Raw genomic sequence first — 50,820 nt, forward strand, 5'->3', positions numbered from 1 at the left:
ACTGTACTCCTATATTTTTCATTGCCACACTAATATTTACAATGTTGCGAATAATTTTAAATGAAGGTCAAAATTTAGAATTTATTTTTTATAAAAAAGTCTTTTTTTGCAATAGGTATTGATACTTAAATGAATAAAATTATTGTAGCCTTACTTAGCTTGATTCTGATGTTTGGTTACTTTAGTTTCTTCGGAATAAGGTTGCTGCCACTGATTTTCTTGTTACTTATAATAATTATATTAACTTCTATTATTTTTAATAGTTTTATTATTGAAAAAGACATCTCTCTTATTATAGCTAGTGTATTGACTTCTATTGTATTTGTATTTTCAATTTACACTGGTTCTTTTGATTTTTTTGCAGGCTTACTTGTATTTTTTACACTTTCACACTGGCCTTTGTTTGTAAATATAAAGAATCCACATAGTTTATCTAATAGTGTATCGGCTATGTATATATATTCAGGTATAGTTTTATCACTAGGTCTATTTATACAAATTTTTATGTTTAAATTCCTAGGGTTATCTTTTGGTAAGATTGATTTATATGGTGGAAAAAGATTAGCTTTTGCATTTACTTGGCAAGATTATAGTTTTTTATCTTTATATTTTGCTAGCTGTATACCTCTTGTTTTAAGCCATAATTTTAAGATTAAATTTTTTTTAAAGTTAGTCTTAATTGCTTTTTTAATTGTAGCTTCTTTGTCTACTACCGCTAGAACTGGTTTAGCATCTCTAATTTTGACTATGGTGTTATATAGTGCATTAAATATAGATAAAGTTATTGTAAATAAAAAACTATACTATGCTTGTCTTATTACAATTCTGGCATATCCTTTATTTGTTTTTTTAAAAAAAGATTTTATTCTTATTGAAAGAGAAATTACAGTAAGTTCGAGTGGGCGTACTGAAGGATATGCTGAGGGTATAAGTTATTTTACAGATAATATTTTATTAGGTTCTATTTTTGACCCTATTCGTTATAGAGATACTATAGGTGTAATACCACACAACTTATTTATTTACTTGGCTGTTGTTGGTGGTTTATGTTTAGTGGTCTTTACTATTTTTTGGCTACTAACAATTATGTTGAAAGTTTACAGATTGGATTCAAAAGAGTTAGTCTACTCTTTTATAATCTGCCTTATCGGCTTTCAGTTTATCCCATCTATATTTTCTGGTTATTTTTTCTCTATATTAATATCTATAATTTTCATTAATTACAAATATCGAGTTAATCCATGAAAATACTATTTATAATTACTGGTCTTGGCATGGGTGGTGCAGAGCACGTAGTTGTCAACTTGGCAGACGCATTGGTTGCGCGTGGTCATGAGGTGAAGATTGCTTACCTTACAGGTGAGGCATTAGTTTTACCTTCTAATCCGGATATAGAGGTGGTGTTTCTTTGTATGGTTAACGGCAAAGATGCCTTTAGAGCCTGCATTAAAGTAAGAGCATTAGTAAAAAAGATGCAGCCTGACGTTGTGCATAGCCATATGTTCCACTCAAACCTATTAGCAAGACTATTACGTTTAACCATTAATATTCCCACCCTCATCTGTACTTCGCATAGTAAAGATGAGGGTGGTCGGCTTAGAATGCTGGCGTATCTTCTAACCGATAAACTCGCTGATATTTCGACTAATGTCAGTCAAGATGCTGTAGATTCGTTAGTGGCAAAAGGCGCAACGACTACTAATCGTATGGTGTCTGTACCAAACGGTGTAGATACCAATAAGTTTTTTTTTAATAATGTTGTTCGTATTTTAACTCGTAACGAGTTAAAAATAGATAATGTAAATATAATATTAGCTGTGGGTAGGATGCATAAAGCTAAAGATTACCCAAATCTATTAAATGCCATAGCATCTTTAAAAGTAATGCGTCAAGACTTCAAGGTTTTGATCGTGGGTGATGGACCTTTAAAAGAAGAAGTGACTTCGTTAGCTGAAAGATTAGGTATTACTGATGTGATCAGTTTTTTGGGGATAAGACGCGATATTCCAGCTTTGATGTCAGCATCTGATGTTTTTACTTTATCATCTGCTTGGGAAGGTTTTGGGCTCGTTGTTGCAGAAGCAATGGCTTGTGAGCGCGTTGTAGTTGCCACTAATTGCGGCGGTGTCAACGAAGTGATTGGCTCTAAGGGATTTCTAGTTGAACCAAAAAACAGTGAGCTATTAGCAGTAGAGCTTAATAAAGCTCTAAATTTAAATATAGCTGAACGCTTTGAATTAGGTATTGCTGCACGAAAGCGTATCATTGATAATTATTCTTTGGAAGCCAATGTCGAAGCTTATCTTGAGCTTTACAACTCCTAAACATTTAGAATAAGTATTTGAACTCTTCATAATAACAATGAATTAATAAATGAAATTCTTAATAATAGCTAGCTATTCACCCTCTATTCTAAAATTCCGTGGCGCACTCATTGCAGCAATACAAAGTGCTGGTTTTGAAATACATATTGCCGCGCCTGAGTTTGATAGTTATCCTGAAGAGCACGACCAACTTAAAGCACTTGGTTATATCGTCCATGATATACCTATGCAACGTACTGGAACTAATCCTGCCACAGATGCAAAAACGTTATTAGCACTTTATCAATTGATGAGAAAGATTAAACCTGACTACATGATGGCTTATACGATCAAGCCCGTTATCTATGGATCATTAGCAGCTAAACTTGCTTGTGTTCCACAGCGTTTTGCCTTGATCACCGGCTTAGGTTATGCCTTTCAAGGAGCGGATGCAGTAGATTATAAAAAGTCTAATCTACAAAAGATCATGCATAAGCTTTATTCCGTAGCACTAGCCTCGACGCATAAGGTGTTTTTTCAAAATCCTGATGACGAAGCTTTATTTAAATCTACGGGTATCTTAAAGCCTACGGCATCGACCAAAGTCGTTAACGGCTCTGGGGTTGATGTATCAGAATATAATGTCGTTCCTTTTCCTATTATAAATAATAAACCAGCTCCTCGTTTCTTGTTGATAGCCCGTTTATTAGGGGATAAGGGAGTCAAAGAGTACGCTCAAGCAGCTCAACTGGTAAAAGATAAACACCCACAAGCAGAGTTTGATTTAGTAGGATGGATCGATGACAACCCTGATTCTATCGAGCAGCAAGAATTAGATAAATGGATCGATGACGGTTTGCTAAAGTTTTGGGGTAAGCTTAGCGACGTTCAACCAGCAATTGCAGCGAGCTCTATTTATGTACTGCCCTCTTATCGAGAAGGTACTCCGCGTACTGTGCTAGAAGCAATGGCGATGGGACGTCCTATTATTACTACTGACGCACCAGGTTGTCGTGAAACAGTGATTGATGGTCAAAACGGCTATTTAGTGCCTGTCAAAGCCGTAACCGAATTGGCTGCTGCCATGGAGCGTTTTATCGTTAATCCAGAGCGTATTGAACAAATGGGTAAGGCGTCACGCCAACTGGTAGAAGAAAAATTCGATGTTCATGCGGTCAACCGAACGATGCTCAATGAAATGGGCTTATAAGGAATAACAATGATAAAACGTCTCTTTGATATCACTGCCGCGACTGCTGCCTTAGTTGCTTTATCTCCGGTATATGCCATCACCGCCTATAAAGTTAAACAAAATTTAGGCTCGCCAGTGCTATTTCGTCAGACGCGTCCAGGTTTAGACGGCACACCGTTTGAGATGATTAAGTTCCGCACGATGAAAGACGCCATAGATAGCGACGGTAATCCTTTACCGGATAGTGAGCGCTTGACTGATTTTGGTAAAGCACTACGTAATAGTAGTTTGGATGAGTTGCCTGAGCTGTGGAATGTCGTCAAAGGTGAGATGAGCTTAGTAGGACCACGTCCCTTATTGATGGAATATATGCCTTTATATAATTCAGAGCAGTCGCGCCGCCATAATGTTCGTCCCGGTATTACGGGTTATGCGCAAGTGAATGGACGTAATGCCATCGGTTGGGATAAGAAGTTTGCGCTTGATACGTGGTATGTCGATAATCAATCATTATGGTTAGATATTAAGATATTACTTAAAACAGTAAAAAAAGTAGTCATCAAAGATGGTATCAGTGCCGATGGTGAGGCGACGATGAGTAAATTTACTGGTTCTCAAAACAATGCAGCTCTAGAAAATAGCTATGAGTAAGATATTTGCCGTCTATGGCGCGTCAGGCTGTGGTCGTAGCTTAATGCCAGTTGCTGTTGAGCAGTTACAGAGGTTAGATGGTGACGCAGATAGCCAAATCGTATTCATTGACGATGCATTGGACGAAGATACTAATGTCAACGGCTATACGGCGATGAATTATGAAAAATTTAAAAGTATACATAGCGACGATAAATTTGTCCTGATTGCCATTGCTAATAGCAGTATTCGTCAAAAGATAGCAAATAAATTATCTAAAAATGGTATCTCACTGTGGACAGCACAGGCAACGACTACCTTAATCATGGATGGAGTCAGTATCGCTGCTGGTGCAGCGCTCAGTCCCTTTGTCACTATCGCTGCTAATGTCACTATCGGTAAATGCTTCCATGCTAACCTCTATAGTTATGTGGAGCATGATTGTATAATCGGCGATTACGTTACCTTTGCACCGCGTGTCAGTTGCAATGGCAATATTCATATCCATGATCATGCCTACATCGGGGCAGGGGCAGTTATCAAGCAGGGTACGCCTGATAAGCCATTAATTATTGGTAAAGGTGCTATCGTCGGTATGGGTGCAGTCGTGACGAAAGATGTACCAGCAGGTGCGGTAGTGGTTGGTAATCCTGCACGACCACTCAATAAATAAAAATAAGACTCACAATCAAATATTTAGTTGTAAGTCATGAATCATCAATTATAAATAAGCACCATCGAGGCAACTATGCTAAACACCCCTTTTTCACCTTGGCCAAGCTTTACTCAAGAAGAGGCCTATGCTGTCAGCCAAGTATTATTATCTAACAAGGTAAACTATTGGACCGGACAAGAAGGTCGTCAGTTCGAGCGTGAGTTTGCAGAGTGGGCAGATAGTGAATATGCGATTGCCATGGGTAATGGTACACTAGCATTAGATGTGGCTTTACAGGCACTTGGTATTGGCGCAGGCGATGAAGTCATCGTTACCCCGCGTACCTTTATCGCTAGTATCTCATCCGTTGTTAATGCTGGTGCTACCCCGATCTTCGCCGACGTCGATGCTGCTACTGGTAATATCACTCCTGAAACTATTCGAGCCGTGCTCACTGAACAGACCAAAGCCATCGTTTGTGTGCATTTGGCAGGTTGGCCTTGTGACATGGACGGTATCATGGCACTGGCAGATGAGCATAATCTATATGTAATTGAAGACTGTGCTCAAGCCCATGGCGCAAAGTATAAAGGTCGTAGCATCGGTAGTATCGGTCACATCGGGGCTTGGAGCTTTTGCCAAGATAAGATTATGACCACTGGCGGTGAGGGCGGTATGGTCACCACCAATGATGAATCGCTATGGCGAAAAATGTGGGCGTATAAAGACCATGGTAAGAGCTATGCGGCTGTCTATGAGACTGAGCATCCACCCGGCTATCGCTGGCTGCATGAGAGCTTCGGTACCAATTGGCGTATGACGGAGATGCAGGCAGTGATCGGGCGTATTCAGTTAGAGAGAATGAGCGATTGGACAGCTAAGCGCACTGTTAACGCCCAAGCGATATTAGCGGCATGCGCTAAATGGCAATCTAAAGGCTATCTTTCTGTACCTAGATTGGAAGAGTCATTCGAATTTGTAGACTGTACCCATGCCTATTATAAGCTCTATGTCTATGTGCAGCCAGATAACCTACCTGATGACTGGTCACGTGACCGTATTATTGAAGAGATTGCTAACCAAGGTGTGCCTTGCTTCTCTGGCTCGGCCTCAGAGGTGTATTTAGAAAAAGCTTTTGATGGCACCGGTCTGCGTCCAGAGTCTAGATTACCAATGGCAAAACATCTTGGCGAGACCAGCTTGATGTTCTTGGTTCACCCTACGTTGACGATGGCAGAGGTTGAGCAAACCGTTCAAGCGATTGATAAGGTGTTTGGCTCAATGATTGTGTGAACGTCAGCGAAAATTTTACTAGGGCATGTTTAAGCCCGCTAGTGACAGTTTTTTGATAAATATGTGATAAGCAGTATCTGTAACCTAACCTCCATAATCAAAGAGTGATTACTCATGTATAAAAAGTTAAATGTGCTACTGGTTTTTGGGGTGTTATCGACGGCATCGATGCTGACATCAGCACAGAATCTGTATATGAACGACCTAAAACTCAAGGCGGACCTTGATTGGTTAAATACCCAAGGTGTGACGCAGATCAGCACCAGTACTTGGCCATTGACGGCTAATCAGATTAAACGTGGGTTACAGTCTGCCAATGCGCAGACAGTAGCACAGCAGCAGGTATTACAGTCGATACAGACTAGGCTTGCGCAAAACCGTGACTCTCTTGTCAAGGCCTCTGCTGGAGTGTACCTACAGACAGATCGAAAGCAGCTTCCACAGACATTTGCAGATGATCAGCTCGCTGGTCAACAAGCTACTGTAGGGGTGTCGCTTAGCGAAGCACAGTGGGAGTTCAATCTGCAAGCCAATGTAAAGAACGACGAGCTGATCGACGATGGCGATAACAATAACGATGTCAGTTTTGAAGGGTCATATATCGCTGGTACAGCAGCCAATCAGTGGTTGATAGCGGGTAAAATACCAGCATGGTGGGGTCCAGGGCAGGATGGCAGTCTCATTCGAGGAGATGCGAGCATTCCAGTCACAGGGATTACTATGCAGCGTGATACGCAAACCGCACCGAATTATAAATATCTGAATTGGGTCGGTCCTTGGCAGTATCAGCTATTTGCTGGTCAGCTCGACGATTATGAGGCCATTCCAGACGCCAAGCTGTTTGGGGCACGACTGACTGCCAATCCACTACCTTGGCTAGAAGTAGGCGCGTCCCGTACCTTTATGTGGGGCGGCGAAGGTCGACCTGAGAGCTTAAGCTCTTTTGGTGATGCTGTTTTGGGTACCAAAGATAATGCAGATAACGGTGATGTCGATGGCGACCCCGCCAATCAACTCGGTGGCTTTGATGCACGATTAAGTCTTATGCCTTTGGTTAATATACCCGCTGGTGTCTACGCTCAGTATGTGGGTGAGGACGAGGCAGGCGGTCTGCCATCTAAAAACATGTATCTCGCTGGTGCAGACTATGCTTCTGAGGCTTATGGCAAGCCTTATCAGCTTTATACTGAATATACAGATACGCGTACTGGTGGTGAATCACGTGGCATATCTTATGATCATGGTACTTATACCGATGGCTATTATCAGCAAGGCTATCCACTGGGGCATGCGCTAGGCGGCGATGCTGAGAGTATTGCAGTTGGCGGTCGATTGTGGCTAGATGAACGTAATTTCCTGCATGCAAAGTTGCAACATGCCAAAGTTAATCAAGCGAATGAGTCTGATAATCAAGCGTTTCCGACGACTGATAAGCTGACTGCTATCGATGTCTCTTGGGAGCACCAGCTACAGCCACTGACTAAACTGACGACTAGACTGTGGGCAGTGGATTCAGATACCCAATCAAGCGACATTGGAGCAGGTGTAGGGGTGGAGTTTCAGACCTACTAAGTGACAGGGTAATGAATGGTTCAGAATTCTGGGAAATCAAAGAACGGTCTACTAAATTATAGTGGACCGTTTTTTTATTCAATTTAGATCGTTATCGGTTGAATTGAGGACATGCCCCAATACAGGCTAGGATTTTTAGACGCAGGCAGGTACAATATCAGTATAAATCACACCTTGATTAAGGATAAGACAGGCATGCAAAGTATTTGCGCGCGCTGTCTTTATTTTTTTATATCGTACCCTCTATTGGAGTTACTATGTCTACCGCGCCTACTGCCCAAGAGTCCGCCACCGTTTTAGATGGCAAAGCACTTGCCAAACAAATAGAACAGCAACTACGCGTGCGCGTGGATACGATCAAGGATAAGACGGGACGCACCCCAAGCCTTGCGACGATATTGGTCGGTGATGATCCAGCTTCTGCCACTTATGTCCGTATGAAAGGTAATGCCTGTAAGCGTGTTGGTATGGACTCTATACGTGTTGAGATGCCGAGTATCACGACCACTGAGCAGCTCTTGGCTAAGATAGATGAGCTCAATAATAATCCTGATGTCCATGGCATCTTGCTACAGCATCCAGTCCCTGAGCATATCGATGAGCGTGCTTGCTTTGAGCAGATCGACTTGGCAAAAGACGTCGATGGCGTGACTTGTCTTGGCTTTGGTCGAATGGCGATGCAGCAGTCTGCTTATGGCTCATGCACACCGCAGGGCATCATGCATTTATTAGAGCATCATGGTATCGAGCTGGCAGGTTTGGAGGCCGTGGTCGTAGGGCGTAGTGCTATCTTAGGTAAGCCAATGGCGATGATGCTATTAAATGCCAACTGTACCGTAACTATCTGTCATTCAAGAACTCAAGATCTAGCGGCACATATCAAGCGTGCAGATATCGTTGTTGGGGCAGTAGGTGTACCTGAATTAATCAAAGCAGAGTGGATCAAAGCGGGCGCCGTCGTCATTGATGCAGGTTTCCATCCAACAGCTGATGGCGGTGTCGGTGATATTGAAATGCAAGGTATGGAAAATATTGCCAGTGCGTATACACCTGTGCCAGGCGGCGTTGGCCCAATGACCATCAACACACTGATTCGCCAAACGGTCGATGCAGCTGAAAAATCAGCTGGATTGAACGCTGGCTAAAAAGATAGTCATACGAATACTGATTGCCGATAAATAAGGGGTCTGAGTCTCCACAGTACAAAGACTCAGGCTAAATCAACCACATCTCAGTTGATAGGACTTAAACATGGCTAAAAAAAACGTAGGTATTCACGAGCGACTGCAAGGTATTGGTAGAGAGTTTGTCGATATCTGTCATTACGTTATTTTATTTTTAATCAGTGTGGTTGTCGTTTGGACCGCCGGTAAAGAGTTCGTTGGTATTATTCAAAAAGGCTCAGCAGATTTAAAAGATATCTTGATGCTATTCATTTATCTTGAGCTGCTCGCTATGATAGGTATTTATTTTAAAACCCATCGTCTGCCAGTACAGTTTTTGATATTTATTGCTATCACCGCTTTGTCACGGCACTTGGTCGTCGATGTCCAGGCCGTCTCAGATTATTTTCATTTATGGCTACTAGCGACGATTTCTGTGGCCATCATGCTATTGAGTGGCTCTATCGTGGTACTAACGTGGACGGCAAAAACATTCGGTCGTCCAGAGGACAATCTCGATAAACAGCATGCCAATCTAACGGTTAAAGCACTATTGCCTGATAATGCCCAAGCGCCTGATAGTCATACCAAGCACCGCCGTGAATAATTAGATAGCAATATAAAAAAAGAGCGACCAGTGGTTGCTCTTTTTTTACGGATGGCGTTTGGCATTACAGCCATTTCAATCTTTTGAAATTGTAGTACAAGTAACTACACAAAGCGATAATCACAGTCATGATAACAAGGTACGAGTACTTCCAATGCAGCTCGGGCATAAAATCAAAGTTCATCCCATAAATACCAGCGATCGCTGTGGGTACGGCTAAGATACCTGCCCATGCCGCAAGCTTACGCACGACTTCGTTCTGTCCCATAGTGACCATCGCCATATAGGTATTCATCACCACGCTGAGCATTTCATTGAGACCATTGATGGCATCTAGCGAGTGCAAAAGGTGATCGTTGACATCGCGAAAGTAAGGTTTTGCCGCTTGAGAAAATCCTGAGACCAGCTCACTTTTTTTGTGATTAATAAAAAAGCTACAGATGTCTTGCACCGGCAAAATAATGGCGCGCATATGTACTAGCTGAGATTTGAGCTCATAAAGATTTTTTAGAGTGCCCTTGTCAAACTCATAGGTAAAGACATAGCGCTCTTGCTCGCGCAAATATCGACCCAACCGATCGGTGATCGGCATATAATTATCCACGATAAAATCGAGTATGGCATGCAGTACAAATATCGGGCCCATACGCAGCTTTTCAGGGCGACGGTGACAATGTTCACGGACAGGCGCGTAGGAGTTTGACGGACCATTACGGATGGTAATCAGGTAGTTTTTGCCCATGAATATCGCGGTGGTGCCATAACGAATGACATTGTCCTCTAACTTCGCCGTACGCAGTACCACAAACACCATGTCATTGTCGTAGTTTTCGACTTTGGCACGTTGATGATCGGCAAAAGCATCTTCAATCGCCAATTCATGTAGACCAAAGGCTTCTTTTACTTTGACCATGGTCTCTAGACTGGGATCGTAGAGACCGAGCCAAATAAACTGACCATTATTGTTTAGCGCCCGACTGACATCATTGAGCGCTACTGTATCGAGATTTTCCCCAGTTTTACGGGAGTAGGCATAGCAGCTGACCACCTCATCCTCACTTGATGAGTCAATATCCTCATAGCGTTCAGAGTCGGGGTCATAGACCGTCATGGTCTCGATGGTGTCCTCAGTCGTGGCAGCGGCATCACCATAGATATAGCTATCATCATCGTCTAGATAGAGATGCTTGTCACTCATGCTGGCATAGATATGATCCATATTGGAATCAGGTGCAATATGAGCCGTTTTTTTAATCAATTGATTATTATCATTTTCCATATACTTTCCTGTCATATAATAAAAAACTTCAATAATCAAAATTTTTCATAAGCGCTGCTATCGTTTGCTCGCTTTATCTATAGTGCATAGCTTTTTAGGGTTTCAATATCGACCAAGCTTAATAAGCTTTCGTGACAAGCTTCTAGCTTTATTTGTGGCGCGATATCGAAATCTAGGGCTTCGACCCAGCGCAGCGCACAGATACACCAGTAATCACCGGGCTGTAAACCAGAAAAGTTATACTCAGGCAGCGGGGTGATAAGATCGTTGCCACGGCTGGCGGAGAAGTTTAAAAACTCGCTGGTCATCTTGGCACAAACGGTATGTTGACCGACGTCGTGATTGCCAGTATGACAAAAGCCATTGCGATAAAAGCCGGTAATAGGATCAAAGCAACAGCTGGCAAGGGCAGTGCCTAAGACGTTGCTTTGGTTCATGGCTGGGTTTGGGTGGTAATCAGATGACATAAGGCTTCCGAGATAAAAATATAGGGTAGTGTACCATGAGTCTGAGTCGAAAACGTGGTTCTCACCATGCTGCTGACAGTCTTCATTATACCAAGGCTATATTAACATTTTTAGTTGAACCACAAGGTATCTAACACGATTATAATCGCCGTGTCTTTGACAGTAATGACCAGCAATTAGATAGTGATTGTGGCGAATTGTCACTAGGCGAACCTTAACTGCTATGCTAAACTAAAGCATAAAGTGCCTTGGTGATTTATTAAGGTTTACTAGCGCATAAAGATACTCGTCTTATCGTCCTAACTTATACTTATTACTCACCCTTTTGCGGTTACCTAGTTTGTTTATAAATAATTGGGTCAATGATGTTGCGCGTTAAAAATAAAAATGCACATCGTCAATGCAATTGTAAAGATAACCTTTAAGTACCGCATCAGTACCGCGTTTTTGGTAAGCGATACGCCAAACAAGGATTTATTGTGTCTGTCAGTTCTGATTCTGCAAAACTTGCCCAGTTAAATACGACGAATGAAGCGGTGGCTCAGCCTGCCGAAAACACGGCTACCTCCACTAGCATGCCATATTTGAATAACTTTGCCAGCGACGTTGCCAATAGTTGGTTGCTGCCTGATGGGGTGGTGGATGTGCTGTTTGAAGATGCCCAAAAGCAAGAAGTGCTCAGGCACAAGCTTACGCAGCAGCTGATTACTCACGGCTATCAGTTGGTCAATCCACCAATGATTGAATTCACCGAGTCGCTGCTGAGTGATGCCTCAGAAGATCTAAAGCGCCAAACTTTCAAGATTATCGATCAGCTAACCGGTCGCTTGATGGGCGTGCGCGCTGATATTACCCCGCAGATTTTACGTATCGATGCACATCACGGTGGCACGGGTATTGCTCGTTATTGCTATGCAGGGGATGTGATTCATACCTTGCCGTCAGGGCTTTTTGGCTCACGGACGCCATTGCAATTGGGTGCTGAGATTTTTGGTTGCGGCGAATTGGCTGCCGATATCGAACTGATAGATGTGTTGTTTAGCATGGTGAATAGCTTGGATATGAGCGCCACCTTGCACATCGACTTGGGTCATGTGGCGATATTTAAGCGTTTGGCTGAATTGGCTGAACTGCCAGCGCACGATACTCAGCAGTTGATGAACTTGTATGCCAATAAGAATTTGCCAGAACTAAAGCGGGTTTGCCAAACACTACCGATGGGTGATGATTTTTACGCATTGGCGCGCTTTGGTCATGATATGGCGCATTTATTGGCAAAACTGTCAGCGACAGCACAGCAGGATACGCAAATCGCAACGGCTGTTGATGAGTTGCAACGTCTCACTGCCCATCTACAAGAGCAATGGCAATGTCCGGTCAGTATCGATGTGACAGAGCTGTCAGGCTATCATTATCATACGGGTATTGTCTTTAACGGTTATATCAATAGTGAAACCCAGCCGTTGGTACGGGGTGGACGTTTTGATGGTATGCAGAGCTATACCCAGCAGCCGCGTCAAGCCACCGGCTTTAGTATGGATGTCAGCCGTTTACTCGCGCATACGCAGCTTGATGCGCCAAGCATTGTGCTGGTGGATTATACCGCATTGCATAATGCCGATAAGACCCAGAAGCAGACGCTGTTACAACAAGTGGAAAGTCTACGTCAGCAGGGCTATCGCGTTACCATGCCATTAGATACTCAAGACCATCCAGCAGATGTCACGCATCGCTTAAGTTTCGCAGACAATGAGTGGCAGTTACAGAGCGTGTAAACACAGCTTTATTAAGCCATACTTAATGTTGCTATCGTGACTGTTATTTTTTGACGTTATCAAAATCATTTTAGTTTTTTAAACCGTTATTGCACACACCTCAATACATAAAGGTAAGGATTGATCATGGGTAAGAATGTCGTAGTTTTGGGTAGCCAATGGGGCGATGAAGGTAAAGGTAAGATTGTTGATTTACTAACCGAAAAAGCCTCAGCAGTTGCTCGCTTTCAAGGCGGTCACAACGCAGGTCACACGTTAGTTGTCGATGGCAAAACCACCGTCTTGCATTTAATCCCATCAGGTATCCTGCGTGAAGGCGTCACCTGCTTCATCGGTAACGGCGTGGTGTTAGCACCTGACGCACTGTTAAAAGAAATGAAAGAGCTGGAAGACAATAACGTACCAGTACGTGAGCGTCTGCGCATTTCACCGAACTGCCCACTTATCATGCCTTATCATGTCGCACTTGACCAAGCACGCGAAGCCAAGCGCGGTACTGGTAAAATCGGTACGACGGGTCGCGGTATCGGTCCTGCGTACGAAGACAAAGTGGCGCGCCGTGCCATCAAGCTTGCTGATTTATTCCGTGATGATTTAGAAGAAAAATTACGCAACTTAATCGAATATCATAACTTCCAATTGACCCAGTATTATAAAGTTGAAGCGATTGATTTTGATGAGACATTGAAGCTCTGTAAAGAGTGGAAAGAAGAGATTAAAGGCATGGTTACCGATGTGACTGAAGACCTTAATCAATTGCGCCTTGCTGGCAAGAACCTGATGTTTGAAGGTGCTCAAGGTACATTACTTGATATCGATCATGGTACTTATCCGTTTGTGACCAGCTCAAGCGTCACTGCTGGTGGCGTATCGACTGGTACTGGTATCGGTCCATTGTATTTAGACTACGTACTGGGTATCACCAAAGCTTACACCACGCGTGTTGGCAGTGGCCCGTTCCCAACTGAATTGTTTGATGATGTTGGCGCGCATTTAGCCAAAGTCGGTCATGAGTTTGGTGCCACCACTGGTCGTGCGCGTCGCTGTGGTTGGTTCGATGCCGAAGCCTTACGCCGTGCAGTGGTATTGAACTCACTATCAGGTATTTGCTTGACTAAGCTTGACGTGTTGGATGGCTTAGAAGAGCTGCTTATCGGTGTGGGTTACGACTTGCCTGAGACTGAATGTAAAGGCGCGCACGATGCTGAATTCTATGAGTCAGTGACGCCAAAATACGAAACCTTACAAGGGTGGAGTGAGTCAACCGTTGGTATCACCAATTATGACGACTTGCCAGAAAACGCCAAAAAATACATCAAGCGTATTGAAGCATTGATCGATTGCCCTATCGATATCATCTCAACTGGTCCTGACCGCGAAGAGACCATCGTATTGCGTGACCCATACGACGCGTAATTGCAGTAAAATCTTTATATTTGTCCCACTATTAATAGTTGTATTGAGTGATAAAACCCCAGTGCTGAGCATTGGGGTTTTTACTTTTATGCAAGGTACGGTCATAAATTAACCCTATCATTTATAGTCTTAATCATTATAATAGGCAGCAATCCTATGTTGGCGCTCATATTATCGTATTGATAGACAATGAGTTATTTAAGTTTGCCCAAGCCAGCATTGTGGCCAAAGATAAAACAAAGCATTGACCATTTTATTTTTATTGAATTTATCATTTATTAGGAGCTTTTCATGGCTAACGAACGTACTTTATCTATCATCAAACCTGACGCAGTTGCTGGCAACCACATCGGTGCTATCTATAGCCGCTTCGAGCAAGCTGGTCTAAAAATTGTTGCAGCAAAAATGATGCAACTTGATGACGAAAAAGCAGGCGGTTTTTACGCTGAGCACGCTGAGCGTCCATTCTACAACGATCTAAAATCTTTCATGATGTCAGGTCCAGTATTGGTATCAGTACTAGAAGGCGAAAATGCTATCGCTCAGCATCGTGAAATCATGGGCGCTACTAACCCAAAAGACGCTGCTGAAGGTACTATCCGTGCTGATTTCGCTAGCAGCATCGATGAAAACGCCGTTCATGGTTCAGATTCAGCTGAATCAGCTGCACGTGAAATCAGCTACTTCTTCAATGAAGATGAAGTTTGTGCACGTACGCGCTAGTAGCAGCAATTATTAATATCCGTTTGTAGTGTTGATTATTAATAATTAGTTTTGCAAGACGGCTTATATCTTATGGGTATAAGCCGTTTTAGCTATTATAATAATCCTATTATTCATTGAAATCTTTGATGACTTGCCTCATTATTGGTTTTACGTAGCGTTATCAATCCCTTATCAGCATGCTTTTATCAAATGCGCTCATAACGGATTGCTCATGCACTCATATATTATGTATGTATGACAACATCCATATAAACAATTGCACCGCTTATTTAAGCTTATGCAAAAAGGTTATCTATTATGTCCACTGTTCAATCACCGATCCAACATATCCCTACTAAGCTAACAGATAGTATCAAGCTAGTAGATGAAGCGCAGGCAAAAACCAACCTGCTAGGAATGACGCAAGCCCAACTTGCAGAGTATTTTAAGAGCATTGGCGAAAAGCCATTTCGCTCAACGCAGGTGGTTAGGTGGATATATCAGCAGGGTGTGACCGATTTTGAGCAAATGACCAATTTAAGCAAATCACTGCGCGATAAATTGTCAGCCAATGCTTGCGTCGTTCCGCCAAAAGTCATTCATCGTCAATACAGTGATGACGGCACGCGGAAATGGGTGTTCGAAGTGACTGGTGGCTCATTGGTTGAGACGGTACTGATTCCAGCAGATGACAGCAAGATAAATGGTCGTAAGACTTTATGCGTGTCTTCACAAGTTGGCTGTGCGCTGGATTGTAGTTTCTGTAGTACTGGCAAACAGGGCTTTGAGCGCGATTTAACGGCGGCTGAAATCATCGGACAATTATGGGTAGCTAATGCTTCTTATATGACTGACGAAAATGACAGCTTAGAAAACGTTGATCATAGCCTATGGGAAAATAACGTCACCAATGTGGTGATGATGGGCATGGGCGAGCCACTACTAAACTACAAGCCAGTGGTTGGCTCGATGGAGCTGATGCTGAGCGATCACGCCTATGGTTTGTCAAAACGTCGGGTGACATTATCAACCTCGGGTGTCGTACCCAAAATGTACCAGCTAGCGCAAGACATCGATGTGGCATTAGCGATTTCATTGCACGCACCCAATGATGAGCTGCGTAACGAGCTAGTGCCTATTAATAAAAAGTATCCGCTAGAAGAGTTGATGGCAGCCGCTCGCAATTATGTTTATGACGTCAATCCGCGCCATAAAAAGCATGTGACGATTGAATATGTGATGCTAGATGGTGTCAATGATAGCAATGAGCACGCTCATCAATTGGTTGCTTTATTAGGTGATTTGCCAAGCAAAATTAATCTGATACCGTTTAATCCATTCCCACATGCCAATTACGATAAATCAAGCAACAACCGTATCCACGCTTTTAGCAATATTTTAAGTGAAGCGGGATTTGTCTGTACGATTCGCCAAACCCGTGGTGATGACATTGATGCGGCCTGTGGTCAATTGGTCGGACAAGTTGCTGATCGTACTAGACGTTCGGCAGCGTGGCAGCAAAGCATTAAAGACCGTGAAAACGTGTAGGGTAATATGGTTTGAGGTAGCATAGAAGATTTAGAGTGGTATTGATAACTGAAGACGGTATTGATAGAAATCATGAACAGCCTATAAAGGTTTGATAATTAGCTGTCTTTTATCCATCACAACGGTAATAAAATTGTAGTCATAACCGCTAATAACCATGAAGGCAGCAATTAATAGTAACTAAATTGTACTTATGGGGGCTAAATCTATTAAACTGATGCTTCTTTGATCCCCTGTACTGAACCACAGTTTTATGATGGCGGCTATGATGACTTCTAAAGATTCTTGTCAGTTCAAATATCAAAAACCATTTCTTTCAGCGTTTAAACCGTTGATATCAGCGATTGAGTCACTGGCTACGCCAAAGCGTATGCTGCTGGCAAGTGCATTGGCAGGCTTGCTATTGAGCGGCTGTCAAAGTACGACGACCAATGATCTAACGGGTAGCACCCCCTATCAAACGTCCACGCGACCGACTAGCGATCGCAACTTGGATCAACAAGAGATTGCTCGTGTGCGCACTTCACTTGCCGCACAATATATCCGCAAAAACGAGCTTGATACCGCGCAGCGTCAGCTAGAAAAAGCCTTTGCTGCGGATAGCCGTTACGCGCCAGCCTATGATATGATGGGCGTTTTGTTGCAGCAAGAAGGCAGCCGCATCAATCTTGAAAAAGCCGACCAGTATTTTAAAAAAGCCATTGCGCTTGATAAAGATTTTGAGCAGGCGCACAATAATTATGGCGTTTATTTGTCGCAAATGAAGCGTTACAAAGAAGCAGCGGCGCAGTTTGAAATCGCTGGTGCAGCATTAGGCTATGAAGGCCGTATTGGGGCGTTAGAAAACTTGGGTCGCACCTATCTGCAACTCGATGATCATCCGGCAGCCGCCAAAGCATTCTTGCGGGCGTTGGATGGCAATCGCAACAGTATTATTGCCCATATTGAATTGGTAGATTTATTGCTTGAGCAGCAGCGTGTGCAACAAGCACAGCGGCTCTATGATGAGACTTTGATACTGGTACAAGGGCAGGGCATTAGCCCGCGCTTACTATTGCAAGGCATCAAAATTGCCGCTGCACAAAATAACAAAACAACGCGCCAGCAATTGGCACAGCAGCTTTTATCCGCTTATCCGTTAAGCGATGAGGCAAAACAACTTAAGACTTGGCTTAATAATCCAGAGGCACCATGGAAATGACCACCCCATCATCAAACACTCAATCTAACCAGCAGGGATCATTTGGTGCTGTATTGCAACAAGCCCGAAAAAATAAGCAAGTCAGCTTAGAAGAGGTGGCAGCTGAGCTATTTATTTTAAAACGACATCTACAAGCCCTAGAGAGTGAGAATTTCTCTGAGCTACCGCAAGCCGCTTTTGCTCGTGGTTTTGCGATTAATTATGCCAAATTTTTAGATTTAGATCCGGTAAAAATTGCAAGCAGCTTTGATGCCGCTTATCCCAAAGAGCTCAAAGCTCAATTGGCAAACAATACCGATACGCCTTTGCGCCCAATGGGTACATTGCAGCGTGATACTCATAACCGTATTCGTTTTAACCCTTTGTTAATCATAGGTGTTATCGGGCTAATCATCTTAGCGATATTTCTATTTCGTATGGTAAGCAATGCGAGCAAAGAAAATAACCAAGAACCAACCGTCGCTGTCGAGGACATATCAGCCGTCGAGCAAGCACAAGGTGCAGCGATTAATACGAATGCCAATGGGGTCGGCGCGTCTGGCTCTGCGCTCAATTTAGGCGGTGACACCAATACCAATGTGGCAGTTTTAGACGTCAAACTGACAGATGACGCCATTATCAGCATTACTGACGCTTCTGGTAGCAACTTGATGAATGGTGCGCAGACCGCTGGTGACTATAAATTATCAGGCATGCCACCATTTAATGTACAGATTGATAATGTCGATAATGTTAGCTTAATGCTGAATCAAGAAGCCGTCGCTCTAGATACTTATGCAACGGATAAGCAGGCCAGTTTTGAGTTGGCTCCTTAGTCTTTTTTGTATTTGAGCCTATTGCTTTTTTAGTTTTAATTAAAGGATTTATGTATGTCAATGCCATCGCCTATTAACCGTCGTTTGACCAAAAAAATCTATGTCGGTGATGTCGCGATTGGTGGCGATGCACCGATAAGTGTGCAAAGCATGACCAACACGGACACCTGTGATGTGGCCGCGACCGTGGCTCAAATCGAACGCTGCGTTGAAGCTGGTGCTGATCTGATGCGCGTATCAACGCCAACGATGGATACGGTCAAAGCCTTTGGTGAGATTCGAAAGCTGGTCAGTGTGCCATTGATTGCCGACGTACATTTTGACCATAAAATAGCGCTAGCGGTTGCCGAAGCGGGTGCAGATTGTCTACGTATCAATCCAGGTAATATCGGTAGCGATGCCAAAGTACGTGAAGTCGTCGCTTGTGCCAAATATCATAATATTCCTATTCGTATCGGCGTCAATGCTGGCTCATTAGAAAAAGACATTCAGCGTAAATATACAGAGCCGAATGGCGCGGCGATGCTGGAATCGGCGATGCGTCATATCGATATTTTAGAGCGCTTGAACTTTGATCAATACAAAGTCTCGGTCAAAGCCAGTAATGTATTTTTGACTATGGATGCCTATCGTCTTATCTCTGCCCAAATCGACAATCCGCTGCATTTAGGTGTCACCGAAGCTGGCGTTTATCGTACCGGTTCGGTCAAGTCCGCCATTGCTCTCGGTGGCTTATTATTGGACGGCATTGGCGATACCATTCGTATCTCGTTGGCAGCAGAGCCAGAAGAAGAAATTAAAATTGGCTTTGATATTTTAAAATCGCTCAATATTCGTTCTAATGGCGTGAACTTTATTGCTTGTCCGAGCTGCTCTCGTCAAGAGTTTGATGTGATTAGAGTGATGACCGCATTAGAGTCACGCTTAGAAGATGTGCGCGAACCGATGAATTTGTCAGTGATTGGCTGTAAAGTGAACGGCCCAGGTGAGGCGAAGGAATCTGATATAGGTATCGTTGGCGCTGCACGTAAGTCATTGGTCTATCGTATGGGCGAAAAAAGCCATCTTATCGACACCAATAACTTGGTTGATGAAATAGAAAGTATGGTTCGCGCGCATGCAGAAGAGCTGGCCAAGAAACGTGAGAATGAGATCATTCGGGTAAAATAAGCTGGGATAATTCAGATTCCGATAGCGCTCGTTGAAGCGTCACAACAATAATAGAATACTTGTTAAAATTTTTAAGGATATGACCGTACCATGATTAAAGCTATTAAAGGGTTTAATGATATTTTGCCTGACCAATCCGCAAAATGGCTGCATCTAGAGGCGATATTGGCTGATGTGCTGGGTAGATACGGTTATGAACATATTCGTCTACCAATTGTAGAACAAACTGATTTGTTTGCCCGTGCTATTGGTGGAGCAACTGATATAGTCGAAAAAGAGATGTATAGCTTTACGGATAAGTCTGAGCCACCAACACCATTAGCATTGCGTCCTGAAGGCACAGCTGGCGCGGTACGGGCAGTGATTGAACACAATCTACTGCGCGGCGATACACCAAAATTATGGTATATCGGCCCGATGTTCCGCTATGAGCGTCCACAAAAAGGTCGCTATCGCCAGTTTCATCAATTGGGTGTCGAGAGCTTTGGTAGTGCGCTACCGGATGCCGATGCTGAACTGATTGCCATGACGCATCTGATGTGGCAAGAGCTGGGTCTAAAAGATGAGATGCATTTGCAGTTGAATAGCTTGGGCGAGCTGGATGAGCGTCATGCTTATCGCGAGGCACTAGTTGCTTATTTAACCGACAAACAAGATCAGCTAGACGATGATAGCAAACGCCGCTTGACGACCAATCCATTGCGCATTTTAGACAGTAAAGAGGCGAGCACCCAAGCGGTATTGGCAGACGCGCCAAAGCTTGCTGATTTTTTAGGGGCAGACAGCGTCGCGCATTTTGAACAAGTGCAAGCGTATTTGACCGACCTTGGCATCAGTTTTGAGATTAACCCGCATTTAGTGCGTGGTCTTGATTACTATAACAAAACCGTCTTTGAGTGGGTAACCGACAAGCTTGGTAGTCAAGCGACGGTTTGTGCTGGCGGGCGTTACGATGGTTTGATCGGGCAGCTAAAGTCTATCGGCGGACGTGATGATAAAGACGACAAAAAACCAGTAAAGTCTGAGCCTGCGGTTGGTTTTGCTATGGGACTTGAGCGTTTATTATTGCTCATGGAAGCTGTCGCTCCGATTGCTGATGTGCCAGCTTGCGATGTCTTTGTCGTGGCTCACCCAGATGTTTATAGCGCGGGTATTAGCTATGCACAAAACTTACGCTATAGCCGCGCAGACTTACGGATAAAAATGGCCAGTGCGACTAGTCTGAAAGCGCAAATGAAAAAAGCGGATAAATCTGGTGCAGCGCTGACAGTTATTATTGCGCAGCAAGAGCTGGACGATCATACCATTAGCATCAAAGACATGCAGACAGGCGAGCAAAAGACCGTTATGCAAGACTGGTTGTCAAGTAAAGAGAGTTTTTCTCGAAAATAATCAGTTTTGGCTTTTTTGGTTTTCAATATCAGTAATTTAATAACAATTATATCAGGTAACTACCTATGGCTCTGACACCCAATTCGCCGAATGCAGACAACTCAATGCAAGCCCTAAAGCAGTACGGCAGCTATATTGTCACTGCGATTCTGTTGGCACTGGCTGCTTATTTTGGCTGGACGTATTGGCAGGACAATCATGCCCGTGTGGATACGGTTGCTGCTGATCATTATGCGGACATCCAGCGGTTGAATGAAGAAGTCAGTCTGGCATCACAAAACCCAGATTTAGAAGCAGAGGCGAAAACGGCACTGGTAGAGAGCCGTACGCAGTTAGACAAAGATATTGATACTTTGGTGAGCACGCATGGTGAGTCAGTTTATGCGTGGCAAGCACTGATGATTAAAGCGCGTCAGCAAGTTGATAGTGATGACTTTACAGGGGCAAGCGAGACGCTAAAAAAAGCACTGGCAATCGATTTGGGTGATGCAGGTTTAACAGCAATTACCCGTCTGCGTTATGCCAAAACGCTATTGGCTGCTGGTGATGCAGATGCAGCCTTAGCCGAAGCCAACAACGATATGCCAAGCTCATTTGAAGCCAGTCAGCAAGAGCTATTGGGTGATGTGTATTTGGCACAAGACAATAAAGACTCAGCGATTAAGTCTTATAACAATGCTTGGGAATTATTGCGCAGTCGTCAAGAAACACGTGCGGTATTGGCTTTAAAAATGGAAAGTCTTGGTATCGTGCCTGAGCCTATCGAGTCGCAAGCTAGCCTAATTCAAGAGTCTGCCACTGCTGAGCAGCCATTAGTGATTGAAAATACGACAGCTGCTACTGAGCAACCCTCTTAGTTTTAATGATTTATCTGATAACTCAATTATCGAATGACTAAAACCGTTCTACAAACTAAGTAGCGCAGCAAGTCAGCAGGGTAGTATTCAAAGTTAAGGTCACTATACCGAACTTTTTTATTACGGATCAATTGCTTATTTACTGATGGCTAATTTATTAATTGTTAATTTATTTGTAGTGAGAACTTATAATGACTCAATCTATTCGCTCTAGCAACACGTTAAAGGCTAAAACCATTAAGATGACGATTATGCATGTCGCCGTCATCGCAGCGATGGCAACAGCTGTCGCTGGCTGTAATCGCGGTATCAAACCCGTCGTCAACGATCCTGTTAAATTAGTGCAAATTGCGCAGCCTATTAGCGTGCTACAGCCTGTGTTTAGCACTGATGTCGGTAACAAAAAAGCCAGCAAAAAAGATCCACTTGATTTGCAAGTGGGTTACGCCAGCTCGCAAATTGTTACTGCTTCGCGCGGTGGTGATTTGACTGGTTTTAATAATGCCGGTCAAGAGCTGTGGTCAGTCAATGTAGGTGATCAAATCACAGGTGGTGTCGCAATAGATGCCTTGAGTCAGACTGCGATTGTCAGTACACGTGGCGGGCAAATTATGGCCTTTGATAGCACTACTGGCGCAAAACGCTGGCAGCAACAGTTATCAGGATCGGTATTGTCACCAGCACTTATTACTAATAATCGGGTGATTTTGTCAGCTAATGATGGTTTCTTGCACGGCTTATCACTACAGACTGGCCAGTCTGTATGGCAGTTTGCTACCCAAGTACCCGCTATCAGCGTACGTGGTAGTGCGGCACCAACTTTGTTAGATGATAAAACAGCATTATTGGCCACGGCTGATGGGCGTTTACATGCTGTGACCACCGATAGCGGTCTACCGCAGTGGTCAAGACGTGTTGGTGTTGGTGCAGGCAGTAGCGAAGTTGAGCGTATGAGCGATGTCGATGGCAAACCTGTCGTCAGTAACAATCAGCTGTTTGCCATTAGCTATAGTGGGCAATTATTAGGCATTGATTTAGCGTCACGTCAAGTCATGTTCATTAATGATCTTGCCAGCCTAAAAGCGCTTACAGTAAACAACCAGCAAGTTATTGCCACCAGCTTGGACGGAAAAGTGGTCGCTTATGATCGCAACAGTGGTGAGATGTTGTGGGAAAGTGAAGAGCTGGCTTATCGCCACTTAACCAACCCTGTTATGATTGGAAACTATATTGCAGTGGGTGATTATGATGGGGTCGTACATTTATTTGACCCTGCCAGCGGAAAAATCGTCAGCCGTGTAGAGACCAAAGGCGCGCTCACCAACTTGCAAGCAGAAGGTAGCCGTTTGTTGACCCAAAGTACCTCAGGTCAAGTGGCTATTTGGCAATTGGCTCGCTAAGATTTTATGGGCAGTCGTTTTATTCATAAGGTTTTTTTAAGCCTGTGATTAAGCGTACTGCTCAATGTCGATGCTATGATGAGGCTATGCCGACGTTACGAGGAATAAACGCTGCTTCGTCGGCGTTTCGTGCCTTTTGCAAATGGCTTGTTTAACGCTGAGGTTTCGCGTACTCTATGCGACCGATGCGCTGCCAACATTATCTCTATATAATAGTGGTATGTAGTGCCTGTATAGAATACCTATAAACAGTATTCATAAATAATGCTACTAGCTAGGTATGCCCACTATTCACTGTAAAATAGCCAATAATTCATTTTTATTGCTATAGTCAGTTCAATATAATTTAGAGACAAGAAAGGCGAGTGAAAGTACTACAAATAGTAGACTAAGCGAGCCTGACATCGTATTTTATTTATAGAGTATTGACTATATCGTTTTATATTTATCATTCATTTTAGTTTACGGTCAAGCGCAGTATATTTACTCATATCATTAAACGAGTAGCTGTCTTATCCGTCATTGTACCCTTCACTGAGAGTAACCCATGAGTATCAAGCCTGTGGTCGCCTTAATTGGTCGTCCAAACGTCGGTAAATCTACCTTATTTAATCAGTTCACTAAAAGTCGGCAGGCACTGGTTGCTGATTTGTCAGGGCTGACTCGTGACCGTCAATACGGCGATGCGGTATATGAAGGCAAAGCCTTTATTGTCGTCGATACGGGCGGTATTGGTGAAGCTGATGATGGTAGCGGCAACATCGATGATTATATGTCTGAGCAGTCGCATACTGCTATTCACGAAGCGGATATCATCGTATTTGTGGTTGATGCCCGTGCTGGTATGATTGGCGCTGATGCCGAAATCGGTAAGTTCTTACATACCCTTGGTAAACCCGTTTATGTGGTTGCCAATAAAGTCGATGGTGTACATGACTCCGCGCCTGCAGAGTTTTATGCTTTAGGCTTGGGCGAGCCGTATCCAATGGCTGCCAGTCATGGTCGCGGTGTCGGTAATTTACTAGAAATACTGACCGCCGACATGCCTGAACAAGATGCGATGGTAGAACCAAGAGGCTTAAAGCTTGCCATCATTGGTCGTCCAAACGTTGGTAAATCTACCTTGGTAAACCGCTTATTGGGTGAAGATCGCGTCGTGGTGTTTGACATGCCTGGTACCACACGTGACAGTATTTATATCCCTTATAAGCGCGATGGCAAAGACTACGTATTGATTGATACCGCTGGTGTTCGTCGCCGCGGAAAAATCGATGAAAAAGTAGAGAAATTCTCGGTTATCAAAACCTTGCAAGCGATTGAAGATTCTAACGTCACGGTTATTGTCATTGATGCCCACGAAGGTATCGTTGACCAAGATTTGCATATGATCGGCTATGCACTCGATGCAGGTCGTGCATTAGTGGTAGCGATCAATAAATGGGATGGTCTGACACAAGATCAAAGAGACTATATCAAAATTGAGATGGATCGCCGTTTTAACTTCATTCCGTATGTAAAAGTGCACTTAATCTCAGCATTACATGGCACTGGTGTGGGTAACTTATATCCATCCATCTTACGCGCTTATCAATCTTCTATGTTTGAAGTGTCAACCAACCGTTTGACCCAGATTTTACAAGATGCAGTGACCGCCAATCCGCCACCGACGGTTGCTGGTCGTCGTATCAAGCTACGTTATGCCCATATTGGTGGTCACAATCCACCCGTGATTGTTATCCATGGTAACCAAACTGGCTCGCTGCCTAAAAGCTATCAGCGCTATCTTGAAAACCAATTCCGTCAGGTTTTCAAGCTCGAAGGTACGCCACTTAACGTAGTCTTTAAGCTGAACGAAAACCCATACGCCAACAAAAGCGACACGCCGACCAAAGCGAAGGCGCAGCAGTTGCGTCAGCGTGAGCGCAATCGAGCGCAAAAGTTCACCACCAAAGATAAAAAGCCTCGCTAACGCGGTAGGCTTATTACCTTTCAGTTCTTTATAAAGCCCCAAAGTATACTCTGCTGCAGCTTTGTTATAACAAGGCTGCAACAGAGTATACTAATGTTGCTCTTATCATGTCTTGCAAATACCTGTAATATAAATAACCAGTCGTCTTAACTCAGTTGAGTGACATGAACAACCAGCCGTTACAAATCCTTCCTAAGTTTATCTGGCGCTCTGTCGTGCAGGCCATTATTTTGGCTGTGCTGGTAGGTATTCTATTGTCTTTTGTCTATGGTTTTGTGCATCACTATCAGCAAAAGCATCGGCATATTCAGCAGTTGGCTGCCTTACTGACGAGCAGTGCATCGACGATAGACGGTGCAGATACCGTTGCCAAGCAAGTCAGTATTGTGTTGGCGGCAGAACCCAATATCCAAAGTATTCTATTTTATTCAACGCCGCAGCCTATTGCAGATATAGATAGGTTCACAGCCTACCAGTCACATGATGATTGGCAAAATGCTTTGTTCGCTGATACGGTCAGCTTCAATTATCCGGTTGTCAGTGACGATATCACTACCGATAGCACTGCAACGATAGCCGCGACTGAGCAAACAGACAAGCCTTTATCAGATAACATGATCGATCCGCTAGACCCTGAGGCGCTAACTGATGATAGTACCTTGGTTGGCTATATTAATATAACTTTGGACGTAGATAAACTGCGTGCCAACTGGTTACGCAGCAACTTACTATTATGGCTTATCACCACTATATTGGCTGTCATCTGGATGCTATATATTCTGCGCAAACTCAGCTGGCCTGTCAAAGATATTGCAGCGCTAACCGACGTATGTGAAATCGTTAGCAAGCACCCAGAGCTTGAACAGCTGCCCGTTATTTCGCAGCAGTTTGAGTTTCAAGAACTGCTGCAAATTAAGCAGACTTTCACTGTTTTGTTTGATCGCTTGCAAAAGGCACAACAAGACTATGAAGCACTTGCTGTTTTTGAGCAGCAGTTACATCATAAGGATTTGTCTTTAAATGTACAGCTGCATAATTTTCAAAGTATGATTACCCATGAGTTAAAAACCTCGCTGAATGCTATTGTGGGCGGCTTACAGATATTAGATGATGAGCGACTAATTGATGAGCAAAAAGACGCGTTAGATATCATTCGTAATGGCAGTGAAAAATTGGTATTGTCGCTTGACCAAATCATTCAGTTGAATCAAATACAAAAAGGTCAGATTAGCATCCATTCGAGTGAGTTTAATCCGCTTCAGTTAATTGCTGATCTGTTGGTGGATTTTGAGTCTATTGCTAAACAAAAAGGCTTGACCTTACTCAGCCATGTCTATCATATAGACTATACTCTCGAAGGCGATGTCGACAAAATAAAACAGGTATTATCTATACTCCTTAGTAATGCGATTAAGTTTACCCCAGTAGGGCAAGTGAGTATTACCTCGCAATTGACCCACTTTGACAACAGCAACCGTTGGCAAATCACTATTAAAGATACCGGTATTGGGATCGATAGTGATTATATCGAGGATATTTTTAACCCATTTTTTCAGGTAGATTCATCACAAACCCGTCAATATGAGGGGACGGGTATCGGCTTGCCAGTGGTCAAACAAATCGCTCAGCTAATGAGTGCGACTATCGAGGTTGAGAGTACCTTAGGCGTCGGTACACAGTTCATGTTCACTATTCCTTTGCCCAATAAACACCAAGTTCATCAGAAAAACCTGTTGGCTGGTTTGGTTGTGGTTTACTATTATATTCATGAAACAGGGTTTTTGGTGGATGAGCTCCAGCGTTTGGGAGCGGTGGTCATCTGTCATCAGCAGGGGCATCTCGTTATCGATGAGCTAAATACGAGAAAAGTCGATATGGTAATGTTTGCAGAAGACGTGCCCTCGAGTAATGCTGAAGTCATAGCCAAGCGTATACGCCAGTTCGAAAGCTACGAGAGTGAGTACCGTGCTTTATTAGTGTATTGGTACGCTCCAGATCAAGCGCAATATTTAGACAGTTTTGAGCATGGGCTAAAAGCGGCTGGTATCGATTATTGCCATAGCGCCGCCTATGATGATAAAGCCTTAAGTGATCTGTTAAAAAGTTGGCTAATATGGGCTTAACTCATTATAAAACCTTCTTATTTTAAAGGGATGGCTTTTAAATAAATTATTCTGAAAGTGATTAGCCTAGACAGACTAAGTTTAGAGATAACCTTACATCAAATGAACTGGTTTCAATATAAATTAGCGTAAACCTCAACACGCCTTAACATAGCAATAAAAAAGACGCCCAAATTTGAGGCGTCTTTTTTGTTGGTTGATACTTTTATAAAATGATTTTGTTAGCAGACAGCGTCACTTTAAAATAAGTTTTGTACCCAGCGTACCGCATGCTGCCACATACGACTCATAAAGCCTGATTGCTCGACATCATTGGTCGCGATGATAGGCACTGATGCGACTGCTTTACCATCAATGACAGCCATCAATTTGCCAACTTCTTGACCCTTTTTGATAGGTGCTTCTAGGCTTTCAGGGATATCAACCACGGTCGTGATTTTATTTTTCTGCGTTTTGCTGGTCAAAATTTGCAGATTGTCACCCGTGGTTAGTTCTACTTCCTCAGCTTCTCCAAACCATACAGGGATTTTGCTTACGAATTGGCCAGCAGGTGCTTTGGTTACGGTAGTAAAATGACCAAAGCCCCAGTTGAGTAGCTCACGTGACTGATCGGCACGTGCTTGCTGGCTTTCTGTACCCATAATGACAGAGATTAAACGCATGCCTTCGCGGTTGCTTGAGGCGACTAAGCAATAGCCAGCGGCATCGGTATGACCTGTTTTTAGACCGTCAACAGTAGAGTCGGTACTGAGTAGGGCGTTACGGTTACCTTGAGTAATACCATTATAGGTGAACTCTTTTTCGGCATAAATACCATAATAGTCACCGCTATTTTTGACGATAGCGCGCGCCAACTTGGCCAAATCCAACGCAGAGGCTTCATGACCTTCGTCAGGCATGCCCGTAGAGTTAACGAAGTGGGTGTTCTCCATACCAAGCTTTTGCGCTTGCTCATTCATTAAGATGGCAAATGAGTCTTCGCTGCCAGCAATATGCTCTGCCATCGCTTTTGAGGCATCATTACCTGATTGAATGATAATACCGCGCAGCATATCGATAACGCTGGCCGTCTTGTTTACCGGCACATACATACAAGATTGACTGCTACTACCGCGACACCAAGCATTTTTGCTCATCAATACTTGCTCTTCTTCTTTGAGATCACCTGATGCTAAGCGCTGCTCAATGATATAACTGGTCATCATTTTCGTCAGAGACGCTGGTGGAAGAGCTTGATTGGCATTTTTTTGTGCCAAAATTTCACCAGTATTGTAGTCCATTAGCACATAGGCTGTATTTTCCATTTCAGGTGGCTGAATGGCGGCGCTCGCCATCACTGCACTCATGGAAATACTCATGCCAACTACCAGCTGCACCAGCTGTTTTTTTACACGCTTTACTGTCATAGATTGTTACACCGCATCATGGAACCAAATGTATCTGTCGCATCATAGCTGGTACTAAACCTCACACCTTCTATCAAACCGTATGTGTTAAATATAAGGGTTTAAAAGAGTATGTGAATGAGGAAAACCATGCCTGAGCGACGGACATAAAATTAACGCCTTATCTTAGCAAAATGCCAACCGATGGGGAATCGATAAATACAAAAAATAGGACGCGACTAAAAAAGAGAGACAACGCTTATAAAGCATTTCGATATATCAGGATTTATGCATATTTTTCACGTACCACAAAAAAGCTTGCCGCACCCACTGCAATTGGACAGTCGGGTGATAGCAAGCTTCTTCTAAGCGTAATGAGCTTATTCATTAAGCCCATTACGCTATCATTCCAGTTATTGAATTTGATAGGGCAAAAGCAGCAATATCTGTGCTTTTTATGGTTATTTATTGCTGCTTATATCCGATTGAATAATAGAGCTGGTTATGTAGAGTGCTATTTTTAGGTTTAATAATGTCTGCGTTTTAGCCATAGAACTAAAAGCATCGTAATTAATATTCAGCATTTGCCAAATCTTCACACAAGGCTTTGTTCTCTTGCTTGGAGAAGCCCATGGTCCAGCTACGGATGCCTTGTAATATTTGGCGATAATCCTGCTGTGTTGATAGATATTGAATCGCCGCTTTTGGATCTTCTAAAGACGGCATCAATTCATGCAACTGAACGGTATAAGACTTATAAAAACGCTGTTTCTGTTTGCCATTTAGCATCGGTGGACAAATCTCAGACAATACTTGCATCACGGCAATTTCATGCTTAGTGATATTCATACCAGACATATCCAATGGGATAGTGGTTGCTGGATTGGGTGCAGCATTGGTCGCTTGAGACAGCATGGCAACAGACGTTATCAGTCCTGCAAAACCAATTTTTGAGGCGGTCTTTGCTATCACAGAAGCTATAGATAATATCGATTGATTATTCATTCAGTATCACACTCGCTTATCTTTATTTAATGGTCATATGTTAATGGGTAAAAAAACAAAAGTCACATAAAATATTGATTTATGTGTAGATATATTGTGAGCCAAAGGCATTTTGCAGCAACATATCAGTAGCATCAGCTTATAAGTTACGTCAGCATAAAAGTATAAGTTTATATTGTTGTGCGTTGTTGTCTATTGTAACGTGTTACCGACCAGTTTTACTTTCAGATTGCGATTTGACTGCCATGAAAGATCAAGGATCATGTCAAGCAACAGGCAAATTCAGCGCAAAGAGTGGGTTAGTGTCTTTCCACGATTAAGGTATAATCGCCCACAATGTCGTTGCACCTAACACCGTTATAAGGGTAAGGTGCCACCTAATAATGACCATTGCTATAAGAACACTGAGTGATAATAATCGTTTTTAGCCGTCCGTCAGTGTGAGTTGCGCTAAGCAATGAACAGTCAAATAACGGGCTGAGTATAACAATTTTATCCTTTTAAAGTAGACAAGCAGACAGACGGTCAAACCTAAATATATTGAGTACAAATGAAATTTTTAGTGAGTAATGATGATGGGGTACATGCGCCAGGATTGTTAGCATTGGCGCAAGCCTTGTCCAAGGTTGGCGAGGTGATGGTAGTTGCACCAAACAATGAGCAGAGTGGCTGTGGTAGCGCCTTAAGCATCTCCCAGCCGTTATATACTCATCAATTATCCTCGGGGTTTATCGCGGTTAATGGGTCGCCTGCGGACTGTGTTTATTTGGCGTTACACGAGCTATATCAAGACACACACTTTGACTGTGTGATTACAGGTATTAACTCAGGAGCCAACTTGGGGCAGGATGTATTGTTTTCGGGCACTTTTGGCGCGGCATTGACCGCGCAGCTCTTTGGTTTACCTGCAATTGCAACTTCTCTAGTCGGTGCAAGGATGAAAGGCGATGGACAAGATCAAACGAGCCGCTATCAAATGGCCGCCGATGAAATCGTCAAACTGCTAACCGAAACATCTATAGTAGAGGCATTCAAAAGTTTGCCCTATCATGTATTAAACGTTAATATCCCCGATGTAAATGATGCCGATGATATCAAAGGTCGAAAAATCACCTGTCTGGGACATAGCCAAATAGCACGGCCTGTGCACCATGTGGTGGATCCGCGCGGGCGAGATGCCTATTGGCTATCGCTACGTAAGCGGCAATACGAGTCGCCAGCAGAAATTGAAGACACTCAGTCATCGGCAACTAATATGACGGACGACCAAGCGGTGGCAGCGGGTTATATTAGTTTATCACCAGTGCGCTTGCATCATACGCCAGCAGATACTCTCAATAGGCTGTCGGCGTTAATGCTATAATTTAGCGCTGCCAAAGATTAGAAAAATCATTTATTATCGAGTTGTTGATGATGGTATTTGACAAAAATTAAACGGTATAAAAGTTAGCAAAATGCTTGTGATTAGCACAAGGAGTTTGTGAGTAACATAAAGAATAGGAAATCTTGTATGAAGAAGCTTATTGCTGGATCGCGCTTGGCAACGGTAGCATTGATAGGGACGTTGACAGCAGCATCGTTAGCGATAGTCGGCTGTGCGACGAAGCCTACTTACCAATCAGCTAACCAAGCGGGACCTAAGATTATTACCAATGCTAAAGGCGTTCCTAACTATCATCGCGTGCAGCGTGGCGATACGGTCAGTCAAATCGCTGAGCGCTATCGCTTGAGCTATCGTCAAATTGGGGCGATGAACGGTTTGGATAGTAAATATACCATCTATAGCGGTCAATGGTTGAAGCTATGGGAAGGCGCGCCAGTAACGGCAGCTAGCAACAATCGCTATAACACTTATAATGGTGCTAATACCTCTGCTCCGTCACAGCCGACTTATACGCCTCCTGTCACCAGCACGCCGACGCCAGCATATGAAGTAACGGCCAACGCGACATCAGGCTATGACTATCCAAGTCGCAACCAAGTGGTTCGCAACTTTGATGCGGCAGCGGGTAACATGGGCATGTGGTTTGCTGGTAACGAAGGTGATCCTGTGCTTGCCAGCCAATCTGGAACTGTGCTGTATTCGGGCAGTGGTCTACCAGAGTATGGCAACCTCATCATGATTCGCCACAGCGATAATTACATCACCGCCTACGCTCACAATAGTCAATTACTGGTCAAAGAAGGCGAGCAAGTACAACTTGGCCAGCGTATTGCCAGTATGGGTAGTAGTGGTCAAACCAACCAAGTCGGCCTAGAGTTTCAAGTGCGCTTGAATGGCAATCCTATCGATCCACGGGCTGTACTTGGACGTTAAATGCATGGACGTTAAATGCCTTGACGTTAAATTTGATGAACTGCTGCTAATTGTTGCCGCTAATCGCTAAGTCACTTATTCATAATTGAGAGTTTTTATGATGTTAAAAAAACAGTATATTGCCCTTTTCCCTGCCTTAGTGATGGTAGGTTGTACCAGTCAACAGGCGATGCAGAAGCCTAGCAAGCCTGTGCGTCAAGGTAATGTACAGATTACCCAGACCCAAACCATCCAAGTAAAGCCAACACCAGCACCGGTTATCAAGCCGCAGCCAGTGGCAAAACCAAGCTACAACAGCTTTTCTGATTGGAAGTCTGACTTCTCCATGCGTGCGCTGTCATCAGGCTACGATGCCTCAACGATTCGACGTCTGATGGATTCTGCTTACTTAAATCAGCAGGTCATCTCGCTTGACTCAGGACAGCCAGAGTTTTCAAAGATGCCGTGGGAATATGTTGATTCTGCGGTATCAGATGGGCGTGTGAGTACGGGTAAGCGTAAGTTTGCTGAGCAACGGGCATTTTTGTCACAACTAGAATCGCAGTATGGGGTAAGTGCCGAAACCGTCGCTGCGATTTGGGGCATGGAGTCGTCATATGGTGTGGTGACTGGCAATAGCGATTTGCCAAGCGCGCTTTCTAGCCTTGCTTATGATGGTCGTCGCCAAGAGTTCGCCGAAACGCAGTTGCTATCATTAGCGACGCTATTGCAGCGTGGTGATGTGTCTTGGTCGCAGTTAGAAGGCTCTTGGGCTGGCGGTATGGGACAGACGCAGTTCATCCCAGGTACTTGGTTAGAGCATGGTGTCGATGGCGATAGTAATGGTCATCGCAACCCATGGTCAACGGGTGATGCCTTGGCTTCTACTGCCAATTATCTCAGCAATTCAGGCTGGGTTCGCGGTCTGGCGCCTTTTTATGAAGTAACGGTTCCGGCTTCATTTGATTACTCAGTTGTCGGTAGCAAGCAACCTGCGGCCAGATGGGCAGCGCTTGGCGTTGATACCATAGATGATATTTATCTCGATGCCAATACGCAAATGGAGCTATGGCTACCAGCGGGTAAAGATGGCCCAGTGCTACTGTTAAGCCCAAATTTTGACGTGATCAAAGTCTATAACAACTCATCGAGCTATGCGCTGGGTGTGAGCTTGCTCGGTAAAGCACTGGCTGGGCAAAGTGGTCTACGAAAATCATGGCCGCGCTATGAAAACCCGTTATCAACTTCTCAAGTGACCAGATTGCAGCAGCGCTTAACTGGTGCAGGTTATGACACCAAAGGCACAGATGGTATTATCGGTACCAATACCCGCAAAGCATTCCAGCGCTGGCAAGCCGATAATAGCCAAACGCCAGACGGCTTTATCAGTCAGCGGAGTGCTTCTTCATTGACATCATGGTGAAGTTGGTTGCTGGCGCTATTATGTAATAATCAACGCCACCGTTTTTGACGACTGTGTTCATGATTCTAAATAATTATGAACACAAAAAGCACCTTAACCTAGGTGCTTTTTTATGCCCTATCTAAAGGCATTGATTTACAGGTGTCAGCTTACTTAAAAGGCTCGCATTGAAAATTAAGCAGTTAAAATTAAGTACTCACTATTCGGGCATGTCATCATTTTAAAAATGGCGATAAAAACGAGATAAATTACATCCAAACAAGAAAAATAGCTGGTCAATATCGAGATATTGACCAGCTATTTGATACAGTTTGGTAGTATTTAGCCTGTTTAGTCTCTTCCGTTCAGATTGAGGACATGCCCTAATGTCGATTATCTGTTAGTGTTTAACGAGAACGTTGCTATATAAACCTATTTGTATGATGCTATCAAAAACTTAAGTATGCCTACATTGACGTTATATAAAACCGGCTACAACAATATAGAAAGGATGCAATTGTAGAAGAGATGCCATTAATGCTGATAGCAAAAAATACAGACTGCAGATGACAAACTGTCAGCAATGCCTCGCTATAATGAATAATTATAATGTAATACTAATAACAACCGACAAATTGAGTGTGCTCTTATGATTACGATGGAAGCGTTACAGGCAGCGATAAAGCTGCGCGTAGATACTTATAATAATAATGACTTTCCACTACCAACAAGGGTGCTCAACACCTGTGAGCTGCTAGACAGTCGTAATCAAATACTGGCGCAAGATATCACCGCAACATTCGATATACCAAGGCAGAATCTATCAGCGATGGATGGTTATGCCATTGCTCATGGCAGCGATATATCAAACGACAGCAGCATTCAAATCATTGGCGAATCACAAGCGGGCAGTGCTTATACTGGTGACTTAACAGTAGGACAAGGTGTGCGTATCTTTACTGGCGCCGTCGTTCCAGATAGCTGTGACACAGTCATCATGCAAGAGAATACTAACTTTGCCACTATTAGAGACTCAATCGACAAATCAAAACCTTACACGGTGACGCTGTCGCAAACGGCTCAGATCGATAGCAATATTCGCAAACAAGGTGAAGAAATCGAATCGGGCGAGGCCGTTTTGAAGGTAGGTAAACGCCTTAATGCTACTGATATTAGCTTATTGGCTAATTTGGGAGTCAGCCAAGTCAAGGTATTTCAGCCGTTGATCGTAGGCTTGTTAGCAACTGGTGATGAGCTGGTTGCTATTGGCAATGAGCTGACAAGCTTGGCGCAAATATATAATTCCAATACGCCCACACTCAAAACCATGCTGGCTGATCTGCCGATGACCATTCGTGATTACGGCATTATCCCTGATAATCTAGAGCAGACGACTGCCGCTGTCCACAAAGCGATGCAAGACTGCGATGTCCTGATATCCACGGCTGGCGTCTCGGTTGGTGATTATGATTTTTTGACCACCGTGATTGAACAGCTGGGTCAGATTAACCACTATAAAGTCGCGATGAAGCCGGGTAAGCCGTTTGTGTTTGGTGAATTAAATAAAGATACAGCTAAACCCGTGTTATATTTTGGTCTGCCGGGCAATCCATTATCGACGGTCGTTGGGGCACTACAGTTTGTGATACCAGCATTGTGGCAAATGTCAGGCGCTGATCTAGCAGAGCGACCTATGCAACTGAGTGTCAAAGCGACACTCACAAACGATATCAGAAAATCAGCCGGTCGTAAGGACTTTCAGCGCGGCGTTCTCACACAAAACGATGCTGGCAGTTATCAAGTTGAGTGCTTCTCAGGTCAGCAATCACATAGAATCAAACAGCTTAGCCGAGCGAATTGCTTTGTTGTTTTGGACAAAGACAGTGGTAATGTGGCATCAGGTGATAGCGTCATTGTGCAGCCGTTCCCTTGGCTACATGCGTAGTGACAGTTTTCTAAATCTCTATAAGATGAATACAAAAAAACTGAAAATAAATCATACAATGGTAGGCCAAACACGAATAATAAAGTAATGCTGCCCACAAGCACTACTGATGGTAGGAAAATATGAGTGATGACAACATTAAGATAGGCCATGCACAACTGTATTCGCCTAGTATGTCTACAGTAACAGCAGTCGCCGCTTTTGATAGCTATCAAGCCCCGTCTGTAGCAGCACCTACCGAGCAAGATATTGAGCACTCTCAACCGTTAACTGATGGTTTTGCTCGACGTCTCACTTATCTGCGTTTGTCTATTACTGACTTCTGTAATTTTCGCTGTGAATACTGTTTGCCGAACGGCTATCAAGGCAAACGCCCTGATGATGAGCTCAGCGTCCCTGAGATTGCCACACTGATACGCGGCTTTGCTCAAGTCGGCACCAAAAAAGTTAGAATCACTGGTGGTGAGCCATCGATTCGTCGTGATGTCGTCGAGATTATTGAAACCATTAAACAAACTGATGGCATTGAAACGGTGGCGATGACCAGTAATGGTTATAAGCTGGGTAAGCATTTAGCCAGTTGGCAAGCGGCTGGGCTCGACCAGTTAAATATCAGCATGGACAGCTTTGATGCTGCTACCTTTCATAAGATGACAGGCTTTGATAGCTTACTGCAACTGCTTGCTGACATGGATACGTTGCTGCAAACTACGGATATCAAGCTTAAAATTAACAGTGTGTTGATGGCAGAGACCGCCTTTGAAAATCTGATGGATGCCATTGACTACGTCAAAGATAGACAAGTGACTTATCGATTTATTGAGTTCATGCAGACGAGTGACAATAGCGACTTGTTTTTTGCCCAGCATGCCCAGTCTGATATTATCACCGATTATTTATTAGAGCATGGCTGGCAGCCGCATGAGCGTGGCAGTAGCGATGGTCCTGCGGTAGAGTACAGCCATCCTGATTATCTGGGGCGCATTGGTATGATTGCCCCTTACGCGGCGCATTTCTGTGACACCTGCAATCGCCTACGGGTGAGCAGTCAAGGCAAAGTGCATCTGTGCTTATTCGATCAAGGCAACTATGATATTCGTCAGCATTTACAGAAAAATGATGTGCAGGGTTTGGTCAATGATCTACATAGTTTTATGCCGATTAAACCTGAGCATCATCATTTGCATGATGCCAATAGTGGCATTATGCACAACCTGTCAATCATTGGCGGTTAAATTAATGAGCACGTTACACTTTTTTAAACATTAACATCACCTTCTCTAGGAAACTCTATGAGCAAACCCGCTGCAGCATTTACATCGCTTAATATTGCCGTATTAACCGTCTCTGACAGTCGCACAATCGCAGAAGATACTTCAGGACAATACTTGGCAGACAGCTTAATCGAAGCAGGTCATCACTTGGCAGATCGTCAATTGATTTCTGATGATATCTATCAGATAAGAGCGGTTATTAGCGGCTGGATTGCAGATCCAAAGGTTCATGCGGTGATTACAACGGGCGGTACAGGATTTTTTATCAGAGACAGTATGCCAGAAGCGGTAAAAGTACTGTTTGATAAGTCGATCGATGGCTTTGGTGAAATGTTTCGTCTCATCTCAAAAGATGAAATTGGCATGTCTACGGTACAATCACGAGCGGTTGCTGGCATGGCAAATGGCACGGGTATATTTTGCTTACCGGGCTCATCAGGCGCGTGTCGTACTGGCTGGGAAAATATCTTAAAAGAGCAGTTCGATAGCCGTACCCGTCCATGCAATTTTGTGCCACACTTTTGGGCACAAAACCCTAGCCATGACTGATATTCAATGATGGCTAATACTGCACCACATCTAAATAGCTTAGCAGGCGTAGTCATCTTAGCAGGTGGCGCGTCCAAGCGTATGGGCGTGCCCAAAGCGGAGCTCATTCTGCCGACAGGTGAGCGGCTGTTAGACTATCATGTGCGTCATGCCCTTGAACTAACAGCGGCTGATTCAAATACCGCTGGTTTCAATATACCGATTATGATTGCAGACAATGAGCGCGGTTTTACGGTTGATTTAGATTTAAGTATTGGTAATCCACAATCTCCAATTATGCATATTACTGATTATAATCCTGTCAATGATGACGAGCAGAGCGATAATGGTGGGGCTCTGGTTGCTATTGAATCAGCTTTGCAGACATTAGCCAAGCTCACTGATGCAACGCCAAACCAAAAATCCGGCTCCTCATGGTTACTCGTTATTAGCTGCGATAGCTTAATACCGGCAACAGGTTTGTGGCAAAAATTGCAAGCGGCGATGAGCCAAGCGGCTGATAAAAAAGTAATTTGCCTAACCGATGACAGCCATCTATATCCGTTGTTAGGGCTGTATCAATTAAGTATTGAGGCTGACTTGAAGGCTTATATTGATAGCGGTCAACGCCGTGTCATGTCATTCATTAAGCCTCTTACGCAAGCTGTGCCTTTGACAGAAAATTGGAAGCATCTGACCAACTTTAATACCCCTGAAGATTTCCAACGCGCCTGCGCAGCGTTAAGCGATTTATAAAAAATTATCAAGAGACATTATCAAGAGAAATTAGCAATGAATAGCAATAATCAGGAAAGCAGACAATCTAGCTTATCGCATCTAGACGGCAACGGCGATATTACCATGGTCGATGTCAGTGGCAAGACGGCAACGACGCGAGAAGCCAACGCGGTCGGACAAGTACGTTTTCCAAGCGAGATTTATGTGCAAATCAAAGCTGCTGATGGCATGACCAAAAAGGGCAGCATTACTCAGACGGCGCATATCGCCGGTATCATGGCTGCCAAGCGCACGCACGATTTGATTCCACTATGTCATCCATTACCATTAGACAAGATTGGTCTAGCCTTTGCCTACGATGATGCGCTGCATGCTATTACCGTCATCGGCACTGTCAAAGTCACGCATAAAACTGGGGTCGAGATGGAAGCCTTAACCGCCGTTAGCATTGCTTGTTTGACCATCTATGATATGACCAAAGCGCTATCGCATGATATCGTTATTGATAATATTCATTTGGTGACAAAAACGGGCGGCAAATCAGATTATAGTCATGCTTAAAATCAGGCTTAGATTGATGAGATTTTTTTCTAACGATGAGCATTATTAAATAAGCAGTAATATCAGTATAACGCTCGACAGCTTACACAGAATGGAAGGTTTTTATGAGTACTATTGACGTAGCACCAAACACTGAAGCAAGGATGACTATCAACGTGCTATATTTCGCCAGCTTAGCGGATGAAGCCAACTGCCAAGAGGAAGCGGTCAGCGTTGAGCAGTCGACCTCATTAACTGAGCTGTATGAACAACTCAGTCAAAAGCACCGCTTTAGTCGCCCGCAGGCAGAGCTACGCGTGGCGGTAAATGATTACTTTGCCAAATGGACAGACCAGATCCATGATGGTGACAGTGTGGTATTTATCACCCCAGTCGCGGGTGGTTAAATTTTAGTAGACCGCTTCCTATTTAAAAAGACAGCAAATTTAAAAAGACAGCAAATAGAGATATAAAATGACAGATAATGTCCATAGCCACTCAATGACCATCAAGCGTAGCATCGACGAAGCCTATCTAATCGCTGAGCGTGATGGCTTTGCGTTATTGGATGTGGCGATTGATGAAGGCCGACTCAAAAACACCCTCGACGATGATAGCTGCGGCGCTTTCGTCTGCTTTGAGGGTAGAGTACGCAATCACAATAATGCCGCCAGCGTTGAGCGCTTAACCTATTATGGCTATGAAGACTTGGCACTGAATCAAGGTCGCGCAATTATCGAAGAAGCCAAAAAGCGTTTTGAAATCACTCATGCTATTGCCATCCATCGTATCGGTGCTTTAGAGATAGGTGATGTCGCTGTCTGGGTGGGCGTGGTTTCTGCCCATCGTTATCCCGCTTTTGATGCTTGCCGCTGGATACTAGATACGATTAAGGCAGACATTCCGGTGTGGAAACAAGAGTATTACGACAATGATGTTTCGAAGTGGCTTAGCAATAACGGTTAAGAACGAGGATGGTTAGTAATGGCTAAGTTGATGGCAGTGACACCTATCTTTGCATTTTTACTAGTAGCGTTAAGCGCTTGTACAGCAGAAAATACGGTTGACACGGATTCTGCTAGCCAGACACCTGAACAAACTCAAACCCTACGTATCGCTGCTGCTGCCAACTTATCGGATGTGTTGCCTCAAATTATTGACGGTTATAAAACAGATGAAAACTTAGCGGCGCAGGATATTGACGTGACTTATGCCTCATCAGGTAAGTTATACGCGCAAATAAAAGCAGGGGCACCTTACGACATATTCTTGTCTGCCAACCAAGAATTCCCTGCCAAATTGGCGGCTGAAAGAGTCGTAGATAACGCTAAAAATAATGAGAGCTATACACCGTTTACTTATACGCAAGGTCAATTGGCGCTATATAGTGTCACTAAGTCATTGCATGGGCTTGAGCCAGCAGCAGTGATTTATTTATTAATAAAAGACGCTAATAGCAAGATAGCTATCGCCAATCCTGAGCTTGCCCCTTATGGCGTATCGGCACAAGCCTATCTACAATCGCAAAATTTATATAACACTTTAAATAAGCAAAAACGCCTGATACAAGCAGAAAATATCGGCCAAGCATTTCAATACGCGCATACGGGTAGTGTGGATTATGGTTTTGTTGCACAGTCACAAATCATCGCTATCAAAGCCAAACCTGAACAATTTATCACGTTAGCACCAGCCTCTTATCCAGCGATTTTCCAAGATGGTATCGTCATTAGTGACGCGCCCATTGCCGCAGATTTTACAGATTATTTGCGTTCAAAAGCAGGACAACACTATTTCTCACAAGCGGGCTATTTAATGGTTAAATAACCAAGCATTATCCTTATACCAAACCCAAAAATACGATTAGCTGTGTCAAAATCGCTTGGCCTACAATGCGTAGTACTTGTACTCTTTTTCCTTGTTACTCTAATTTTTGTGAATGATATAGTGAGTGAAAAGTAATATCTATACATGACGCACTGCTGATATCAATTTTTCTTGCTTGCTGTGCCTGCGCAGACAGAGGCGACAAAAAACTGATATCAGCAATACCGTCGCTTTTTTAAGATATTTTGACTATATTACTTGTTACGATCATTAATGGCTAGCAACGACCAAGAAAGAGCAATGACGTTATGATAGCCCAATCTTTTATGGCAGACATGCTCAGTCCATTGTGGGTGAGCGTTAAGCTCGCTAGTGTTACGACCTTATGCTTATTACTGTTTGCCACGCCTGTCGCTTATTGGCTCGCCAAACCGAGCCGTGGCCGAGTACTTAGTCGTTTTAAAGTCTTACTAATGGGCGTTATCGCGTTGCCGTTGGTATTACCGCCTACCGTGATTGGCTTTTATTTATTACTGCTATTAAGCCCCAACGTCGGTATCGGTAAATGGCTTGCTGAGCATAATATCAGCCCATTCATCTTTACCTTTGAAGGGCTTGTCATCGGCTCTATTATTTACTCGTTGCCCTTTTATATTCAGCCTGTCTACGCTCAGTTTTTACGCATTCCACCAAGCGTCATCGAAGTGGCGCATTTATTGGAGCCAAGTCGTCTGAGGCGCTTTATGAAAGTGGCATTGCCACAAGCGCGCGTTGGTATCATTCTTGGCAGCTTAATTAGTTTTGCCCATACTATTGGCGAGTTTGGAGTGGTATTGATGATAGGTGGGAGTATCTCAGGTGAGACCAAAGTCGTCTCGATTGCTATCTATGAGCAAGTTGAGGCGCTGAATTATGAAGCGGCACATATGATGTCCGGCATTCTTATTATCATTGGTATCATCATGGTCGCCTTGATTGCCACTGTCAATAAGCTAAATCAACGCTGATGCTCAATTAACGCCAATAGAAGCGACGCAAACAGCATTTTTAAAACACTATAATTTCTAGCGGTTCTCATCTGAGCGCTTAATACTGTCTGGGCTTGCTTGATAAACAGCATCCAGCTCATCCTCTGTTAGATACTTTTCTACGATAGGATACAGTTCGCGCTCCTCAAAACGAATATGGTCGTGTAGTAACGTGGCAAGCTCTCTTATTTGTTCTCTCGTTATAGATTGACTCGCCGTTTTTTGACCCGCATCTATCAGGGTCTGCAAACGTTTATGCTGACCAGAAAGCGCCGCTAATACCGATGCTACTTCAGGTTGAGATGCTCGATAAGGCTCTAACGCATTAGCAATTAAACTGTCTTCAATCTGAAAATGATCTTCAGTCTGAAAATGCATATCGTCGATATAAGCGGTGAGATTATGCCAGTGCTTGGCAATCTCTGTAGCCGTTTCAGTGCATTCTTTCGCATGACGAGACAAGTTGAGACCAAGGTGATGCTGGCGAGATAATGGCTGTAATTGATTGGCACGTTTCATATTTAAATACCTTGATGAGTTAGGGCGTGTACTCAATCTAAACGAAAGCGACTAAGTGGGTTAAAAACGGCTAAATCTTGCCAAACTGCTAGCTAATATCCTGATATTCTCTGCGCTGTCTCTTTCTCTGTCTTGTATTGACCTAACTATAGTCATGCTCTAACCACCAAGCATGCTTTTTGACACCCCACTCACTTTTTTAATGTGGGGGTCAAAGTATCAAAATATATAAGCCTTATTTATTGCCTTTTCTATTGATTGGTTTAGACGTCAGGATGGCTATCAAATTCAGCCAGCATAGCGCTAATACGCTGATCTTTTTGATGCCACATTTCCTCTATCCAAGCAAACATTTGCGCCTTGATGGCCTCATCATTCTCATAACCACCGTTTTTGACCGCATCAAATAGTGCATCAGGTATCTCGACATGTCGCACGTCGACACCCAAACGCTTAATGTTGCCCTTCCACAGATCACTATACGTCGGCACCCCGTCAGGATAAACGATGGTCATATCCAAGATGCCATCCATCTCTTTACCCAACGCATTGATCGCCAATGAGAGACCACCCGCGCGAGGCTTGAGCAGATGCTTATAAGGTGACTGCTGTTTGTCATGTTTGTCTTGGGTAAAGCGCGTCCCTTCTAAATAGTTCAATAAGGTAAAGGGTTTGTCTTTGAGGAGGGCGCATGCGCGTTTTGCTTCTTCGATATCTTTACCTTGTAAGGCTGGGTTTTTAGCAATCGCTTCTTTAGAGTGCCGACGCATCATAGGAAAGTCTAAAAAGTAAAAAGCTTGACCAATGACAGGAATATATATCAGCTCAAACTTGGTGAAAAAGCGCGTTAATGGTAAGCGATTTTCACTAATATATTGCACGATACTGGTATCTACCCATGATTGATGATTACTCATCAGTAGGTATTTGCCCTGCATATTGACGTCATCGGGTAGGCTGATACGCCAGTCTTTCTCTGGCAAGATATTATCGATTAAAGCGTTATTACTGTTTATCCAATAATTGGTCACTTTGATCATCGTGTCATCAGCGATCGCTGCACCAGTCACGACTTTGGTGGCACCCATCAGCCATACGGGTAGCGCAACAATTAAGCTATTACCAGCAAGCACACCTGTTGCCGTTGCAAGCGAGGCGACTTTGCCCAGTTTAGGGTTGCGTTTGTGCATTTTTTGCATGAATGATGACAGTCGCATGTTAAATCCTTTTATTCTACTAACTGATATGATAATGACTCCAGTTCAATGAGTGCTCGTCGACCATTTGGTTTTTATGAGCGTATAAACTGGAATTGAGAAGATTCGACCTATCATTATCCACTTGTTGGCGGTGTTTTCTAGCGTTTTTGAGTAATTTCTAACGCCATTGACTCAGTAAATAAAGTATAAGTACCATCTGCGTTCTAAAATGCGATGTAAATTTCTATTGCCCTGCCATTTGATGTCGTTTGGTAAGATTAGCCACCTTGGGCTCATTGATTTTTTACATCTGCATTGAGGGCGCGGCCTAACATGACCCGAATTGACATAATGGGCATGACCAATGACTCGAATGCATCTATTGATGCCTGAAATAATCGTGTTAGATTTAAGATATTAATAGATAACATACTTGATAAGGATATCACGATGATAAACAGGATCACTCATGCTTAATCTAAAAAGACTAACGTTAACCACCGCTATCATTATCCGTTTTCAATCAAGCCGTTCAGAATATAAAAGTGCCATAAGGTGCTGCTGATGTAATAGGGGACTTCTTACCCACACTTCCATACTTTACTAAGGCTGAATTTGAGGCGTTAAGTTGGAATGCCTATACGTCGCAGGCTATCTTTAGTTCTAGAAATTTCAGCACAGACCCCTAATATATTTCGGTATAACTCTATACCGTGAGAACAATGGCGATGCGATATGGTTAATTTGGTGACCATCTCTAAAGGCATTTTATCGCCATCGAATTGATATAAATCAATGGCTTGCATAATGACTTTAGGAGTGTCGTGAGAGCGGTCAATCTTAAATAAGTAGAGAGCCAAGGTTTTTCTATTAGAGAGAATCATACTTTTATGATGGCTGACGAGATGTAGAGATATAGTCGCTTAACGCTTCAATCAACATGCGAATAGCACCTTCTTAAATTTCAGATATGTGGTTCTGTCTTTTTATGGCTATATTCTCTCAGATTTAATAGATATTCGATTATATAAATATATGCTTGCAATGTTTACAAAACAGTAATAATATTACATAGTCACTTAATTTCAATTACATTTAAACAACTTTTATTTACATCATCAAGAAGCCCTATTTAAAGATGTAATATTTTTCATATCGGTACAATTTATTCAGCATTTTCTCAAATAATTTTCTGTAAACCCCTATATGAAGTATCTATAGAGCATGTGCAAAAATATTTTTGTTCCATGCTGTAATGAATTCCTATTCAAAATAGAGTATGTATCATGATGAAGACGACTAAAACCCCTATTCTACAAAGGACGGCTCTAATACTGGCAATGACTGCCATTAGTTTTCCATCTTATGCGTTAAGTGGTATCAATGATCCTTTTAATCTTGATACCTATCAGAGTACTGATGAAGGTCAGGTGATCATTGATAATCGCGATCGGAGTATAGGGAATAATAATTGGATTAATACCAACGATCCTTTTATACAAGAATTAAGAGATCTTAGAGATAATCCACCAGAAGCAGTGCCTGTAGAACCTGCACCGCCGATCCCTACAATTGTGCCGTCAGATCCAGCTTACAGTAACCCAAATGCTCCACAACCTGCACCTTCAGGTCCAGGACCAGGGTCTTCAGGGTATTCAGATAGAACGGACAGAAAATGTTCAGAGACTTTTGATAATGAAATCCGTAACCTAGAGTACGGAATGCTGGGTGTTGATATCGCTCAAACAGTTTTAGAAGCAACTGGCGAAGCAGTACAAGGGTTACCTTTTGGTGCGGGGATGGCGGGTGGTGCCGTTGTGGTTGCCTCACTAACAGCTCAAATAGTAAATGCAGCACTTGGATTTGTGGTACTTGATAAGGATGCAGATGCTGCAGATGCGCCGTCATGTGGGCAGGAGTTCGTCGGTGATGTCGAGGTAACAGAGGGTGCAGCTGTTGTTGTTGAAAATAGAGCTGGCACCGCATCAGTATCATTAGGTCCTGATGGGGCAGGTAACCTACAATCGGGAGTGTCTATTGGTGGTGGACAGATACTAGGGGCTGGTGACAGTAACAATGGAGATGCCGCGACAGCATCAGACCCAACAGCGATTGCCATCGGTAATGGTTCTCAAGCATTAGTAGCAAATAGTACCGCTATTGGAGAGAGCGCCATAGCAAGCGGTGCAAATTCAAGCAGCTATGGCGCACAGTCTCAAGCAACGGGTGGAAACAGCACTGCAATTGGACGAGATGCGCAAGCGACCAATACAAATACGACAGCAGCTGGTGTGAGTAGTAGAGCGACAGGTTCAAACAGCACAGCAACTGGACAAGGTGCACAGGCGACCAATACAAATACGACAGCAGCTGGTGTAAGTAGTAGAGCGACAGGTTCAAACAGCACAGCAAACGGACAGGATGCACAGGCGGCCGCCATCAATACAACGGCAACCGGTGTGAGTAGTAGAGCAACTGGTGCAAGCAGCACTGCAATGGGACAGGATGCACAAGCTACTGATACCAACACTACCGCGGCAGGCGTTGGCAGTAGAGCGACAGGTTCAAACAGCACAGCAAACGGACAGGATGCACAGGCGACCAATACAAATACGACAGCATCTGGTGTGAGTAGTAGAGCGACAGGTTCAAACAGCACCGCAAACGGACAAAACGCACAAGCCACTCAAGAAAATGCAACGGCAATGGGTCAAAACGCACAAGCTACCGCTGTAAATACAACAGCAGCTGGTGTGAACGCTCTAGCAACAGGTGCAAACAGCACAGCAAATGGACAAGACGCACAAGCCACCAATACAAATACAACGGCATCAGGTGTGAGCAGCAGAGCGATAGGCTTAAATAGCACAGCAAACGGACAAGATGCACAAGCTACCCAAGAGAATACAACGGCATCAGGTGTGAGCAGTAGAGCAACAGGTTTAAACAGCACCGCAACTGGACAAAACGCACAAGCCACTCGAGAGAATGCAACGGCGTTGGGTCGCAATGCACAAGCCACCGCTGTTAATACAACAGCAACTGGTGTCAATGTGAAAGCAACCGGTCTAGAAGCCACCGCCACTGGTTTTGAAGGCACAGCATCAGGATCTTACGCAACCACCTCAGGTAGTAGAGCCATTGCTTCAGGGTTTGGCTCAACAGCAAATGGTGCACAAAGTGAAGCAACGGCAGACCGTACCACCGCAATAGGTTACGACAGTGTGGCGTTGGCTCAAAACAGTACAGCAGTTGGCGCAATTGCTCTAGCAACTGGCGCAAACAGCACCGCAATGGGACAAAACGCACAAGCCACTCGAGAGAATGCAACGGCGTTGGGTCGCAATGCGAAAGCCACCGCTGTTAATACAACAGCAACTGGTGTCAATGTTAAGGCAACTGGTCTAGAAGCCACCGCCACTGGTTTTGAAGGCACAGCATCAGGATCTTACGCAACCACCTCAGGTAGTAGAGCCATTGCTTCAGGGTTTGGCTCAACAGCAAATGGTGCGCAAAGTGAAGCAACGGCAGACCGTACTACTGCAATAGGTTATGACAGTGTGGCGTTGGCTCAAAACAGTACAGCAGTTGGCGCAATTGCTCTAGCAACTGGCGCAAACAGCACCGCAACTGGACAAAACGCACAAGCCACTCAAGAGAATGCAACGGCGTTGGGTCGCAATGCGAAAGCCACCGCTGTTAATACAACAGCAACTGGTGTCAATGTGAAGGCAACTGGTCTAGAAGCCACCGCCACTGGTTTTGAAGGCACAGCATCAGGATCTTACGCAACCACCTCAGGTAGTAGAGCTATTGCTTCAGGGTTTGGCTCAACAGCAAATGGTGCACAAAGTGAAGCAACGGCAGACCGTACCACCGCAATAGGTTACGACAGTGTGGCGTTGGCTCAAAACAGTACAGCAGTTGGCGCAATTGCTCTAGCAACTGGCGCAAACAGCACCGCAATGGGACAAAACGCACAAGCCACTCGAGAGAATGCAACGGCATTGGGTCGCAATGCTATTGCTAATGGTACCAACTCATTATCTGTAGGAGCGTCTAACGAGTCTTTAGCGAATAGAACGACAGCGGTTGGTTCTAATAATATCGTTGAAGCAGCAAGTTCATCGACCATTGGACAGTCTAATATTATAAAAGCCACGAGTCCTACCACTACTAGCAGAGCAGTAAATAATACTGTGGCGAACAGCCATGCACTTGGAAATAATAATATTATCAACTCAAGTGATACATTTGTTTTGGGTTCTAATATTAATAACACAGGGCAAGTTGATAACGCTGGTAACGCCATACCAATAGGTAATACAGTCAAAAACTCAGTCTATCTAGGCAACAATACGGTTGCAACTACAGGCGACAAAGTGGGAACACAGTTGTTACAAAGTAGCGGACAACAAGGCAATACGACGACTGCTGGAAACACTGGCAGAGTGGCCAATACAGTAATAGGTAGCATCGATTACAATAACTTTGCAGCAAGTACGGCAAACGGTGTTATATCAGTAGGATCAGCCAATAATGAACGTAGAATTCAAAACGTAGCAGCTGGTGAAATATCCCAAACCTCCTCAGATAGTGTCAATGGTAGTCAGTTATATTCTGTTGCGATGAATACCTCACTAAATAGAGATATTGCACTTAAAAATCAGAGTGATATTGCTGCGGCCAAAGTTGAAATCGATGATACTAAAAATGCTTTAACCACCGCTAATACTCTTATTTCGACAAATACGGCCAACATTGCATCTAATGCGACTGATCTAGTCACTGTTAAGGCCGCCACTTCTAAAAACACTAATGATTTAGTGACAGCCAATAATGCAATTTCTCAAAATACTAGCTCGATCGCTCAGTATGCAAGTGCTCTTGGTACTATCAACACAAGTGTGTCCGACAATACAAGTGCATTGACCACGGCCAACGCAGGTATTGCTAAAAATACTGATGATTTAGTAATAGCAAACGCAGGGATTGCCAAAAATACTGGTGATTTAGTAATAGCAAACGCAGGGATTGCTAAAAATACTGGTGATCTAGTAACTGCCAATAATGCGATTTCTAGCAATACGAATATCATTTCACAAAACGTGGGTAAGCTCATTGTTATTGAGTCTGAAGTTTCAAAAAACACGAATGACTTGATCAATGCCAACACCAAGATTTCAAAAAATGCTGATGACTTAATCAATGCCAATACCAAGATTTCGAAAAATACAGATGATTTAGCCAATGCTAATACCAATGTTTTGAAAAATACGGATGACTTAATCAATGCTAATACTAAGATTTCGAAAAACACAGATGATTTAGCTAATGCTAATACCAAGATTTCGAAAAACACAGATGATTTAGCCGATGCTAACACCAAGATTTCGAAAAATACGGATGATTTAATCAATGCCAATACTAATATTTCGAAAAATACGGATGATTTAATCAATGCCAATACTAAGATTTCAAAAAATATAGATGATTTAGCCACTGCCAATACTAAGATTTCGCAAAATAAAGGCGATATCCTGAAAAATAGTGAAAACTTAGTGACAGCGAACAGTACGATAGCTAAAAACAGCAATGATATTTTAAAAAATGCAGAAGATTTAGTTAGCGCAAACAGTGGTATAGCTAAAAACAGAGATGATCTAATAACAGCAAATACAGTGATATCTCAGAATTCAAATGATATCTCAAGTAACAAAAATGATTTGAATGTGGCGAATGTGGCTATCGCTAAAAACAGCGATGACTTAATAACAGCAAATACAGCTATTGCTAAAAACACAAACGATTTGGTCGATACGGCTGCTAACGTTGCTAGTCTAGATTCAGTCGTTCAGCAGAATACTACTAAGATATCTAAAGGAATTACATTTAACGATGGTACAAATAGCACTACACATCAGTTAGGCGATACGATTGCAGTGAAGAGTACCAATCAGAATGTATCTGTTCAAACGACAAGTGAAGGCATTAGTGTAGGACTAAGCAACGACATTCAGGTAAATAGCATTCAAATCAATAATGGTCCTAGTCTATCCAACAATGGCATAAATGCCGCCAATAGCAGAATAACCAATGTATCTCCAGGTGTTAATTATAATGATGCTGTGAATGTTGGACAGTTATCGAAAGTGTACGAATACTCACGTGAATATTCACGACAAGGTGATGAAATTGCTTACAAAGGCATAGCGATGTCAGCAGCCTTATCCAACGGTTCAGACGCAGTGGCTAGACCTGGTCAGCTGTCAGGTATGATCGGAGTAGGAAACTTTAAAAGCAATACTGCCATGGCAATTGGCATAACATATTTGAGTAAGGAAAGTAATTATAAGCTAACAGGAGGGTTTGCATATGCTGGAAGTGATGACATCTTATATCAGGGTGGGCTTGCTTTTGCGATAGGTCGATAAAACATTCTTTTAACAAAACATTTTTGGCACTTCATTAAATAATTCAGAGAGGAAATATTATGCAAACCAATTTTCAGCGCAAGCTTTTGGCTATAGCGATTACTACAGCGACAGGCGCATTTTTTGTATCACCAGTTATGGCAGCTGGTGATCCAGGCGTAGTACAATGTGGATCGAATAATGGTGGGACTGAGGCAGTAAACTGCTCTGGTAGTTCTACACTAAATTCTGATTTAATTATTGCAAGTAATGGTAGCAACACTGGTTCTTTAACAGTAGCAGGCGCAACCACGGTAGGTACTAGTGCTCAGAATGCTAATTTAACAGTCAATGGCAATACAACTACTACTGGTAATACTACTACAGGTAGCCTTACTACAACTGGTGCAACTAATACAAATGGTCTTACTAATACTGGTACTTTAACCAACAACGGCGCAACTCAGTTAAATGGCAATACCACAGTAGGTACTACCACAAACCCAGCTAATCTAAAAGTCAATGGTAATACAGAGACGACTGGTAATAATAGTACTACTGGTAATAATAGTACTACTGGTAATACTGTCACTACGGGTACGACAACTACTAATGGGCTAACCAGCAATGCGCCGACTCAGTTAAATGGCACGCTAGATGTTACAGGCCTATCTACAACAGCTGGTATTGACAATACAGGTCCTATCGATAGCTTAGGCGATCTCACTAACACAGGCACCTTAACCAATAACGGTGCATCTCAGTTAAATGGCACGCTAGATGTTACAGGCCTATCTACAACAGCTGGTATTGACAATACAGGTCCTATCGATAGCTTAGGCGATCTCACTAACACAGGCACCTTAACCAATAACGGTGCATCTCAGTTAAATGGCACGCTAGGAGTTACAGGCCAATCTAGCACCAATGGTTTGAATAACACCGGTCTTCTAGCCAACACTGGTAATTTAACCAACTCAGGCACGCTAACCAATACTGGCGCTACTGAACTACAAGACACATTAAGTGTTGCAGGCCAATCTAGCACCAATGGTTTGGATAACACTGGTCTACTAGCCAATACAGGTAACTTGACTAACTCAGGTACGCTAACCAATACTGGCGCTACTGAACTACAAGACACATTAAGTGTTGCAGGCCAATCTAGCACCAATGGTTTGGATAACAC

At 43.4% G+C, this 50,820-nt stretch carries 41 protein-coding genes; 35 read left to right on the plus strand and 6 right to left on the minus strand.

The features are described 5' to 3' along the window. Nucleotides 1–129: 129 nt before the first annotated feature. The 9 genes from JMY08_RS10930 to JMY08_RS10970 all read left to right on the plus strand — a co-directional run bounded on the left by JMY08_RS10930 (nt 130) and on the right by JMY08_RS10970 (nt 9,415). Nucleotides 130–1,245 (plus strand): hypothetical protein, encoded by a 1,116-nt coding sequence (locus tag JMY08_RS10930; RefSeq protein ID WP_201593329.1) that lies wholly within the window; start codon nt 130–132, stop codon nt 1,243–1,245. Continuing rightward, a complete protein-coding gene (locus JMY08_RS10935; RefSeq protein ID WP_201593331.1) occupies nt 1,242–2,324 on the plus strand; it encodes a glycosyltransferase in 1,083 nt (360 codons plus the stop codon). The genes JMY08_RS10930 and JMY08_RS10935 overlap by 4 nt, the downstream gene beginning before the upstream one ends. 49 nt (nt 2,325–2,373) lie before the next feature. Then, complete coding sequence (locus JMY08_RS10940) at nt 2,374–3,513, plus strand: glycosyltransferase family 4 protein (RefSeq protein WP_201593342.1); 1,140 nt, start codon at nt 2,374–2,376, stop codon at nt 3,511–3,513. Nucleotides 3,514–3,522: 9 nt separating this feature from the next. Further along, entirely contained in the window at nt 3,523–4,146 is a 624-nt protein-coding gene (locus tag JMY08_RS10945; RefSeq protein WP_201593344.1) for a sugar transferase, read from the plus strand. Beyond that, nucleotides 4,139–4,798, plus strand: coding sequence for an acetyltransferase (locus JMY08_RS10950; protein ID WP_201593346.1), 660 nt, complete (start codon nt 4,139–4,141; stop codon nt 4,796–4,798). Before JMY08_RS10945 ends, JMY08_RS10950 begins: the two co-directional genes overlap by 8 nt. A gap of 75 nt (nt 4,799–4,873) precedes the next feature. Further along, on the plus strand, nt 4,874–6,073 hold the full coding sequence (locus JMY08_RS10955) for a DegT/DnrJ/EryC1/StrS family aminotransferase (protein WP_201593348.1): 1,200 nt from the start codon (nt 4,874–4,876) through the stop codon (nt 6,071–6,073). 114 nt (nt 6,074–6,187) lie between these two features. After that, nucleotides 6,188–7,645, plus strand: a complete 1,458-nt coding sequence (locus tag JMY08_RS10960; protein ID WP_201593349.1) for a capsule assembly Wzi family protein — start codon at nt 6,188–6,190, stop codon at nt 7,643–7,645. Between the two features lie 257 nt (nt 7,646–7,902). Then, the gene (folD, locus tag JMY08_RS10965) at nt 7,903–8,790 is read left to right on the plus strand and encodes a bifunctional methylenetetrahydrofolate dehydrogenase/methenyltetrahydrofolate cyclohydrolase FolD (RefSeq protein WP_201593350.1); all 888 of its coding nucleotides are present in this window, start codon (nt 7,903–7,905) and stop codon (nt 8,788–8,790) included. Nucleotides 8,791–8,896: 106 nt separating this feature from the next. Next, a complete protein-coding gene (locus JMY08_RS10970) occupies nt 8,897–9,415 on the plus strand; it encodes a phosphate-starvation-inducible protein PsiE (protein ID WP_010199010.1) in 519 nt (172 codons plus the stop codon). Between the two features lie 64 nt (nt 9,416–9,479). Here the strand turns inward: JMY08_RS10970 and corA are convergent, their stop codons facing one another. Then, a complete protein-coding gene (gene corA, locus JMY08_RS10975) occupies nt 9,480–10,634 on the minus strand; it encodes a magnesium/cobalt transporter CorA (protein WP_413786701.1) in 1,155 nt (384 codons plus the stop codon). A 137-nt stretch (nt 10,635–10,771) separates the two neighbouring features. Continuing rightward, nucleotides 10,772–11,161, minus strand: coding sequence for a DUF2237 family protein (locus JMY08_RS10980; protein ID WP_201593352.1), 390 nt, complete (start codon nt 11,159–11,161; stop codon nt 10,772–10,774). Nucleotides 11,162–11,640: 479 nt separating this feature from the next. Here JMY08_RS10980 and JMY08_RS10985 point away from each other — a divergent pair, with 479 nt between their 5' ends. The 12 genes from JMY08_RS10985 (at nt 11,641) to JMY08_RS11040 (ending at nt 27,532) form a co-directional block, all read left to right on the plus strand. Beyond that, nucleotides 11,641–12,936 carry an ATP phosphoribosyltransferase regulatory subunit gene (locus JMY08_RS10985; protein ID WP_201593353.1) on the plus strand — a complete coding sequence of 432 codons (1,296 nt, stop codon included), beginning with the start codon at nt 11,641–11,643 and terminating at the stop codon, nt 12,934–12,936. Nucleotides 12,937–13,062: 126 nt separating this feature from the next. Then, nucleotides 13,063–14,352 (plus strand): adenylosuccinate synthase, encoded by a 1,290-nt coding sequence (locus JMY08_RS10990; protein ID WP_010199020.1) that lies wholly within the window; start codon nt 13,063–13,065, stop codon nt 14,350–14,352. Between the two features lie 291 nt (nt 14,353–14,643). Next, nucleotides 14,644–15,075 (plus strand): nucleoside-diphosphate kinase, encoded by a 432-nt coding sequence (ndk, locus tag JMY08_RS10995; RefSeq protein WP_189586527.1) that lies wholly within the window; start codon nt 14,644–14,646, stop codon nt 15,073–15,075. A 300-nt stretch (nt 15,076–15,375) separates the two neighbouring features. Beyond that, the gene (gene rlmN / locus JMY08_RS11000; protein WP_010199027.1) at nt 15,376–16,605 is read left to right on the plus strand and encodes a 23S rRNA (adenine(2503)-C(2))-methyltransferase RlmN; all 1,230 of its coding nucleotides are present in this window, start codon (nt 15,376–15,378) and stop codon (nt 16,603–16,605) included. 265 nt (nt 16,606–16,870) lie between these two features. Next, on the plus strand, nt 16,871–17,806 hold the full coding sequence (pilW, locus tag JMY08_RS11005; protein WP_227679664.1) for a type IV pilus biogenesis/stability protein PilW: 936 nt from the start codon (nt 16,871–16,873) through the stop codon (nt 17,804–17,806). Continuing rightward, complete coding sequence (locus JMY08_RS11010) at nt 17,803–18,621, plus strand: helix-turn-helix domain-containing protein (RefSeq protein ID WP_189586623.1); 819 nt, start codon at nt 17,803–17,805, stop codon at nt 18,619–18,621. The genes pilW and JMY08_RS11010 overlap by 4 nt, the downstream gene beginning before the upstream one ends. Before the next feature lie 54 nt (nt 18,622–18,675). Continuing rightward, the gene (gene ispG, locus JMY08_RS11015; RefSeq protein ID WP_010199030.1) at nt 18,676–19,791 is read left to right on the plus strand and encodes a flavodoxin-dependent (E)-4-hydroxy-3-methylbut-2-enyl-diphosphate synthase; all 1,116 of its coding nucleotides are present in this window, start codon (nt 18,676–18,678) and stop codon (nt 19,789–19,791) included. A 90-nt stretch (nt 19,792–19,881) separates the two neighbouring features. Then, nucleotides 19,882–21,183, plus strand: coding sequence for a histidine--tRNA ligase (gene hisS / locus JMY08_RS11020; RefSeq protein WP_201593357.1), 1,302 nt, complete (start codon nt 19,882–19,884; stop codon nt 21,181–21,183). 65 nt (nt 21,184–21,248) lie between these two features. Next, complete coding sequence (locus JMY08_RS11025) at nt 21,249–22,040, plus strand: YfgM family protein (protein WP_201593359.1); 792 nt, start codon at nt 21,249–21,251, stop codon at nt 22,038–22,040. 191 nt (nt 22,041–22,231) lie between these two features. Further along, on the plus strand, nt 22,232–23,440 hold the full coding sequence (gene bamB, locus JMY08_RS11030; protein ID WP_201593361.1) for an outer membrane protein assembly factor BamB: 1,209 nt from the start codon (nt 22,232–22,234) through the stop codon (nt 23,438–23,440). A 547-nt stretch (nt 23,441–23,987) separates the two neighbouring features. Then, nucleotides 23,988–25,409, plus strand: a complete 1,422-nt coding sequence (der, locus tag JMY08_RS11035) for a ribosome biogenesis GTPase Der (RefSeq protein WP_010199034.1) — start codon at nt 23,988–23,990, stop codon at nt 25,407–25,409. Nucleotides 25,410–25,573: 164 nt separating this feature from the next. Next, a complete protein-coding gene (locus JMY08_RS11040) occupies nt 25,574–27,532 on the plus strand; it encodes a sensor histidine kinase (RefSeq protein WP_201593363.1) in 1,959 nt (652 codons plus the stop codon). Nucleotides 27,533–27,771: 239 nt separating this feature from the next. Here JMY08_RS11040 and JMY08_RS11045 read toward each other — a convergent pair whose 3' ends face one another. Together JMY08_RS11045 and JMY08_RS11050 are read right to left on the minus strand one after the other, a co-directional pair. Then, the gene (locus tag JMY08_RS11045; protein WP_189586550.1) at nt 27,772–28,938 is read right to left on the minus strand and encodes a D-alanyl-D-alanine carboxypeptidase family protein; all 1,167 of its coding nucleotides are present in this window, start codon (nt 28,936–28,938) and stop codon (nt 27,772–27,774) included. A 549-nt stretch (nt 28,939–29,487) separates the two neighbouring features. Then, on the minus strand, nt 29,488–29,922 hold the full coding sequence (locus JMY08_RS11050) for an MCR_0457 family protein (RefSeq protein WP_010199041.1): 435 nt from the start codon (nt 29,920–29,922) through the stop codon (nt 29,488–29,490). A gap of 550 nt (nt 29,923–30,472) precedes the next feature. Here JMY08_RS11050 and surE point away from each other — a divergent pair. The 12 genes from surE to modB all read left to right on the plus strand — a co-directional run bounded on the left by surE (nt 30,473) and on the right by modB (nt 41,479). Next, nucleotides 30,473–31,285, plus strand: coding sequence for a 5'/3'-nucleotidase SurE (gene surE, locus JMY08_RS11055; protein ID WP_201593365.1), 813 nt, complete (start codon nt 30,473–30,475; stop codon nt 31,283–31,285). Nucleotides 31,286–31,432: 147 nt separating this feature from the next. Next, entirely contained in the window at nt 31,433–32,239 is an 807-nt protein-coding gene (locus JMY08_RS11060) for a LysM peptidoglycan-binding domain-containing M23 family metallopeptidase (RefSeq protein ID WP_201593367.1), read from the plus strand. A gap of 97 nt (nt 32,240–32,336) precedes the next feature. After that, nucleotides 32,337–33,641, plus strand: a complete 1,305-nt coding sequence (locus JMY08_RS11065; RefSeq protein ID WP_201593369.1) for a lytic murein transglycosylase — start codon at nt 32,337–32,339, stop codon at nt 33,639–33,641. Between the two features lie 628 nt (nt 33,642–34,269). Then, nucleotides 34,270–35,565, plus strand: a complete 1,296-nt coding sequence (glp, locus tag JMY08_RS11070) for a gephyrin-like molybdotransferase Glp (protein ID WP_194620254.1) — start codon at nt 34,270–34,272, stop codon at nt 35,563–35,565. 122 nt (nt 35,566–35,687) lie between these two features. Further along, nucleotides 35,688–36,800, plus strand: coding sequence for a GTP 3',8-cyclase MoaA (gene moaA, locus JMY08_RS11075; RefSeq protein WP_201593371.1), 1,113 nt, complete (start codon nt 35,688–35,690; stop codon nt 36,798–36,800). A 57-nt stretch (nt 36,801–36,857) separates the two neighbouring features. Then, a complete protein-coding gene (moaB, locus tag JMY08_RS11080) occupies nt 36,858–37,388 on the plus strand; it encodes a molybdenum cofactor biosynthesis protein B (protein WP_201593373.1) in 531 nt (176 codons plus the stop codon). A gap of 6 nt (nt 37,389–37,394) precedes the next feature. Beyond that, the gene (locus tag JMY08_RS11085) at nt 37,395–38,123 is read left to right on the plus strand and encodes a molybdenum cofactor guanylyltransferase (RefSeq protein ID WP_201593375.1); all 729 of its coding nucleotides are present in this window, start codon (nt 37,395–37,397) and stop codon (nt 38,121–38,123) included. Nucleotides 38,124–38,159: 36 nt separating this feature from the next. Next, a complete protein-coding gene (moaC, locus tag JMY08_RS11090) occupies nt 38,160–38,666 on the plus strand; it encodes a cyclic pyranopterin monophosphate synthase MoaC (RefSeq protein ID WP_201593377.1) in 507 nt (168 codons plus the stop codon). 104 nt (nt 38,667–38,770) lie between these two features. Next, entirely contained in the window at nt 38,771–39,052 is a 282-nt protein-coding gene (locus JMY08_RS11095) for a MoaD/ThiS family protein (protein WP_010199064.1), read from the plus strand. A gap of 67 nt (nt 39,053–39,119) precedes the next feature. Beyond that, a complete protein-coding gene (locus JMY08_RS11100) occupies nt 39,120–39,611 on the plus strand; it encodes a molybdenum cofactor biosynthesis protein MoaE (protein ID WP_201593379.1) in 492 nt (163 codons plus the stop codon). Between the two features lie 18 nt (nt 39,612–39,629). Continuing rightward, a complete protein-coding gene (gene modA / locus JMY08_RS11105; RefSeq protein WP_201593381.1) occupies nt 39,630–40,472 on the plus strand; it encodes a molybdate ABC transporter substrate-binding protein in 843 nt (280 codons plus the stop codon). A gap of 308 nt (nt 40,473–40,780) precedes the next feature. Continuing rightward, complete coding sequence (gene modB / locus JMY08_RS11110; protein ID WP_201593383.1) at nt 40,781–41,479, plus strand: molybdate ABC transporter permease subunit; 699 nt, start codon at nt 40,781–40,783, stop codon at nt 41,477–41,479. Nucleotides 41,480–41,536: 57 nt separating this feature from the next. Here the strand turns inward: modB and JMY08_RS11115 are convergent, their stop codons facing one another. Together JMY08_RS11115 and JMY08_RS11120 are read right to left on the minus strand one after the other, a co-directional pair. Next, the gene (locus JMY08_RS11115) at nt 41,537–42,019 is read right to left on the minus strand and encodes a hemerythrin domain-containing protein (protein WP_201593384.1); all 483 of its coding nucleotides are present in this window, start codon (nt 42,017–42,019) and stop codon (nt 41,537–41,539) included. Nucleotides 42,020–42,282: 263 nt separating this feature from the next. After that, nucleotides 42,283–43,236: an acyltransferase gene (locus JMY08_RS11120; RefSeq protein WP_010199077.1), complete on the minus strand. Its 954-nt coding sequence runs from the start codon at nt 43,234–43,236 to the stop codon at nt 42,283–42,285. A 1,268-nt stretch (nt 43,237–44,504) separates the two neighbouring features. Between JMY08_RS11120 and JMY08_RS11125 the strand changes: the two genes are divergently transcribed. Both JMY08_RS11125 and JMY08_RS11130 read left to right on the plus strand, forming a co-directional pair. Further along, nucleotides 44,505–49,652: a beta strand repeat-containing protein gene (locus tag JMY08_RS11125; protein WP_201593385.1), complete on the plus strand. Its 5,148-nt coding sequence runs from the start codon at nt 44,505–44,507 to the stop codon at nt 49,650–49,652. Between the two features lie 59 nt (nt 49,653–49,711). After that, a partial coding sequence (locus JMY08_RS11130; protein ID WP_201593386.1) for a hypothetical protein occupies nt 49,712–50,820 on the plus strand: 1,109 nt, incomplete at its 3' end.

Origin of the sequence: Psychrobacter sp. Pi2-51 (assembly GCF_904846665.1) — a bacterium.
GTDB lineage: Bacteria > Pseudomonadota > Gammaproteobacteria > Pseudomonadales > Moraxellaceae > Psychrobacter > Psychrobacter glaciei.

Coding starts and splice junctions, on each gene's coding strand:
- JMY08_RS10980 (WP_201593352.1), bottom strand. CDS start 11,161: ATGTCATCTGATTACCACCCAAACCCAGCCATGAACCAAAGCAACGTC.
- hisS (WP_201593357.1), top strand. CDS start 19,882: ATGATTAAAGCTATTAAAGGGTTTAATGATATTTTGCCTGACCAATCC.
- corA (WP_413786701.1), bottom strand. CDS start 10,634: ATGGATCATATCTATGCCAGCATGAGTGACAAGCATCTCTATCTAGAC.
- JMY08_RS11025 (WP_201593359.1), top strand. CDS start 21,249: ATGGCTCTGACACCCAATTCGCCGAATGCAGACAACTCAATGCAAGCC.
- JMY08_RS11125 (WP_201593385.1), top strand. CDS start 44,505: ATGATGAAGACGACTAAAACCCCTATTCTACAAAGGACGGCTCTAATA.
- JMY08_RS11120 (WP_010199077.1), bottom strand. CDS start 43,236: ATGCGACTGTCATCATTCATGCAAAAAATGCACAAACGCAACCCTAAA.
- pilW (WP_227679664.1), top strand. CDS start 16,871: ATGATGACTTCTAAAGATTCTTGTCAGTTCAAATATCAAAAACCATTT.
- JMY08_RS11045 (WP_189586550.1), bottom strand. CDS start 28,938: ATGACAGTAAAGCGTGTAAAAAAACAGCTGGTGCAGCTGGTAGTTGGC.
- JMY08_RS11065 (WP_201593369.1), top strand. CDS start 32,337: ATGATGTTAAAAAAACAGTATATTGCCCTTTTCCCTGCCTTAGTGATG.
- moaB (WP_201593373.1), top strand. CDS start 36,858: ATGAGCAAACCCGCTGCAGCATTTACATCGCTTAATATTGCCGTATTA.
- JMY08_RS10960 (WP_201593349.1), top strand. CDS start 6,188: ATGTATAAAAAGTTAAATGTGCTACTGGTTTTTGGGGTGTTATCGACG.
- modB (WP_201593383.1), top strand. CDS start 40,781: ATGATAGCCCAATCTTTTATGGCAGACATGCTCAGTCCATTGTGGGTG.
- JMY08_RS11040 (WP_201593363.1), top strand. CDS start 25,574: ATGAACAACCAGCCGTTACAAATCCTTCCTAAGTTTATCTGGCGCTCT.
- bamB (WP_201593361.1), top strand. CDS start 22,232: ATGACTCAATCTATTCGCTCTAGCAACACGTTAAAGGCTAAAACCATT.
- JMY08_RS10955 (WP_201593348.1), top strand. CDS start 4,874: ATGCTAAACACCCCTTTTTCACCTTGGCCAAGCTTTACTCAAGAAGAG.
- glp (WP_194620254.1), top strand. CDS start 34,270: ATGATTACGATGGAAGCGTTACAGGCAGCGATAAAGCTGCGCGTAGAT.
- JMY08_RS10940 (WP_201593342.1), top strand. CDS start 2,374: ATGAAATTCTTAATAATAGCTAGCTATTCACCCTCTATTCTAAAATTC.
- ndk (WP_189586527.1), top strand. CDS start 14,644: ATGGCTAACGAACGTACTTTATCTATCATCAAACCTGACGCAGTTGCT.
- JMY08_RS11050 (WP_010199041.1), bottom strand. CDS start 29,922: ATGAATAATCAATCGATATTATCTATAGCTTCTGTGATAGCAAAGACC.
- JMY08_RS10950 (WP_201593346.1), top strand. CDS start 4,139: ATGAGTAAGATATTTGCCGTCTATGGCGCGTCAGGCTGTGGTCGTAGC.
- ispG (WP_010199030.1), top strand. CDS start 18,676: ATGTCAATGCCATCGCCTATTAACCGTCGTTTGACCAAAAAAATCTAT.
- JMY08_RS11100 (WP_201593379.1), top strand. CDS start 39,120: ATGACAGATAATGTCCATAGCCACTCAATGACCATCAAGCGTAGCATC.
- JMY08_RS10990 (WP_010199020.1), top strand. CDS start 13,063: ATGGGTAAGAATGTCGTAGTTTTGGGTAGCCAATGGGGCGATGAAGGT.
- moaA (WP_201593371.1), top strand. CDS start 35,688: ATGAGTGATGACAACATTAAGATAGGCCATGCACAACTGTATTCGCCT.
- modA (WP_201593381.1), top strand. CDS start 39,630: ATGGCTAAGTTGATGGCAGTGACACCTATCTTTGCATTTTTACTAGTA.
- rlmN (WP_010199027.1), top strand. CDS start 15,376: ATGTCCACTGTTCAATCACCGATCCAACATATCCCTACTAAGCTAACA.
- JMY08_RS11060 (WP_201593367.1), top strand. CDS start 31,433: ATGAAGAAGCTTATTGCTGGATCGCGCTTGGCAACGGTAGCATTGATA.
- JMY08_RS10945 (WP_201593344.1), top strand. CDS start 3,523: ATGATAAAACGTCTCTTTGATATCACTGCCGCGACTGCTGCCTTAGTT.
- surE (WP_201593365.1), top strand. CDS start 30,473: ATGAAATTTTTAGTGAGTAATGATGATGGGGTACATGCGCCAGGATTG.
- folD (WP_201593350.1), top strand. CDS start 7,903: ATGTCTACCGCGCCTACTGCCCAAGAGTCCGCCACCGTTTTAGATGGC.
- JMY08_RS11095 (WP_010199064.1), top strand. CDS start 38,771: ATGAGTACTATTGACGTAGCACCAAACACTGAAGCAAGGATGACTATC.
- JMY08_RS11115 (WP_201593384.1), bottom strand. CDS start 42,019: ATGAAACGTGCCAATCAATTACAGCCATTATCTCGCCAGCATCACCTT.
- JMY08_RS10970 (WP_010199010.1), top strand. CDS start 8,897: ATGGCTAAAAAAAACGTAGGTATTCACGAGCGACTGCAAGGTATTGGT.
- moaC (WP_201593377.1), top strand. CDS start 38,160: ATGAATAGCAATAATCAGGAAAGCAGACAATCTAGCTTATCGCATCTA.
- der (WP_010199034.1), top strand. CDS start 23,988: ATGAGTATCAAGCCTGTGGTCGCCTTAATTGGTCGTCCAAACGTCGGT.
- JMY08_RS10930 (WP_201593329.1), top strand. CDS start 130: ATGAATAAAATTATTGTAGCCTTACTTAGCTTGATTCTGATGTTTGGT.
- JMY08_RS11010 (WP_189586623.1), top strand. CDS start 17,803: ATGACCACCCCATCATCAAACACTCAATCTAACCAGCAGGGATCATTT.
- JMY08_RS10935 (WP_201593331.1), top strand. CDS start 1,242: ATGAAAATACTATTTATAATTACTGGTCTTGGCATGGGTGGTGCAGAG.
- JMY08_RS11085 (WP_201593375.1), top strand. CDS start 37,395: ATGATGGCTAATACTGCACCACATCTAAATAGCTTAGCAGGCGTAGTC.